At 61.3% G+C, this 57,671-nt stretch carries 52 protein-coding genes and 1 tRNA gene (2 of these 53 running past the window's edge); 24 read left to right on the top strand and 29 right to left on the bottom strand.

What is annotated here, in order from left to right:
• From ACI2KA_RS13190 to sthA, 3 genes are all read left to right on the top strand, one after another.
• A protein-coding gene (locus tag ACI2KA_RS13190; RefSeq protein WP_404502692.1) for an LTA synthase family protein crosses the window boundary here: on the top strand, window positions 1-891 show its 3' end. Its footprint begins 1,050 nt before the window's first position; 891 of the gene's 1,941 nt are visible here — the last part of the coding sequence; the start codon falls outside the window, past its left edge; its stop codon occupies window positions 889-891.
• Between the two features lie 116 nt (window positions 892-1,007).
• Window positions 1,008-1,541, top strand: coding sequence for a DUF1003 domain-containing protein (locus ACI2KA_RS13185; RefSeq protein ID WP_404502690.1), 534 nt, complete (start codon window positions 1,008-1,010; stop codon window positions 1,539-1,541).
• Window positions 1,542-2,299: 758 nt separating this feature from the next.
• Entirely contained in the window at window positions 2,300-3,703 is a 1,404-nt protein-coding gene (sthA, locus tag ACI2KA_RS13180) for a Si-specific NAD(P)(+) transhydrogenase (RefSeq protein WP_404502688.1), read from the top strand.
• A gap of 227 nt (window positions 3,704-3,930) precedes the next feature.
• Here sthA and ACI2KA_RS13175 read toward each other — a convergent pair whose 3' ends face one another.
• The 4 genes from ACI2KA_RS13175 to ACI2KA_RS13160 form a co-directional block, all read right to left on the bottom strand.
• Window positions 3,931-4,578 carry a hypothetical protein gene (locus ACI2KA_RS13175; protein ID WP_404502686.1) on the bottom strand — a complete coding sequence of 216 codons (648 nt, stop codon included), beginning with the start codon at window positions 4,576-4,578 and terminating at the stop codon, window positions 3,931-3,933.
• Between the two features lie 290 nt (window positions 4,579-4,868).
• Window positions 4,869-5,810, bottom strand: coding sequence for a hypothetical protein (locus tag ACI2KA_RS13170; RefSeq protein ID WP_404502684.1), 942 nt, complete (start codon window positions 5,808-5,810; stop codon window positions 4,869-4,871).
• Between the two features lie 270 nt (window positions 5,811-6,080).
• Window positions 6,081-7,559, bottom strand: coding sequence for a trigger factor (tig, locus tag ACI2KA_RS13165; RefSeq protein ID WP_004442056.1), 1,479 nt, complete (start codon window positions 7,557-7,559; stop codon window positions 6,081-6,083).
• A gap of 240 nt (window positions 7,560-7,799) precedes the next feature.
• Window positions 7,800-7,882, bottom strand: a tRNA-Leu gene (locus tag ACI2KA_RS13160).
• Between the two features lie 640 nt (window positions 7,883-8,522).
• Between ACI2KA_RS13160 and ACI2KA_RS13155 the strand changes: the two genes are divergently transcribed.
• The 8 genes from ACI2KA_RS13155 to ACI2KA_RS13120 all read left to right on the top strand — a co-directional run bounded on the left by ACI2KA_RS13155 (window position 8,523) and on the right by ACI2KA_RS13120 (window position 16,842).
• Window positions 8,523-8,669, top strand: coding sequence for a DUF1127 domain-containing protein (locus tag ACI2KA_RS13155; RefSeq protein WP_269827621.1), 147 nt, complete (start codon window positions 8,523-8,525; stop codon window positions 8,667-8,669).
• A gap of 480 nt (window positions 8,670-9,149) precedes the next feature.
• Window positions 9,150-9,293 (top strand): DUF1127 domain-containing protein, encoded by a 144-nt coding sequence (locus ACI2KA_RS13150; protein WP_003495735.1) that lies wholly within the window; start codon window positions 9,150-9,152, stop codon window positions 9,291-9,293.
• 631 nt (window positions 9,294-9,924) lie between these two features.
• Window positions 9,925-11,382, top strand: coding sequence for a methylenetetrahydrofolate--tRNA-(uracil(54)-C(5))-methyltransferase (FADH(2)-oxidizing) TrmFO (trmFO, locus tag ACI2KA_RS13145; RefSeq protein ID WP_404502682.1), 1,458 nt, complete (start codon window positions 9,925-9,927; stop codon window positions 11,380-11,382).
• Between the two features lie 151 nt (window positions 11,383-11,533).
• A complete protein-coding gene (locus ACI2KA_RS13140) occupies window positions 11,534-12,661 on the top strand; it encodes an S-(hydroxymethyl)glutathione dehydrogenase/class III alcohol dehydrogenase (RefSeq protein ID WP_404502680.1) in 1,128 nt (375 codons plus the stop codon).
• A gap of 116 nt (window positions 12,662-12,777) precedes the next feature.
• Window positions 12,778-13,683 carry a hypothetical protein gene (locus ACI2KA_RS13135; protein ID WP_404502678.1) on the top strand — a complete coding sequence of 302 codons (906 nt, stop codon included), beginning with the start codon at window positions 12,778-12,780 and terminating at the stop codon, window positions 13,681-13,683.
• A 105-nt stretch (window positions 13,684-13,788) separates the two neighbouring features.
• Window positions 13,789-14,052: an acyl carrier protein gene (locus tag ACI2KA_RS13130; protein WP_404502676.1), complete on the top strand. Its 264-nt coding sequence runs from the start codon at window positions 13,789-13,791 to the stop codon at window positions 14,050-14,052.
• Window positions 14,049-15,581, top strand: a complete 1,533-nt coding sequence (locus ACI2KA_RS13125; protein ID WP_404502674.1) for an AMP-binding protein — start codon at window positions 14,049-14,051, stop codon at window positions 15,579-15,581. The genes ACI2KA_RS13130 and ACI2KA_RS13125 overlap by 4 nt, the downstream gene beginning before the upstream one ends.
• On the top strand, window positions 15,565-16,842 hold the full coding sequence (locus ACI2KA_RS13120; RefSeq protein ID WP_404502672.1) for a type III PLP-dependent enzyme: 1,278 nt from the start codon (window positions 15,565-15,567) through the stop codon (window positions 16,840-16,842). The genes ACI2KA_RS13125 and ACI2KA_RS13120 overlap by 17 nt, the downstream gene beginning before the upstream one ends.
• 139 nt (window positions 16,843-16,981) lie before the next feature.
• Here the strand turns inward: ACI2KA_RS13120 and ACI2KA_RS13115 are convergent, their stop codons facing one another.
• Together ACI2KA_RS13115 and ACI2KA_RS13110 are read right to left on the bottom strand one after the other, a co-directional pair.
• Window positions 16,982-17,731 carry a hypothetical protein gene (locus tag ACI2KA_RS13115; protein WP_404502670.1) on the bottom strand — a complete coding sequence of 250 codons (750 nt, stop codon included), beginning with the start codon at window positions 17,729-17,731 and terminating at the stop codon, window positions 16,982-16,984.
• Window positions 17,731-18,480 carry a hypothetical protein gene (locus tag ACI2KA_RS13110; protein WP_404502668.1) on the bottom strand — a complete coding sequence of 250 codons (750 nt, stop codon included), beginning with the start codon at window positions 18,478-18,480 and terminating at the stop codon, window positions 17,731-17,733. Before ACI2KA_RS13110 ends, ACI2KA_RS13115 begins: the two co-directional genes overlap by 1 nt.
• Window positions 18,481-18,789: 309 nt before the next feature.
• Here ACI2KA_RS13110 and ACI2KA_RS13105 point away from each other — a divergent pair, with 309 nt between their 5' ends.
• The gene (locus ACI2KA_RS13105; protein ID WP_404502666.1) at window positions 18,790-19,884 is read left to right on the top strand and encodes a helix-turn-helix transcriptional regulator; all 1,095 of its coding nucleotides are present in this window, start codon (window positions 18,790-18,792) and stop codon (window positions 19,882-19,884) included.
• Between the two features lie 9 nt (window positions 19,885-19,893).
• Here the strand turns inward: ACI2KA_RS13105 and ACI2KA_RS13100 are convergent, their stop codons facing one another.
• The 6 genes from ACI2KA_RS13100 to coaD all read right to left on the bottom strand — a co-directional run bounded on the left by ACI2KA_RS13100 (window position 19,894) and on the right by coaD (window position 25,389).
• Entirely contained in the window at window positions 19,894-21,054 is a 1,161-nt protein-coding gene (locus tag ACI2KA_RS13100) for an aminodeoxychorismate synthase component I (protein ID WP_404502664.1), read from the bottom strand.
• Between the two features lie 171 nt (window positions 21,055-21,225).
• Window positions 21,226-22,356: a tRNA guanosine(34) transglycosylase Tgt gene (gene tgt / locus ACI2KA_RS13095; RefSeq protein ID WP_404502662.1), complete on the bottom strand. Its 1,131-nt coding sequence runs from the start codon at window positions 22,354-22,356 to the stop codon at window positions 21,226-21,228.
• On the bottom strand, window positions 22,356-23,438 hold the full coding sequence (gene queA / locus ACI2KA_RS13090; RefSeq protein ID WP_404502660.1) for a tRNA preQ1(34) S-adenosylmethionine ribosyltransferase-isomerase QueA: 1,083 nt from the start codon (window positions 23,436-23,438) through the stop codon (window positions 22,356-22,358). The genes tgt and queA overlap by 1 nt, the downstream gene beginning before the upstream one ends.
• A gap of 312 nt (window positions 23,439-23,750) precedes the next feature.
• A complete protein-coding gene (locus ACI2KA_RS13085) occupies window positions 23,751-24,260 on the bottom strand; it encodes a peptidylprolyl isomerase (protein ID WP_404502658.1) in 510 nt (169 codons plus the stop codon).
• 36 nt (window positions 24,261-24,296) lie between these two features.
• Window positions 24,297-24,866 (bottom strand): peptidylprolyl isomerase, encoded by a 570-nt coding sequence (locus tag ACI2KA_RS13080; RefSeq protein ID WP_404502656.1) that lies wholly within the window; start codon window positions 24,864-24,866, stop codon window positions 24,297-24,299.
• Window positions 24,867-24,894: 28 nt separating this feature from the next.
• Window positions 24,895-25,389: a pantetheine-phosphate adenylyltransferase gene (coaD, locus tag ACI2KA_RS13075; RefSeq protein WP_404502654.1), complete on the bottom strand. Its 495-nt coding sequence runs from the start codon at window positions 25,387-25,389 to the stop codon at window positions 24,895-24,897.
• Between the two features lie 656 nt (window positions 25,390-26,045).
• On the opposite strand from coaD, the gene ACI2KA_RS13070 reads away from it, so the two are divergent.
• The 7 genes from ACI2KA_RS13070 (at window position 26,046) to ACI2KA_RS13040 (ending at window position 33,660) form a co-directional block, all read left to right on the top strand.
• Window positions 26,046-26,180: a hypothetical protein gene (locus ACI2KA_RS13070; protein WP_256387174.1), complete on the top strand. Its 135-nt coding sequence runs from the start codon at window positions 26,046-26,048 to the stop codon at window positions 26,178-26,180.
• A 407-nt stretch (window positions 26,181-26,587) separates the two neighbouring features.
• The gene (locus ACI2KA_RS13065) at window positions 26,588-28,480 is read left to right on the top strand and encodes a peptidyl-prolyl cis-trans isomerase (RefSeq protein ID WP_404502652.1); all 1,893 of its coding nucleotides are present in this window, start codon (window positions 26,588-26,590) and stop codon (window positions 28,478-28,480) included.
• Between the two features lie 16 nt (window positions 28,481-28,496).
• On the top strand, window positions 28,497-29,540 hold the full coding sequence (gene trpD / locus ACI2KA_RS13060; protein WP_404502650.1) for an anthranilate phosphoribosyltransferase: 1,044 nt from the start codon (window positions 28,497-28,499) through the stop codon (window positions 29,538-29,540).
• Between the two features lie 10 nt (window positions 29,541-29,550).
• Entirely contained in the window at window positions 29,551-30,366 is an 816-nt protein-coding gene (trpC, locus tag ACI2KA_RS13055) for an indole-3-glycerol phosphate synthase TrpC (RefSeq protein WP_404502648.1), read from the top strand.
• Between the two features lie 7 nt (window positions 30,367-30,373).
• Window positions 30,374-30,865 carry a cyclic pyranopterin monophosphate synthase MoaC gene (moaC, locus tag ACI2KA_RS13050; protein WP_404502646.1) on the top strand — a complete coding sequence of 164 codons (492 nt, stop codon included), beginning with the start codon at window positions 30,374-30,376 and terminating at the stop codon, window positions 30,863-30,865.
• Entirely contained in the window at window positions 30,866-32,083 is a 1,218-nt protein-coding gene (glp, locus tag ACI2KA_RS13045; RefSeq protein WP_404502644.1) for a gephyrin-like molybdotransferase Glp, read from the top strand.
• Window positions 32,084-32,589: 506 nt separating this feature from the next.
• The gene (locus ACI2KA_RS13040; RefSeq protein WP_404502642.1) at window positions 32,590-33,660 is read left to right on the top strand and encodes a diguanylate cyclase; all 1,071 of its coding nucleotides are present in this window, start codon (window positions 32,590-32,592) and stop codon (window positions 33,658-33,660) included.
• A gap of 182 nt (window positions 33,661-33,842) precedes the next feature.
• Here ACI2KA_RS13040 and ACI2KA_RS13035 read toward each other — a convergent pair whose 3' ends face one another.
• The 3 genes from ACI2KA_RS13035 to ACI2KA_RS13025 form a co-directional block, all read right to left on the bottom strand.
• Window positions 33,843-34,451 carry a pyridoxamine 5'-phosphate oxidase family protein gene (locus ACI2KA_RS13035; protein WP_404502640.1) on the bottom strand — a complete coding sequence of 203 codons (609 nt, stop codon included), beginning with the start codon at window positions 34,449-34,451 and terminating at the stop codon, window positions 33,843-33,845.
• Window positions 34,452-34,499: 48 nt separating this feature from the next.
• On the bottom strand, window positions 34,500-36,311 hold the full coding sequence (locus tag ACI2KA_RS13030) for a monovalent cation:proton antiporter-2 (CPA2) family protein (RefSeq protein WP_404502638.1): 1,812 nt from the start codon (window positions 36,309-36,311) through the stop codon (window positions 34,500-34,502).
• A 308-nt stretch (window positions 36,312-36,619) separates the two neighbouring features.
• Window positions 36,620-36,988, bottom strand: coding sequence for a gamma-butyrobetaine hydroxylase-like domain-containing protein (locus tag ACI2KA_RS13025; protein ID WP_404502636.1), 369 nt, complete (start codon window positions 36,986-36,988; stop codon window positions 36,620-36,622).
• Between the two features lie 130 nt (window positions 36,989-37,118).
• Between ACI2KA_RS13025 and moaA the strand changes: the two genes are divergently transcribed.
• The 5 genes from moaA (at window position 37,119) to mobB (ending at window position 41,709) form a co-directional block, all read left to right on the top strand.
• Window positions 37,119-38,168 (top strand): GTP 3',8-cyclase MoaA, encoded by a 1,050-nt coding sequence (gene moaA, locus ACI2KA_RS13020; protein WP_404502634.1) that lies wholly within the window; start codon window positions 37,119-37,121, stop codon window positions 38,166-38,168.
• Window positions 38,169-38,330: 162 nt separating this feature from the next.
• Window positions 38,331-39,299 carry a DMT family transporter gene (locus tag ACI2KA_RS13015; protein WP_404502632.1) on the top strand — a complete coding sequence of 323 codons (969 nt, stop codon included), beginning with the start codon at window positions 38,331-38,333 and terminating at the stop codon, window positions 39,297-39,299.
• Between the two features lies 1 nt (window position 39,300).
• The gene (locus tag ACI2KA_RS13010; protein ID WP_404502630.1) at window positions 39,301-40,500 is read left to right on the top strand and encodes a multidrug effflux MFS transporter; all 1,200 of its coding nucleotides are present in this window, start codon (window positions 39,301-39,303) and stop codon (window positions 40,498-40,500) included.
• A complete protein-coding gene (gene mobA, locus ACI2KA_RS13005; RefSeq protein WP_404502628.1) occupies window positions 40,497-41,135 on the top strand; it encodes a molybdenum cofactor guanylyltransferase MobA in 639 nt (212 codons plus the stop codon). The genes ACI2KA_RS13010 and mobA overlap by 4 nt, the downstream gene beginning before the upstream one ends.
• Before the next feature lie 58 nt (window positions 41,136-41,193).
• Complete coding sequence (mobB, locus tag ACI2KA_RS13000) at window positions 41,194-41,709, top strand: molybdopterin-guanine dinucleotide biosynthesis protein B (RefSeq protein WP_404502626.1); 516 nt, start codon at window positions 41,194-41,196, stop codon at window positions 41,707-41,709.
• Window positions 41,710-41,761: 52 nt separating this feature from the next.
• On the opposite strand, the gene ACI2KA_RS12995 is transcribed toward mobB, so the two are convergent.
• From ACI2KA_RS12995 to ACI2KA_RS12930, 14 genes are all read right to left on the bottom strand, one after another.
• Window positions 41,762-41,971, bottom strand: a complete 210-nt coding sequence (locus ACI2KA_RS12995) for a hypothetical protein (protein WP_404502624.1) — start codon at window positions 41,969-41,971, stop codon at window positions 41,762-41,764.
• Window positions 41,972-42,005: 34 nt separating this feature from the next.
• The gene (locus ACI2KA_RS12990; RefSeq protein ID WP_404502622.1) at window positions 42,006-43,577 is read right to left on the bottom strand and encodes a peptidoglycan DD-metalloendopeptidase family protein; all 1,572 of its coding nucleotides are present in this window, start codon (window positions 43,575-43,577) and stop codon (window positions 42,006-42,008) included.
• A gap of 345 nt (window positions 43,578-43,922) precedes the next feature.
• Window positions 43,923-44,576 (bottom strand): protein-L-isoaspartate(D-aspartate) O-methyltransferase, encoded by a 654-nt coding sequence (locus ACI2KA_RS12985; protein WP_404502621.1) that lies wholly within the window; start codon window positions 44,574-44,576, stop codon window positions 43,923-43,925.
• Window positions 44,573-45,343: a 5'/3'-nucleotidase SurE gene (gene surE / locus ACI2KA_RS12980; protein WP_404502986.1), complete on the bottom strand. Its 771-nt coding sequence runs from the start codon at window positions 45,341-45,343 to the stop codon at window positions 44,573-44,575. Before surE ends, ACI2KA_RS12985 begins: the two co-directional genes overlap by 4 nt.
• 193 nt (window positions 45,344-45,536) lie before the next feature.
• Window positions 45,537-46,820 (bottom strand): serine--tRNA ligase, encoded by a 1,284-nt coding sequence (serS, locus tag ACI2KA_RS12975; protein ID WP_404502619.1) that lies wholly within the window; start codon window positions 46,818-46,820, stop codon window positions 45,537-45,539.
• Window positions 46,821-46,924: 104 nt separating this feature from the next.
• Complete coding sequence (gene tatC, locus ACI2KA_RS12970; protein ID WP_404502617.1) at window positions 46,925-47,728, bottom strand: twin-arginine translocase subunit TatC; 804 nt, start codon at window positions 47,726-47,728, stop codon at window positions 46,925-46,927.
• A complete protein-coding gene (gene tatB / locus ACI2KA_RS12965) occupies window positions 47,725-48,441 on the bottom strand; it encodes a Sec-independent protein translocase protein TatB (RefSeq protein WP_404502615.1) in 717 nt (238 codons plus the stop codon). The genes tatC and tatB overlap by 4 nt, the downstream gene beginning before the upstream one ends.
• Window positions 48,442-48,495: 54 nt before the next feature.
• Window positions 48,496-48,702 carry a twin-arginine translocase TatA/TatE family subunit gene (locus tag ACI2KA_RS12960; protein ID WP_003509722.1) on the bottom strand — a complete coding sequence of 69 codons (207 nt, stop codon included), beginning with the start codon at window positions 48,700-48,702 and terminating at the stop codon, window positions 48,496-48,498.
• 129 nt (window positions 48,703-48,831) lie between these two features.
• Window positions 48,832-49,566: an SMC-Scp complex subunit ScpB gene (scpB, locus tag ACI2KA_RS12955; protein WP_404502614.1), complete on the bottom strand. Its 735-nt coding sequence runs from the start codon at window positions 49,564-49,566 to the stop codon at window positions 48,832-48,834.
• Window positions 49,556-50,404, bottom strand: a complete 849-nt coding sequence (locus tag ACI2KA_RS12950; RefSeq protein ID WP_404502613.1) for a segregation and condensation protein A — start codon at window positions 50,402-50,404, stop codon at window positions 49,556-49,558. The genes scpB and ACI2KA_RS12950 overlap by 11 nt, the downstream gene beginning before the upstream one ends.
• Before the next feature lie 58 nt (window positions 50,405-50,462).
• Entirely contained in the window at window positions 50,463-51,479 is a 1,017-nt protein-coding gene (nagZ, locus tag ACI2KA_RS12945; RefSeq protein WP_404502611.1) for a beta-N-acetylhexosaminidase, read from the bottom strand.
• Between the two features lie 237 nt (window positions 51,480-51,716).
• Complete coding sequence (locus tag ACI2KA_RS12940; RefSeq protein ID WP_404502609.1) at window positions 51,717-54,728, bottom strand: SPOR domain-containing protein; 3,012 nt, start codon at window positions 54,726-54,728, stop codon at window positions 51,717-51,719.
• 66 nt (window positions 54,729-54,794) lie between these two features.
• Window positions 54,795-56,552, bottom strand: coding sequence for an arginine--tRNA ligase (gene argS / locus ACI2KA_RS12935; RefSeq protein ID WP_404502607.1), 1,758 nt, complete (start codon window positions 56,550-56,552; stop codon window positions 54,795-54,797).
• A gap of 76 nt (window positions 56,553-56,628) precedes the next feature.
• A protein-coding gene (locus ACI2KA_RS12930) for a deoxyguanosinetriphosphate triphosphohydrolase (RefSeq protein ID WP_404502605.1) crosses the window boundary here: on the bottom strand, window positions 56,629-57,671 show its 3' portion. Its footprint extends 175 nt past the window's final position; only the last 1,043 of its 1,218 coding nucleotides appear in the window; the start codon falls outside the window, past its right edge; the stop codon is at window positions 56,629-56,631.

Genomic DNA, 57,671 nt, shown 5'->3' with positions numbered 1-57,671 from the left:
CCCTCGCTTGCCAGCTTCTTCCGCGGCGAAGGTTATTCCGCCATCGCCATGCACCCGTTCCAGGAGTGGTTCTGGAACCGCAAGCAGGTCTATGCGAATTTCGGCTTCGAGGAATTCCGCTCCGAAGAGACGCTGCCGGCCATGGAAAAACGCGGCAACTTCGCCTCCGACGATGCGCTGATGGACGAGATCATGGCGACGGCCGACAAGGCGCAGAACCCGCTCTTCCTCTTCGCCGTCACCCTGCAGGGACATGGGCCTTACGAAGCCAACCGTTACGCCGAAAACACCATCGGCGTCGAAGGCGGCCTCTCCGCCTCGGCCTCGCAGGCGCTCGCCACCTATTCGCAAGGGGTGGCGGAAGCCGATGAAGCGCTTTCGAAACTGATGCGCTGGGCAAAGAAGCGCGACCGCGAAACCATCATCGTCCTTTTCGGCGATCACCTGCCGCCGCTCGGCCAGACCTTCGTGGAAAGCGGTTACATGCCGGGCATGGTGGCCAGCCGCCGCGCGCCGCTGGAGGTGATGAAGAAGGAACACGAAACGCCGCTGGTCGTCTGGTCGTCGAAAAAGGGCGTGCGCAAGAATATCGGCACCATCAGCCCGGCGCTTCTGCCCTACCACGTGCTGAAGACCGCGGGCTTTTCCGATCCCTTCTATACCGGCACGCTCGGCGAGGTGCAGCAGGCCTTTTCCGTCATCGACCGGCATATGCTGGTGGCGACCGACGGCACGGCCCTGCCCGACTGGTCGATCGCGCCCAACGCCGTTCCCGACGTGGTGCGCGATTACCGCCTGCTGCAGTTCGACATGATGTTCGGCCAGCAATATGGCCGCGAGCGCTTCTTCCCCGGCTTCAACTGGCTGCACGAGGGTGCGCCGGCGGTCTGATGCTTTTCGGCGGGGACGCCTGAACCGCATGGCGGCGGAAATCGTTTGAATTCCGCCGCCATGCGGGTTTATCTCGCACGGAGCGCAGGTTATTTCATCAGAACCGGAGACACACCGTGTCAGATATCTCCGACTATATCGTTTCGCATTTCAAGCGTTCCTCCCGCGAAATCGGCGAGGTGGAGCGGCGCATCCTGGAATTGTCGCACCAGAAGAAACTGGTTTCGAGCGACATCAACGCGGAATTTTCCGCCGGTGCCAGCCTCGGCGACAGGCTGGCGGACAATATCGCCAAGGTCGGCGGCTCCTGGGGTTTCATCCTCGGTTTCTGCTTTTTCCTGGTGTTCTGGGCAATCGTCAACACCATCGTGCTGACGACCGGCGCCTTCGATCCCTACCCCTTCATCTTCCTCAACCTGCTGCTGTCCATGCTGGCCGCGATCCAGGCGCCGATCATCATGATGTCGCAGAACCGCCAGGCAGCCCGCGACCGTTTCGAGGCCGCCAAGGACTATGAGGTGAACCTGAAGGCCGAGCTGGAAGTGCTGTCCCTGCATGAAAAGATCGACGTGAAGGTGCTGGCCGAGCTTGCTGCGCTGCGGCAGGATCTCGCCGCGCTCCACCACCACGTCACCCGCAAGGACGGCTGAGGCGCGGAAAAATAATCCCCGCTTTTCCCCGCCTTGGCGGGCGCTGTTATAGTGACCGCAGTCCCGCCGGGCGGACGCCAGACGTGGCGGAAACCGAGGGACGGTCCTGGTGGTGGAACGCTGGCAACGTTCGTGGAAAGGACCATTTCGCAAGGCGGCCGTGCACGGCCCTTGCGCGATACGGCATGGTGAAAGACCCGGCTGCGCAACGCATCCGACCCACACCAACCCCAACCGAAGCGCAGCCGGGCAATCGCCCGACGTCCTCACGCTATCCCCGTCCGGCAGCGCCGTGCGGGATGAAGCTGTTGGTTTTTTCGGGGCGTGTTCAGGAAGTGCGCAAAGGTGCGCGGAGCTTTACCCCCCTCTGCCCTGCCGGGCATCTCCCCCTCAAGGGGGGAGATCGATCTGCGGCAAGGTCTCGGCCATCTCGGAGTTCGAGAATGAAGTGGCGGGAAAGCGTCTTGCCGATCTCCCCCCTTGAGGGGGAGATGCCCGGCAGGGCAGAGGGGGGTAAGCCCCAGGCACTTCGCCCCATCATCAATCACGCAACCCGCTGAAAACCTCACCCCCAGTTACGAATCCGTCAGATTCTTACGCTACAGATTGACGCAGGCGTTTGTTGCATTGCACTCTTGCGGGCAAGGCTGACACGGGAATCACCTCCCATCGTCAAAATGGCATCACGACCATTTCGCGACGACGCCATGCCGGATGCGACATCCGGTATCGAAATGCATTCTGTTCCGGGGTTTTTCATGCACCAGTTCGATCTGATTGTCATCGGCAGCGGTCCGGCGGGAAGACGGGCCGCCATTCAGGCCGCCAAGCTCGAAAAAAGGGTTCTGGTCATCGAAAAGGGCAGCCGCGTCGGCGGCGTTTCGGTACATACCGGCACCATTCCCTCCAAGACCCTGCGCGAAACCGCTCTCAACCTCACCGGCTGGCGCGAGCGCGGCTTTTATGGCCGTTCCTATCGCGTCAAGCAGGAAATCGACGCCGAGGATCTGCGCCGCCGCCTGCTCATCACGCTGGATCATGAGGTCGAGGTGCTGGAGCACCAGTTCGCCCGCAACCGCGTGCAGCACATTCGCGGCACGGCAAGCTTCATCGACGCCAACACCATGAAGGTGGTGAAAAGCGACGGTGAAATCATGACGGTCACCGGCACCTCCATCCTGCTCACCATCGGCACCCGCCCCTACCGGCCGCCGCATATTCCCTTCGATGGCGAGGCGGTGCTCGATTCGGACGAGATTCTCGAGATCAAGGAATTGCCGCGCTCCATGGTCGTGGTCGGCGCCGGCGTCATCGGCATCGAATATGCCACCATCTTCAGCGCGCTCGACACGCAGGTGACGGTGGTGGAGCCGCGCGAGACCATGCTGGAATTCATCGACAAGGAAATCGTCGAGGATTTCACCTATCAGCTGCGCGACCGCAACATGAAGCTGATCTTCGGCCAGAAGGCGGAAAAGGTCGAGCGCGACGACAGCGGCAAATGCCTCGTCTCACTCGGCAACGGCCGCGTCCTGAAGGCCGAGACGGTGCTGTTTGCCGCCGGCCGTGTCGGCGCCACCGATACGCTCAACCTCTCGGCCTGCGGGCTGGAGGCCGACAGCCGCGGCCGTCTGAAGGTCGATCCCGAGACCTTCCAGACCTCGGTGCCGAACATCTATGCCGCCGGCGACATCATCGGTTTCCCGAGCCTTGCCTCCACCTCGATGGAACAGGGCCGCATCGCCGCCCGCCATGCCGTCGGCGCACCGGCCGGCGAGCCGCCGCAATTCTTCCCCTATGGCATCTATGCCGTTCCGGAAATCTCCACCTGCGGCCTGACGGAAGAAGAAGTCATCGAACGCGGCATTCCCTATGAATGCGGCATCGCCCATTTCCGCGAAACCTCGCGCGGCCACATCATGGGTCTCGACAGCGGCTTGCTGAAGATGATCTTCTCGCTCAAAACCCGCCGCCTGCTCGGCGTCCACATCGTCGGCGAAGGCGCGACCGAGCTGGTGCATATCGGCCAGGCGGTGCTGAACCTCAAAGGCACGGTGGAATATTTCGTCGAGAATACGTTCAACTATCCGACACTGGCCGAGGCCTACAAGATCGCCGGGCTCGATGCCTGGAACCGTATGGGCGAGATCAAGAAGGATTGAGGCGGAATATTCAGCGGGGCGGCAAAATGCCGTGCAAGCGCTTTTGGTGAGGTCGTAGCCTGCCCTCCTCGTCGTCCCGGATTTGATCCAAGGTCCAGCCAGCCCAACGTCCTGGACCAGGAAGGCCCATCCCGCAGCCGCGATGCCAACACCTCCGTCGTCATCCTCGGGTCACGCTCGAGGATGACGCCGAGTTTTCAGCAATCACAACGCAGATGGAACCGCCCTCACCACCGGATACTGTACCGCGCGCTCACACCCGGCCGCACATGATCCGCATAACCCTGATCGAGCGTTCCGCGCACCGTCAGGTTCTCGCCGATCTTCTGCTCCACCGCCACGCCGCTGCTGAACTCGTTGAAACTGTTGCGGCTCGCCCCCGTCAGCACGAAGGCGGTGCCGGTCTCGGAACGGGACAGGCGCAGCGATTGCGACACATCAAGCCCGTTCCATTGCTGCGCCGTGCCGTCATATCGCACGGTGAAATTGCGGTTGGCCTCGATATCCAGTTCCGGCGTGACGATGCGCTTCTGCTGCGAGGTCATGGAAACGCTGCTCGACCCTGTCAGGGCGTTGAACATGACGCCGACATCCCGCGCAAGCGAGACGCCCGGCAGCTGTTCGGCCAGCAACGTGACATTACCCCACAGCCGGACCGGCGTATCCACCACCTGCCCCGTCTTTGAGGCATTCATGCCCATTTCCAGCCCGGCCCGGATCGGGGTATCGACCGGCAGTTTCGCGCCGATGCGCGCCGTATAGGACCGATCGGAATTCTTGACCGGCTTCCAGATCAGCCCCGCCTCATCGGCATGCGCGGCCGCGGCTGCGGTGAAGAACAATAATACAAGGGCGGAACCCGTTCGGAGCGACATACTTGTCCCCTGGCAAATTAAGGGCGCACCGGGAGAACCCGGCAAGCACGGTAAAAGCTAAGGCCAATGGTTTGGCTGCGATGAAGCCACATTCAAGCGGCGCAATGCCCGAACGGCCGCTTGATACGACCAGGCAAATCATGCTGCGCAGCGTGCCAGATGAACGGGAGATGAACAAGAGCATATGCAGCAAAAAATCAATTGCAGCGCGGTATAAAATACAAGACGAACTCACGTAGTCGCCGCTTCAAGCCGCAAGTGCACCTCTTTTAAGCCCGCCCAATTAACGCCTAATCGCCTTCCGCGGCGGCCTCAGAACCTAACGAATTCGAAGATACAGATTTTCGTGAAGCGATGATGTATATAACAAAAAGAAAGCCGATATTTAGTAATAAAGGGGGAATATTAAATAAATTCGATACGTTATAGGACCAAATACTATCACCAAACACATAAGTCGTGATAGCCTCTGCCGCACACAAGCAGAGGATCGCTGACGTAACTTTAAGACATAAAGATATGTGGCGACCAACATTCTTAAGCGTATTCAATATGGAAAAGTGTATAGTCGTCAGGATCGCAAAAACCAATATAATAAAAGGAACGCCCCATCCCCAAATATTTATTTGAATCAGACCGATTTCGTTAATAGCTTTCGTAACAGGATCTTCGGATATAGTAATTTCCGAAAGATTTGCAACTCGTGTTTCCCATGTGATGGGTGCAGGCGAATCGTATTTTAGCTTTTCTACCTCCTCTCGAGGAGCGGTTAAATAAACATTCACATCGATGTAATCCCCTGGATTGATTAGAGTAGGATCCGCCACAAATTCGTAGTCGGATACCTTAGACCAGGGTAGGGAAATCTCCTGAGGGCGAGGGTTCAGACTCTTGCTACCAACAGCAATAATTTTCCAAGGAGCTCGCGTTGTCACCTTTATGTTGCTGTAAAAATCAGTTGGAAGTACCGCAACTCCGCTATTACTTAGTGACGCGCGGTAGATGTATACCCTCGGAATTACCTGCCCTTCGCTTTTGAGCTCGAAGTCAATCTTCGCCTGACCATCTGCAAGATCCTTAAGTGGATCGAGCGGTCCAGAAAAACTCGCAGTTAGGCTTTTTGATTTTTCATCATTTTTATTCACATAGGCAGATATTATTGGAGTAATGACCAATCCAATAACGGCGACCAGCAGGTTGATAGTGTTGATTGTTTTATCGGTCCACTTCACTGGGATATCTGCCTTTATCTCAATTCATGTTCAGTTGTTTACACACGCTATCGACTAAAATCACTTTATGAGCTTTGACGAAGAAAGAATATAGGATCAAACTATTCCGCAACCAACCAAACAGATTTAGTCCATCGCACATTCGACGCACCAGTGCTCGTCACCAATACCCTGTCGAGTCAAAATTCTCTGCGTTTAAATATTTCAATACCAAAAAAGGCCGCAGCTTTCGCTGCGGCCTTTTGTTCAATCAGCTTGCGCTGAAGAAGATTATTCGGCGTCGCCTTCAGCGGCCTTCTTCTTGGCCGGAGCCTTCTTCTTCGGGGCGGCTTCTTCGCCTTCAGCGGCGTCGTCAGCCTTGGCAGCAGCCTTTTTCTTGGCAGGCGCCTTCTTCTTGGTTTCCGTGGCTTCTTCGCCGTCGTCAGCCAGCAGCTCTTCCTTGGAAACGGTCTTGTCCGTTACCGAGATTTCGGTGAGCAGCTTGTCGATGACCTTTTCTTCGAAGATCGGAGCGCGCAGCGAAGCGGAAGCGCCGGGGGTGTTGCGGAAGAAATCGAGGATTTCCTTCTGCTGGCCCGGGAACTGCTGCAGCTGCTGGAACAGCGCGCGCTGCATTTCCTCTTCGGTCACTTCGACGCCGGCCTTTTCGCCGATTTCGGAGAGAACGAGGCCAAGACGGACGCGGCGTTCAGCCAGCTTGCGATATTCTTCGCGGGCTTCTTCTTCGGTCGTGTCTTCGTCAGCGAAGGTCTTGCCGGACTGAGCGAGATCGGTGTTGATCTGGCGCCAGATGTTGTCGAACTCGGCGTCAACCAGGCCAGCCGGCGTGTCGAACTTGTACATCTCGTCCAGCTGGTCGAGGATCTGCCGCTTGACCTTCTGGCGGGTGACGTTGCCGTACTGGCTTTCGATCTGACCCTTGACGATTTCCTTCAGCTTTTCAGCCGATTCGAGGCCAAGCTTTTCGGCCAGTTCGTCGTTGATTTCAACCGGAGCGGCGGCAGCAACTTCCTTGACGGTGATGTCGAAGTTGGCTTCCTTGCCGGCAAGGTTCGCCGCCGGGTAATCGGCCGGGAACGTCACGGTGATGGTCTTTTCGTCGCCGGCCTTGACGCCAACCAGCTGGTCTTCGAAGCCGGGGATGAAGCGGCCCGAACCGAGAACCAGTTCAGCGTCTTCAGCAGCGCCGCCGTCGAAGGCAACGCCGTCAACCTTGCCGAGATAGTTCATGGTGACGCGGTCGCCTTCAGCGGCCTTGCCCTTCTTGGTCTCGTAGGTGCGGGCGCTTTCGGCGATCTTGAGGATCTGCTCGTTGATTTCGTCTTCGGTCACTTCCACAACTTCGCGGGTAACCTTGATGCCGTCATTGGCCTTCAGTTCGATGGCCGGAATGATTTCGTAGGCAACGGTGAATTCGAAGTCGGATTCGGCCGACAGGATCTTTTCAGCTTCCTGCTCGTCTTCGGTCATGGAGATCGCAGGCTGCGTTGCAGACTTCTCGCCGCGGCTGGAGAGGATTTCGGACGGCTTTTCACGAACCAGCTCGTTGACGAGGTCGGCCATGATGGACTTGCCGTACATCTTCTTCAGGTGACCAACCGGCACCTTGCCGGGACGGAAACCGTTGATGCGAACCTTGTCCTTGGCGTCGACCAGGCGCTCGTCCAGACGGGCCTTCATGTCGGCAGCCGGAATAACGACCTTGAGTTCGCGCTTCAGCCCTTCAGCGAGCGTTTCGATAACCTGCATTTTCCTAACCTTCACATCATGGCGGCGGTGCTCAGACAGCCGTTGGTTTACTTTCGAGCACTGCGCCGGAAACATCGTTCCCCGGCCGTGGCTTCCCTTATTTCTTACGCAAGCGCCTGCCGGACACCGTTACGCCTGCACCGGAGAACAAAGACCAAAGGGGAGAAATGAACCCCGAAGCTCCCCGCATCCTGTAAGGATGCACTCTGGCGCAAGCGTGGCACAGCCATGCCTTGCTTGTGGTGCGGGTAGAGAGACTCGAACTCCCACGCCGAAGCGTTGGTACCTAAAACCAATGCGTCTACCAATTCCGCCATACCCGCACGTTGGGCGGCGGTATGTCACAATGTTCAGAAAGGGTCAAGCACGCCGTTTCCCTGCCTTTGGTTTCGCCGTGACTTTTCTTGCCCCCGCTCCGGCGGCGAAAGGCGGCCGCCCCTCTCGGCAGTCGACCACCGGCCGCCAAGGCAAGATGACAGCGCACGGAGGGCGACGGCGACACCGGAGCGAAAACGGCAGGGCCGCGCCCATCTCGCCCGCTTCACCGGCCCTGCCCGTCGGCATCGAGCAAAGGCGGCAAAAGCCCACGGCATTCATGCGGCAGCACTGACATTATATATAGCGATACACAGCATGCACCGACAGGGCCGGGTCGCCGCCGGCCGGCCAGATCCGCACTCCGGGCTCCCGCCCGCGCCCGGCGGCCGCAGGGCTTTGCAATGCGCAACCCTCCGGCGTCACCAAAAGCCCATAAATTGGTCATAAATTATGCACCTATCGCCACAATCAACGTCATTTCCCGGCTTGCCTTGCATTCCATGCATAGGTGACATCTTGCTTTGTCTGTTTTTGTTTTGATTAAACCGATTATATTCATGGTCATACAGAGATCGAGTTCAGCCCCGGACCAAAGCCTCCCAAGACTGGCCGCAGAGACTGAACAGCACGAAGAGGAAGATGAAAATGAACATTGCACGCTCGCTGACCAACTGGCGCAAGTATCGTCAGACCGTAACCGAACTCGGCCGCATGACCGACCGCGAACTGAGTGACCTCGGCATTGGCCGTCAGGACATCCGCCGCGTCGCCAAGACCGCCGTCGGCATCTAATAAAGACGCCCCGCCGCTTCATGCGGCGGATGCGAGACGACCTACCCAAAAAGGCCTGAGGCTCCCGCCTCCGGCCTTTTTTCGTTTTAGGCGGCTCTCCAGATCGAAGCGGTACTGCCACAGCCGCTTGCGGGGTCGGCAGATGAAAAATGCATCGATGGCCACCCCTTTACGCAGCGCCTAGATAGGGTCCGAGCCCATCCTGACGCGTCTTTTCATACCGAAAAGCGCCTTCACCGCCGCCAACACCTGCCATATCAGTCAAGAACGCCTGAAACGCAGGCATTTCCGCTCATATTTTGCCCATACGATATTCAAAGCCGCAAATTTAGCCGACATAGTGCACAAATGCATGGCAGTAGCCTAAATTCTGCACTGCACAACATGGCTCAATGTCTATATATAAACCTCAACAGCCGAGAGCACAGGAAAACGCTGAGCCGGCAGACGAATTCACAAAGAAAGATTGAGGAAACGACCATGAACCCCATCCGCATCGCAAAGAACTGGATCTCCTACCGCCGCACGATCAACGAACTCGGCAGCCTCTCCAACCAGGCTCTGAGCGACATCGGCCTGACCCGTTACGACATCCGTAACGTAGCAGCCCGTTCGTTCCGCTAAGGCGTAAACGATCGTCCCGCTGCCCGACCTCCAGGGCGCGACGATCGAGCGACAGGTTTTAAGAAAACGGCGCCTCTGGCGCCGTTTTTGATTCTGGTGAAGTCCACTGGAAATTCTCGCCAGTTGGCGATTGGCAAACATCGGCCCGGCACACCGCGCGATACGGCATCGCCCCTTTGTTGCCGGCTGCTGTTTCGCTACGCTCTTCTCCCGTCATGCCGTTCCCCGGAACCAGCCCGAGGATGATCCGGCATCCAGTCACGGCGCGTCTGCGCCGTGGGAAGGCTTCCTTTCAGCCCAAAGACCTGGGCTGGCTGGCTACCGGCGCAAGGTCGGAATGACGAAGGAAGATGGCCCCTTACGAAAAAACGCTGCCGACCGTCACAGCGAATTACACATCCAAGACGGAAACGAGGTCGCTAATCGCATTCGTGCGACTGGCGGGCGTAAAGGCCCCATCCTCCCTCATATCCCTCGCCCGCCTCACCCCAAAAACATTTGGCTGCCCCAGCCATGCATGCTAGTGCATCCCGCAACAATGCCGCGTCCTCTGGGACCCGTGCGAAACAATCACTCAAGAGACAGCCGCCGAACGGGAGACTCTGCCCCGCATGCGGCCCATGGACGCCAGATGGACGCCAGCATGCAAGACAAGACCACTTCTCCCATTCACGTCGTGGGCGGCGGACTGGCCGGCTCGGAAGCCGCATGGCAGATTGCTGAGAGCGGCGTGCCCGTCATCCTGCATGAAATGCGCGGCGTGCGCGGCACGGATGCGCACAAGGGCGACACGCTGGCGGAACTGGTCTGTTCCAACTCCTTCCGCTCCGACGATGCGACCGCCAACGCGGTCGGCGTCATCCATGCCGAAATGCGGCTCGCCGGTTCGCTGATCATGGCCTGCGCCGACAGACATCAGGTGCCGGCCGGCGGCGCTCTTGCCGTCGATCGCGACGGGTTTTCGCAGGCCGTGACGGACAAGCTCGAAAGTCACCCGCTGGTGACGATCATGCGCGAAGAAGTAAACGGTCTGCCGCCGAAGGAATGGGGCAACTCGATCATCGCCACCGGCCCGCTCACCTCGCCGGATCTCGCAGCCGCCATTCAGGCCGAGACGGGTGAGGATGCGCTCGCCTTTTTCGACGCCATCGCCCCCATCGTCCACCGCGACAGCATCAACATGGATATCTGCTGGTATCAGTCGCGTTACGACAAGGTCGGCCCCGGCGGCACGGGCAAGGATTACATCAACTGCCCGCTGAACGAGGAACAGTATAATGCCTTCATCGACGCGCTGATTGCCGGCGATACGGTGGGTTTCAAGGAATGGGAAGGCACGCCCTATTTCGACGGCTGCCTGCCGATCGAGATCATGGCCGAGCGCGGCCGCGAGACGCTGCGCCACGGCCCGATGAAACCGATGGGCCTGACCAACGCCCATAACCCCACCGTCAAGGCCTATGCCGTCGTCCAGCTGCGCCAGGACAACGCGCTCGGCACGCTCTACAACATGGTCGGTTTCCAGACCAAGCTGAAATACGGCGTGCAGGCGGATGTATTCCGCATGATTCCGGGTCTGGAGAACGCGGAATTCGCCCGCCTCGGCGGCCTGCACCGCAACACCTATATCGATTCCCCCATCCTGCTCGACCGCTCGCTGAAGCTGAAGTCGCGGCCGGACCTGCGTTTTGCCGGCCAGATCACCGGCTGCGAGGGTTATGTGGAAAGCGCCTCCGTCGGGCTTCTCGCCGGCCGTTTCGCCGCCGCCGAGCAAAAGGGCGAGACCCCGAGCCTGCCGCCTGCCACCACGGCGCTCGGTTCGCTGCTCAACCACATTACCGGCGGTCACCTTTCGTCCGATGATGAGCCGGGCAAGCGTTCCTTCCAGCCGATGAACATCAATTTCGGCCTGTTCCCGGAACTGGCCCCGGGCTCCATCGTCAAGCCGGAGGGCGTCAAGCGGTTCCGCGGCAAGGACAAGACCATCATGAAGCGCCAGCTCATCGCGGCGCGGGCGCTGAAAGATTGCGCCGCCTGGCTCGGCGTTGAACGCGTCGCAACGGAACAAGAGAGCGACGCAACGCCATAGGCCCTGCCCCGCCTCCATAAGCCAAGATAAAAAGGGGCGTGTGTCCGCACACGCCCTTTTCCATTCCGGGTCACCGGATTTTGCCTTGCCCGGCCAGCCGCGCTCGGGCAAAACCTTTTTACTCGCAAATGAAAGACTGAGGAGATCGAATATGGACGTCCGCGCCGCCGTTGCCATCCAGGCAGGAAAACCGCTTGAGGTCATGACCGTTCAGCTTGAAGGTCCCCGCGCCGGCGAAGTGCTGATCGAGGTCAAGGCCACCGGCATCTGCCACACCGACGATTTCACCCTGTCGGGCGCCGATCCGGAAGGCCTGTTCCCGGCCATCCTCGGCCATGAAGGCGCGGGTATCGTCGTTGATGTCGGGCCGGGCGTCACCTCGGTCAGGAAGGGCGACCACGTCATTCCGCTTTATACGCCGGAATGCCGCGAATGCTACTCCTGCACCTCGCGCAAGACCAACCTCTGCACCTCGATCCGCGCGACGCAGGGCCAGGGCGTGATGCCCGACGGCACCTCGCGCTTCTCGATCGGCAAGGACAAGATCCACCACTATATGGGCTGCTCGACCTTCTCGAACTACACGGTCCTGCCGGAAATCGCACTCGCCAAGATCAACCCGGACGCCCCCTTCGACAAGGTCTGCTATATCGGCTGCGGCGTGACCACCGGCATCGGCGCGGTCATCAATACCGCCAAGGTCGAGATCGGCTCCACGGCAATCGTCTTCGGTCTCGGCGGCATCGGCCTTAACGTGCTGCAGGGCCTGCGCCTTGCCGGTGCGGACATGATCATCGGCGTCGACATCAACCCCGACCGCAAGGCCTGGGGCGAAAAATTCGGCATGACCCACTTCGTCAACCCGAAGGAGGTCGGCGAGGATATCGTGCCCTATCTCGTCAACATGACGAAGCGTAACGGCGACCTGATCGGCGGCGCGGATTATACCTTCGATTGCACCGGCAATACCAAAGTCATGCGCCAGGCGCTGGAAGCCTCGCATCGCGGCTGGGGCAAGTCGGTCATCATCGGCGTTGCCGGCGCCGGCCAGGAAATCTCGACGCGCCCCTTCCAGCTGGTCACCGGCCGCAACTGGATGGGCACGGCCTTCGGCGGCGCGCGCGGCCGCACGGATGTGCCGAAGATCGTCGACTGGTACATGGAAGGCAAGATCCAGATCGATCCGATGATCACCCACACCATGCCGCTCGAAGACATCAACAAGGGCTTCGAGCTGATGCACAAGGGCGAAAGCATCCGCGGCGTCGTGGTTTATTGACCGGTGGGGATAAGGCAGGCGCGCCCCGTGCCTGCCCTCATGCAAATGTGATCGCGCCCGCCGCCTTGCAGCCGGCGCGATTAACGGGACGGTAAATCTATCGTCGTAAGCCGATATTGCGCGGCCAAGTTGAAAAATCTCTTGCCCCCGGCCAAACGACGCCAGACAGCGGAGAGCGACCTCTGAAAATCGTACCGATCGATAACGGAAACCGCGCCGCCGCCGTTCACCTCCTGGCGAAAGGTTTCCCGGAAAAAAGCGAGACCTTCTGGTCGCGCGGGCTCGCCCTCATCAGCGACCATCATCAGCGGCGGCAACTCGGTCCTATCGGGCAATTGCTGCTGAAAGGCGATGACACGGCGGGCGTTCTGCTGACGATCCGCAACCGCCTGCCCGATACCGGCAGCACCGTCGTCAACCTGTCCAGCTGGTATGTCGAACCCTCCTGCCGGTGGTTTGCACCACGCATGCTGCAGCTCGCCTCCGCCTCCGAGGAAGACATCTTCACCGATCTCACCCCATCTGCCGAAGCCTGCAGGCTGAATGAAAGGCTGGGGTTCCGCACGGTGACGGATTGCACGCTGTTTTATCCCCTGCCGCTCACCGCACTCCGGCCGGCGGCCGCACGGCTTGCCCCGCTTGCCGCCGTACCGCCGGACGCCCTGCCGGCGGCAATGCGCGACATGCTGGACGATCACGCGCGGCTGGGCTGCATCGTGGCCATGATGCAGGCGGATGGCCGTCATTATCCGCTGGTGTTCCTGAAGACCACGACCAGACGATTGCCCTCGGCGCGCCTGATCTATTGCGAGGACCGGGAGGTCGTCCAAAGGAACGTTTCCGCAATCGCCCGTTACCTTCTTGGCAAGGGTAGGCTTGCCCTCACCTTGGCGGCATCTGCCGATGAACGGAACGCCGGCGGCCTTGCCGCACATAAATCTGCGCCGATACAAGTAAAAGGCGCATGGAACCCACGATTTATTAACGAAACATACTCAGAGTTGGTGTTATTGCCACCCTAGGTATTCTAGTGATGCCTGCATGACCTGGCGGAATCTTGGCCGTTACAGACAAAATGCCGTTTCGCGCAGGTTCGGGGCAAACAAACGGGAAATCGGAGAACCAGCATGCTTGCAGCGAAAAAGAGCGAAATCGACGTTGCCGATACCATCTATTCCTATCTCTCGCGCCGTTTTCCCGCCTATGCGCCCTTCACCGCCGATACGCTGCTTCTCGAAGGCGGCGTGATCGATTCGCTCGGATTTCTGGAGCTGATGATCTTCCTTGGCGAAGGTTTCGGCATCATTCTCGATGACGAACATTTCACGCCCGAAAATCTCGGAACGCCCGCCGACCTCATCGCCTTCGTCCTCAGGGAACGGAGGAGATGACACCCCATTACCTGCTGCACCACCTGCTGGCCGCCCACGCGGCAAGCGACGATCAGGCCCTCGTCTACAAGCAACAATCGTTGCGTTACCGCGAATTCGCCGCAGCCGCGACACGCTGCGCGGCGGCCCTGCAGCAGGCCGGCGCGGAACGCGGCGACCGCATCGTCATCTATCTGCCGCGCGGCCTTGAGGAATGCTGGTCGATCTTTGGTGTCAGCAAGGCGTCCGGCGTTTTCGTGCCGGTCAATGCGCTGCTGAAGGCGCAGCAGATTCGCCATATCGTCAGCGATTGCGGCGCGAAAGTCGTCATCAGCAGCAGGGCGATGGCGGATGAACTGAAGGCGGCGCTGGACGACTTTCCGCATGTCACGGTGCTGCTGGTGGAAGAAATCGAGACCGGTACGAAAGCGCCCGCCCGCCCGTCGGCGGCAATCGGCGAAGACCTCGCCGCCATCCTCTATACGTCCGGCTCCACCGGTTCGCCCAAGGGCGTGATGCTGTCGCACCGCAATCTTCTGGCCGGCGCGCGCATCGTGCGCAGCTATCTCGATATTACCAGCAAGGACCGAATTCTCTCCCTGCTGCCCTTCAGCTTCGATTACGGCCTGAACCAGCTGCTGACAGCGGTGGAACAGGGTGCAACCACTGTTATCTCCACCTTCCGGCTGGGCGACGAAATCGTCCGCGATCTGCGCGACCATGCCGTCACGGGTCTGGCCGGCGTGCCGACAATCTGGGCGATCCTGACGAAAGCCGCCCCCTCACTCACCAAGACGCCTTTGCCGCATCTGCGTTACATCACCAATTCCGGCGGGCGCGTGCCGCAGGAAACCGTAAAAGCGCTGCGCGAGAAGCTGCCGGACACAAAGATCTACCTGATGTACGGCCTCACCGAAGCCTTCCGCTCCACCTTCCTGCCGCCAGACGAAATCGACCGCCGCCCCACCTCCATCGGCAAGGCCATTCCGGAATGCGAAATCTTCATCGTCACCGATAAGGGACAAAGGGCAAAACCCGGCGAGCCCGGCATTCTTGTCCATCGCGGCCCGACCGTGTCGCTCGGTTACTGGAACCGGCCGGAAGACACGGCGAAGGTTTTGCGCCCGCATCCCTTCATCCCGGTCACGCTCGGCGGCGAGACGGTGTGTTATTCCGGCGATCTGGCGGTGGAGGACGACGACGGTTTCTTCAGCTTCGTCGCCCGCAACGATGCCATGATCAAATCCTCCGGCTATCGCATCAGCCCGACAGAAGTGGAAGAAAGCCTGATGTCGACCGGGCTGTTCCAGCAGGTCGCCGTCATCGGCCTGCCGGACCCCTTTGCCGGTGAAAAGGTGCATGCCGTGGCGACCGCCGCCAATCAGGCCATCGATGTTTCGGCGGCGCTGAAGAAGGCCGCCGAAATGCTCGCCCCCTTCATGATCCCGCGTGCCATCGAGCTGGTCGACCGGCTTCCGGTCACCGCCAATGGTAAAGTGGATTACCGCGCGCTGGTGCGCGAACGGACCGACAATGTCGCCCACGGATAAGCCCCAGAGCCATGGCCCGGCCCTTGCGGCCGCGCAATTTGAAATTCGCGACAACGATCTGATGATCGGCGGCCTGGCCGTTCGCGGCATCGTCGCGGACACCGGAACGCCGTGTTTCATCTATGACGCGGACATCATGCGCCGCGCCTATCGCAGTCTCGAAACGGCGCTCAGCGGCTTTGCCGATATCTATTATTCGGTGAAGGCCAATCCCCTGCCCGCCATCATCTCGCTTTTCCGGCAGGAAGGCGCGGGCGCGGAAATCGCTTCCGTCGGCGAATATCGCGCCGCCATCAAAGCGGGGGTCGCACCGCAAGACATCATTTTCGCCGGCCCCGGCAAGGGAATGGCGGAACTGCGCGAGGTGATCGAGGGCGGAATCGGCGAAATCCATATCGAGAGCGCCGAGGAAATCGCCCGCATCGAGGAAATCGGCAGGCCGGTCAAGGCTTCGATCCGCATCAATCCGGTGCCGGATGCCCAGGCCGGCGCGATGCGCATGGGCGGCAAGGCCACCGCCTTCGGTTTCGACGAGGAAGAGCTGGAAAATGTCCTGCCGCTCTTTAACGACGCCCGGCATATCGATCTCGTCGGCATCCATATTTATGGCGGTACACAAATCCTCGATGCCGATACGCTTGCCTCTCAGTGGAGACATGCAATTTCCATCGCGGCGCGTATGGCGCAGATGCTGGACAGGCGGCTCGAAACCATCGATCTCGGCGGCGGTCTCGGCATCCCCTATTTCGCCGGAGAAACGCCGCTCGATCTTGAAACGGTGCGTGCCGCCATTCCCGGCCTCAAGACGCTTCTGGAAGCGCATCCGCTGATTGCCGATGCCCATGTCATCGTCGAACCCGGCCGCTTCCTTACGGGGGCTGCGGGCATCTATGTGGCGGAAGTCAACTCCGTGAAGACCTCACGCGGCACCACCTTCGTGGTGACGGATGGCGGGATGCACCATCACCTCGCCGCCTCAGGCAATCTCGGCCAGATCGTCAAACGCAATTACCCGATCGTCGCGCCGGCCATGATGCGGGCGGACCATGCGGACACGGCAACCATCGTCGGCCCGCTCTGCACACCGCTCGATACGCTGGCCCGCAATGCGGCGCTGCCGAAGCTGAAGGCCGGCGATCTCCTCGCCATCCTGCAATCGGGCGCCTATGGCGCCAGCGCCAGCCCCACCGGTTTTCTCAGCCATGCGGCTGCGAAGGAAGTGCTGGTGGAGGATGGGACGTTTGCGGTGATCGGGCGCTGAAGGGCTGGGAAAGCAAGAAACGTGGCTTTACTGGCGAATGGAAGCATGGCGCTAACGAACAACAGCGCGTCTACCGTTCCTATTTTTCCTTGTATTTAGTGCAGTGTCGGAACCACACAGATAAGCTGGCACACTCGGTTCAACGCGCCTCATAGGTCGTGCAGTTCTTGACTTCGAAGTTGTCCCTGGAAATGGGCTTTGTTCCAAATGTGCTTTCATCGGCCGAATTCGTCATCTGCAAGATGGTCTGGTGCGGCGTGTTGTCAATATAGTATTCCACCTTCGAGCAAACAGGAGCCGAACTGCTTACGCGGAACCGCGCTGCATAACTCGGCTTGCTGCCCGAGGTGCTTTTCAGCCTTATCGTCCCGGTGCATGATCCCGCGCGCTTCTGGAAGTCGCAACCGGTGACGGCTTGCTTCTTGTCAGCGGGGGCAGGTTCCCGTTTGCCGACACCCTTTGCGGCCCAGGGGTTCAGAGAGGGATCGTTTTCAGCGGCCCGGATCGCCCTACGGGCCTTGGCGGAGGGAGGGGCCTCGCGCTGCCGTTTCAGATCGTCCATGACCTCGCTTTCGAGTTCCTCCTCCGATTTTTCGTCCAGCGGGGCATTGGCCAGTCCTTGAAGTAGTACCCCGATGCCCAGGCCGATCAGGGCTCCCGTTGCGGCAGAGCCTCCGCCGGATGTGGAACGACCGCTGCCGCCGCTTTGACCGCCGCTACTCTTTCCGCTGCTGCTTTGGCCGTAGCTTCCGCCGCGGGTCTCAATGCCGTGCGAATAGCCGTGGCGCGCCAGAGCCGGGGATGACGTGGCGATCATTGCGGCGAGAACGATAAGGGCCGATGCGATGACCGCGCCATTTGGCGGTCTCGTGAACGTTTTGCTGTCCATCAGGGGTTGTCCTTCGCGTAGTAGTAGTACTCTTGAGCCAGTTCCTTAAAAAACGCCCCAAAGGCTCTGTCGAGTCCCAACTCGTCGCAACGCCGGGCGGCGTTCTTGAACAGGACCATCATCTTGGCGTTCTGGTTGCTCCACATCTTGCTGACAGGGTTGAGAACGTCGTCGAGATATCTAGCGACGTCGAAGGCGGGAGACGCGCCGTGAATGCGCCTTATCGTGGCGATAAACTCCTGTCGGGAAAGAGCAGGTACATCGACACTTCCCACTGCTTTGTACTTGTAGTTCACTGAGCGGAAGCTCGCGCAGAGAAATGCCTTCAGCGCCAGTTTGTCGGCATTTTGCGCCTTCATGGCTCGGGCGATCTGATAGGCGGTCTGTTCATATCCGAGCGAGTAGAACTCCTTGCCGAAATGCACAGTTTCCGACAAACAGGCCGATGGTGATCGTCCGCCATGGGCCGTCATCGCCTGCCTGAGAATATTGAGATACTTCGAAGCGGCCGCATATTCCTTGCGGGCCGCATGGCCGATGACCACAGCAACGACCCATTCGCGGCATTGAAGATAATTGTCGCCCGAACGCCAGGAGCAGCCGGCAAGGTTGCGCCTTGCAGCATCGAACATGCCGGAGGACATGACCTTCTTCGCGGCCACCGAGACGTCCTGGATTTGGGTATATTGGGCATATCCCGCCGCCGGCAGAAGCCACGCCACGACGGCCAAAATTATTTTCCACTTCATGCCAACCTCATCAGTACAATGTTCTCGTATCCGTATCGCGTGCAGCAAACCGCTGTCCTCCCTCAATTGGAGTAGAAATAGCGATTAATCTCTCGATTTACGTCGTTACTGATAAAGTTATGTAGGTCAGTGGAAGGACTGCTCGGTTTCGTTATTAATTCCGATAAAAAAAACGCGTTTCGTAGTTGAGGCACGCGGCAGCGTTGCGAAACAGTAAAAAAGCCCGCCATTGCACATTTCGTTCGTGCTTCGAATTTTTAGAGAGGCTATTAGTCTTTGCAATACTGTATCCGAACGTAAGGAAGCTCCATGCCTACCGGTTGGAACATCAGCCAGATTGCCGACGCCTTTTCCAACGCTGCAGCGGGACACGAAAGTTGGCGATATGCCCTCGACGCCATTAGCGAAGGCGTGGGGGCAGCCGGAGCAGGCATCGTGCCACTGAAGGGGGCCTTGCCGGAACTCCCATCGAGTTCGAGTTGCGCGGAGATCGCCGAGCGCTATGTCAGGGACGGCTGGATCAAGACAGACCCCCGCTTTCGGGGCATTCCCGCGCTGTATCGTAAGGGTTTCACCACGGATTTGGATTTCCTGACCGTGGAGGAAATAAACAGAAGCCCTTATTATCAGGAATGGCTGCATCCCTTCGGGTTGAAGTGGTTCGCCGGGCTGCGAATTGCCGGGCTGGAAGAGGAGTGGGTGCTCTCCCTCCACCGGTCCGAGGCGCAGGGTCCGTTCAGCGAGGCGGAGGTAAGCCTGCTGCTGCGCCTGTCTCACGACATCTCGGCCAGCGCCGTCCTTGCCAACACGCTGGGATTTTCGCGCGCCGACGCGGCCCTTGAGGCCTTTACTTTGAGCGGTAAGGCAGTGGTGATGTTGAACCGTCTTGGCGAGGTCGTTCGCACCAATGCCGCCGCCGAACAGATGTTCGACGACGATCTTCGTATTTGTGGCAAACGTCTTGTTTCGACATGTCAGCAGTCGGCGATGAGGCTTGAGCACGCCGTCGACGTTGCGTGCGCCCGCCCGCAGGAATGTTTCAACAGCCCAGTACTGTTGAGAAGGTGGAACTCGACGCCGGTCGTCGCCTTTGTTTCTCCTGCAAGAGGCGTCGCCAGAGACATTTTTTCACCCTGCCAGACCTATGTCATCCTGGTCGATCCATACCAGCGGGGCAAACCGGCGGCGGCGGTCTTGCAAGAACTTTTCGGCCTGACCCGCACCGAAGCAGTGCTGGCTGGACGCGTGTCACGCGGAGAAGCCCTGCGTGAAATCGCGTGCGCCATGGCGATTTCCTACGAGACGGCCAGAACCCATCTTCGCAACGTGTTCGCCAAAACCGGCCTGAACGATCAGGCCGATCTGGTCGCCTTTCTTTTGCGCCTAGATATTGGGATAAGTTAATAAATCGCGTCATCCCCCGCGCAGCAACCTGTCCCCCACCGCGAATTTCGATTTCAGCAGGCACTCGTCATATTCCGCCTCGGCCACCGAATCGAACACGATGCCGCCGCCGACATTAAAGACGGCGCGGCCGTCGTCGAACAGCGTCAGGGTGCGGATCGCCACCGAAAAGCGCATATCACCATTGGGAGATATAAAGCCGATCGCGCCGCAATAGGCGTCGCGCGGGCCGGCTTCCAGCTCGCGCAGGATTTTCATCGCCCACATTTTCGGCGCGCCGGTGACTGAGCCGCAGGGAAACAGCGCCGCGAAGATGTCTTCCACCTTCGCGTCAGGCAGAAGCTTCGCCCGCACATGACTGACCATCTGGTGCACCGTGGGATAGGTCTCGATATCGAACAGCCGCGGCACATGAAGGCTGCCGACCTCCGTGATGCGGGAAATATCGTTGCGCAACAGATCGACGATCATGCGGTTTTCGGCGAGCGTCTTTTCATCCGCCAGCATCGCCGCGATGATCGCCCGGTCCTTTTCCGCGTCCGCCCCGCGCGGCGTCGTTCCCTTCATCGGATGCGTCTCGATGAAACCCTGACCATCGACAGAAAAAAACAGTTCCGGCGAGCGCGACAGAATGACGGGGCCGCCAAGATCGACCAGCGCGCCATATTTCACCGGCTGACGTTCGATCAGCGACCAGAAGGCAGTCAGCGGATCGCCGCTCCAGCGGGCAGTGACGGGCATGGTCAGATTGCCCTGGTAACAGTCGCCGCGGCGCAGATGGTCGTGCAGGCGCGCAAAGCGCTGCTGGTATTCGTGGAGTGTCCATGCCGGCACGGGATCGGAAAGAAACGCATCCGCATCCGGCAGCGCGTCCGGACGCGCAAACCGCCCGGCATCCGGCTGCGGGCCGGAAAAGACGCCGAAGTTCAGAAACGGCACGTTGCGTGGCTCGGCGGCAAAAGGCGCGAGTTTCGGCTCGAACAGGAAACCCGCCTCGTAGGACATATAACCGGCAAGGTATTTACCGGCACGGCGCAACGCATCCATGCGCGTGAGCGCGGCAAAAAACGCCTCTGGCTCATCCGCGACGATGATCTCTTCCGGCTCGGTGAAGACTGTCACCGTGCCGGTCGTGTCATCCCGGAAAAGAACGTAAGGCGCATGTGCCAAGGAAAAAATCCGTAGAGGGTAAGTTGGGGATCTCAGAGTGGTGGAGAGACCTGTCCGTCGTCATCCTCGGGCCTGTCCCGAGGATCTGCCGCTCGTTGATTTCAGCTACCTCGGCAGATCCTCGGCGCAAGGCCGAGGATGATGTCGAGTGTGTAGAGACGTCGCGACCCACTAAACCGGGTCTATGTCGCCCCGCGCCCACATTTCGATGGTTTCCGCATAAAAATCGGCGAAACGACCTTCCTCGATCGACTTGCGGATACCCTGCATCAGCTCCTGATAATAGGCAAGATTGTGCCAGGAGAGCAGCATGCCGCCCAGCGCCTCGTTGGAGCGCGTGAGGTGATGCAGATAGGCGCGGGAATAATCGCGCGAGGCCGGGCAGTTGGACTGTTCGTCCAGCGGCCGCATATCCTCGGCATGGCGGGCATTGCGGATATTGACCTTGCCGCGGCGGGTAAAGGCAAGCCCGTGGCGGCCGGAGCGGGTCGGCATCACGCAGTCGAACATGTCGATGCCGCGCGCCACCGATTTCAGGATATCGTCAGGCGTGCCGACGCCCATCAGGTAACGCGGCTTTTCGGTGGGCAGCACCGGCAGGGTGATGTCGAGCATGCCGAGCATCACATCCTGCGGCTCGCCGACAGCAAGGCCGCCCACCGCATAACCCTTGAGATCAAGCTGCTTCAGCCCCTCGGCGGAGCGAATGCGCAGATCCGGCTGGTCGCCGCCCTGCACGATGCCGAACATGGCCTTGCCGGGCTGCTCGCCGAAGGCGACGCGGCAGCGTTCGGCCCAGCGCAGCGACATTTCCATGGCGCGCTCGATTTCCTTGCGCTCGGCCGGCAGCGCAATACATTCGTCGAGCTGCATCTGGATATCGGAATCGAGCAGGCCCTGGATTTCGATCGAGCGTTCCGGCGACATGTGGTGCAGCGATCCATCCACATGGCTCTTGAAGGTCACGCCCTTCTCGTCGAGCTTGCGCAGGCCGGAGAGCGACATGACCTGAAAACCGCCGCTGTCGGTGAGGATCGGGTGCGGCCAGCGGATCAGCTCATGCAGGCCGCCAAGGCGGGCGACACGCTCCGGACCCGGCCGCAGCATCAGGTGATAGGTATTGCCGAGAATGATATCGGCACCCAGTTCCCGCACCTGATCGAGATACATGGCCTTGACGGTACCGACCGTGCCGACGGGCATGAAGGCAGGCGTGCGGATGACGCCGCGCGGCATGGCGACCTCGCCGAGGCGCGCGCCGCCGCTCGTGGCTTTCAGGGTGAAGGTGAATTTGTCGTGCATCAGTTTTTCCGGAACAACAGGCTGGAATCGCCATAGGAATAGAAACGGTATCCGGTTTCGATGGCGTGCCTGTAAGCGTCACGCATCGTTTCGAGACCGCAGAAAGCCGAAACCAGCATGAACAGCGTCGATTTCGGCAGGTGGAAATTGGTCATCAGAATATCGACCGCGCGGAAACGGTATCCCGGCGTGATGAAGATGCCGGTAGCGTCGGACCATGGATGGATAACACCATTCTCGTCAGCCGCACTCTCGATCAGGCGCAGCGAGGTGGTGCCGACTGAGACGATGCGCCCGCCCCGCGCCTTCACCGCATTCAGCCGGTCAGCGGTTTCCTGCGAGACGTGGCCGATCTCGAAATGCATCTTGTGATCGTCGGTATCGTCCGCCTTCACGGGAAGGAAGGTGCCTGCCCCAACGTGAAGGGTGACGAAATGCCGTTCGATACCGGCCTCGTCGAGCGCTGCGAACAGATCGGGGGTGAAATGCAGGCCGGCGGTGGGTGCGGCAACCGCACCCTTCTCGCGGGCGTAGATGGTCTGGTAATCGATCTGGTCCTGCTGGTCCTCCGGCCGCTTGGCGGCAATGTAAGGCGGCAGCGGAATATGGCCAACGGAGGCAATCGCCTCGTCCAGCACCGGGCCGGACACGTCGAACAGCAGCGTGATCTCGCCATCCTCGCCCTTTTCCTCGACGGTTGCTTCCAGATGGGCAAGGCCGCAGGCATTGTCGCGCTCGTAACCGAAGCGGATACGGTCGCCTTCCTTGATGCGCTTGCCGGGGCGGGCGAAAGCCTTCCAGCGGGACTGGTCGGCACGCATGTGCAGCGTTGCCGAAACCGCCGTCTCCGGCGCACCTTCGCGCAGGCGCACACCTTCCAGCTGGGCGGGAATGACGCGGGTATCGTTGAAGACAAGCGCATCGCCGGGCCGCAGGAAGGACGGCAGGTTAAAGACGCGATGGTCTTCCATGCGGTCTTGATTCGGATCGACGACCAAAAGGCGCGCGCTATCGCGCGGGTTCGCCGGGCGAAGGGCGATATTTTCCTCGGGCAGGTCGAAATCGAACAGGTCTACACGCATTGCAAGGGTCTTCCAGAAATCCAATGACACGGCACGATGTTTTGCATCCCGAGGCATCCACCTCCCTCATTCCTGTGCTTGTCACAGGAATCCAGCCGACGCGCGTCTGCGCGACGAGGAGAGTCCTTTCAGCCCAAGGACTTGGGCTGGCTGGATTCCTGTGACAAGCACAGGAATGAGGAAAGAAGAGAACGACGCGACGGACGATAGGCACCAAACATGCCGCACCGTCCCCGCATCACCCACCGTCAATAAACATAAAAACCCGCCTCGCATAGGCTGCGAGACGGGTCGAACTGCAATTTCCGACAATCAAGCCGCCGAAGCGAGCTTCATCGAAACGATCGAATCGGGATCCTTCACCGGCTCGCCGCGCTTGACCTTGTCGATGGCTTCCATGCCTTCGATGACCTGGCCCCAGACGGTGTACTGCTTGTTGAGCCACGGAGAATCCGTGAAGCAGATGAAGAACTGCGAGTTGGCGGAGTTCGGGTTCTGCGAACGCGCCATGGAGCAGGTGCCGCGCACATGCGGAATGGCGGAGAATTCTGCCTTCAGGTCCGGCTTGTCGGAACCGCCCATGCCGGCGCGGGCCGGGTTGAAGCTTTCCGCACCCTTCTTGCCGAACTGCACGTCGCCGGTCTGGGCCATGAAGTCTTCGATGACGCGGTGGAAAACGACGCCGTCATAAGCGCCTTCCGATACCAGTTCCTTGATGCGGGCAACGTGGCCAGGCGCAACTTCCGGAAGCAGCTGGATCACGACCTTGCCGGTCGTCGTTTCCATGATGATGGTGTTTTCCGGATCCTTGATCTCGGCCATGACTATTCTCCTCTGTTCGGGCTCTATTGCCCTACCTTACTTCTTGCCGACGGTGACCTTGATCATCCGGTCGGGGTTGGAAACTTCGCCGTTGCTGCCCTGCCCGCGCTTGATCTTGTCGACGGCTTCCATGCCGGACACGACCTTGCCGACCACGGTGTACTGGCCGTTCAGGAACGGGCCGTCGGCAAACATGATGAAAAACTGCGAATTGGCGGAATTCGGGTCCTGCGAGCGGGCCATGCCAACCACGCCGCGCGTGAACGGAACCTTGGAGAATTCGGCCGGAATATCGGCCATGTCGGAACCGCCCGTACCCGCGCGCTGGGCGTTGAAGCCCTTCTCCATGTTGCCGTACTGCACGTCGCCGGTCTGCGCCATGAAGCCGTCGATGACGCGGTGGAAGGCGACATTGTCATATGCGCCCTTCTTGGCCAGCGCCTCGATCTGCGCCACGTGCTTCGGCGCGACATCGGGCGCAAGCTCGATGACAACGGGACCGTCCTTCAGCTGGATGGTCAGAAGTTCGGCGGCCGAAGCAATGGTGCTGGCGGCAAGCGCACCGGCAAACAGGACGCCGGCAAAGGCAAATCGAACGAGTTTCATCGGATTGGCTCCAAATGTGAGGCTGAAGTCAGCGCTTCAGCTTGGCGTTAAGGGCTTCAAGCACGGCTTTCGGCACAAAGGCGTCGACATTGCCGCCCATGGCGGCGATCTGCCGGACCAATGTGGCTGTAATGGGTCGCGAGGATGTGCCGGCGGGCAGGAACACGGTCTGGATATCGGGGGCCATCTGGCGGTTCATGCCGGCCATCTGCATTTCATAGTCAAGATCGGTGCCGTCGCGCAGGCCGCGCAGCAGAAGGCGCGCGCCGTGCTCTCGGGCGGCGTCGACGACCAGATTGTCGAAGGAGACAACCTCCATCCGCGCCGCCTCGCCCGGCAGCTGCTCGGCAAGCGCTTGTCTGATCAGCGCCGCCCGCTCCTCGAAGCTGAACATCGGCGCTTTTCCGGGATGGATGCCGACGGCGACGATGACTTTCGACGCCACGTTCAGCGCCTGGAGAAGCACATCCAGATGTCCGTTGGTCATCGGATCGAATGATCCTGGATAAAAGGCAATCGTCATATCGCTCTCAGGTGGTGGGCGCGCTTCGATGCTGGGTATCATGTGCCCGCCTTTTGTCATGGAGAGCCACGCGGCGCAAGACATTATAACCGCGCAACACAACCGCGGCAGCGCCGTGAACCCCGGATGAACGGGCCGTTCAGTGCGGTTTCAGAGCTATTTCGTTTAAATGCACGGCATCGGGAAACCGAAACGCCCCTCACCCGTTAAGCATCCGGAGAATTGAAAATGCTGGCCTTCATGATCGTCCTTTCGATCATCGCATCATTCGCAGCCGAGTATCTTTTTCTCGAATGACGACGCCGCCAGTTTCCTGAACGCCAGATGAACGAGCCATTCAAGGAAGTTTCACCGGCGCGATGCTAATCGATTTTTACGGTTGACGCGGAACATGTCGAGACATGGCGCGTTAAGAAAGAACCAAAGGAACGGACAGATGTTTGTAAGAGAAAAACAGTCTACTTCGGCGAAAATCAGCGTCATCAGCACCGCCTGGACAGTCCTGGTTATCGCAATGGTAGCAACGACGTTTAGCCTTTATGAGCAGAAGCCTGAAACCCAGGGACCGGACTATCCGCAGCTCACCGCCCGTTACCAGTACATGAATTATTACTGATAACGGGGAGAATTTCCTCGAAACTCCCGGAGACGATATCATGTTCACATTTCTGACGATGCTTCTGGCCCTGATCAGCGTTATGTTCGTGACATCCATGATCTCCGTCGTCGCCGAGATGCGGCGGGAAGACGAGGAATTCAAGGCCATGATCCGGCGCGACCGCGCGTTCTGAGCGCGGCATACCGGCTTCAGGCCGTTGCAGGAATGATTCTTTTCAGCCGCCTGGACTGTCCGGGCGGTTTTGTTTTGCGAAGCCGCCGGCCTTTCCTTCCCTCATTCCTGTGCTTGTCACAGGAATCCAGCCGACGCGCGTCTGCGCGGCGATGAGGAGTCCTTTCAGCCCAAGGACTTGGGCTGGCTGGATTCCTGTGACAAGCACAGGAATGAGGGCAGTTAGGCGCTCAACTCCAAGCGGTCGCTCCCATTTCGACGCCCCCAATCACACAACCGTTTTCAAAACCCCGTTTTTCCAAGGCAAATTCCCTTCAATTTCCGTTTGGATTGATTTAAGGAACGCCGATACGTTGCGGGCCGGACAGCCGGCGACCGCGATGACGTTCCTGTGAGGTTTGCATAACGATGCTCGATTCCCTGAGAAATGCTTCTCGAACCATGGCAGCCAAGCTGCTGCTTCTCCTGCTTGTTGTTTCGTTCGGCGTCTGGGGCGTCTCCGCATCGCTTGTCACCGCCAATTCCCACGCCGTCATGACGGTGGGTGACCAGACGGTCAGCCCGCAGGAATTCCGCCTCGCTTATCAGCGCCAGATTTCCGATCTCAGCCGCCAGTTCGGCACGAGGCTGACGACCGAACAGGCCAAGGCCTTCGGCATCGACCGGCAGGTCTTCAGCCAGCTTGCCGCCGGTGCAGCCCTTGATGAGCTGGCTTCCAAGATGAATCTCGGCCTTTCGGAAGACCGCCTTGCCAATCTGATCGCCGAGGACCCGGCCTTCAAGTCGGTCAACGGCCAGTTTGACCGCAACCTGTTCAGCGAGCGCCTGCGCAATTCCGGCTTCCGCGAGGACGACTATATCAAGGAACGCAGCAAGGTTGCCGTCAGAAGCCAGATCGTCGAAGCCGTGTCGGATGGTTTTGCCGCGCCGCAGGTGCTGGTAGATGCGCTGAAGCAGTATCGCAACGAGCAGCGCGCCGTCGATTACGTCATTCTCTCCAATGCCGTCATCCCGCCGGTCAAGGCTCCGGGCGACGACGTGCTCACGCCGTGGTTCGAAACCAACAAGACGAAATATCGCGCGCCGGAATTCCGCAAGTTCACCTATGTGAAGCTCGAGCCCTCCGACATTGCCGAGCCGGCCTCGGTGACCGATGCGCAGATTGCCGACTATTATAACAGCCACAAGGACAGCTTCCGCACCGCCGGTCGCCGCACCGTCGAGCAGCTGACGTTCCCGGACAAGGAAATGGCCGCCGCTGCCGCCGAACAGATCAGGCTCGGCAACACCACCTATGACCAGGTGGTGAAGGATCAGGGCAAGACCGCCTCAGACGTGACGCTCGGCGAATTCACCAAGGATACCATCCCCGACCAGTCGATCGCCGACGCGGCCTTCGCCATCCAGAAGGATGGCGGCGTCTCACCGGTGGTCGAAGGCTCCTTCGGTCCGGTCATCCTGCGCGTCACCGGCATCAAGCCGGAAACCACCCGCACCCTGGACGAGGCCAAGGAAGACATCCGCAAGGATCTCGCCACCGCCGCCGCCGCGGAAGAAATCACCAATGTCCACGACCGCTACGAGGATCTGCGCGCCGGCGGCTCCTCGCTTGCCGATGCGGCACAGCAACTGAACCTGAAACCCGTCACCATCGCCGCCATCGATGCCGCCGGCCTCGACGAAAAGGGCGATGCGATACAGGGCCTGCCCTCGCCGCAGCTGGCGCAGGAAGTCTTCAAGACCGAACCCGGCACCGAAGCCCTGCCGATCAATCTCGGCCGCGAAGGCTATATCTGGTTCGATGTCGACCAGATCATCGCCGCCCGCGACCGCACGCTTGCCGAGGTCCGCGACGACGTCGTGGCCGACTGGACGGCGGAGCAGCAGCGCACCGCGCTTGCCGCCAAGGCCGACGAGCTGAAAGCCCGCGTCGAAAAGGGCGAGACGCTTGAGGCCGTGGCCGGCGAGCTCAGCCTTGCCGTCGAGCAGAAATCCGGCCTGCGCCGCACCAGCGAAGACGCGATTTTCGGCCGCCAGACCATCGCCGCCGTCTTCTCCGGCGCCGAAGGCGTGGTTGGCACGGCGGCGGACGCCGACGGCTCCAGCCGCATCCTCTTCAAGGTCACTTCCGTCGACACCAACGCCCCCGCCGACGCGCTTGCCAATGACGACCAGCAGTTCAACGCCATCGCCCGCGCGGCCGGCGACGACATGCTGGACCAGATGGTCAACCGCCTGCAGAACGACTATGGTGTCACCATCAACCAGGCCCTCGCCGATCAGGCGATGGTCGGCTTCTGACCGGGGGGCGGAAACCATGGCCGAACTGAAGCCGCTGATCGCCAAGGTCGCAAACGGAGAAAGCCTGAACCGCGAGGACGCGCGCACGGCCTTCGACATTCTGATGTCGGGCGAAGCCACCCCGTCGCAGATCGGCGGTTTCCTGATGGCGCTGCGCGTGCGCGGGGAAACGGTCGACGAAATCGTCGGCGCCGTCTCCTCCATGCGTGCCCGCATGCTGCCGGTCTCGGCCCCCGCCAATGCCATCGATATCGTCGGAACCGGCGGCGACGGCATCGGCACCTATAACATCTCGACGCTGGCCTCGATCATCGTCGCCGGCACCGGCCTGCCGGTCGCAAAACACGGCAACCGGGCGCTGAGCTCCAAATCCGGCACGGCGGATGCGCTCTCCGCGCTCGGCGTGAAGCTCGATATCGGTCCCGATCTCATCGCCCGCTGCATCAGCGAAGCGGGTCTCGGTTTCATGTTCGCGCAGATGCATCATTCCGCCATGCGCCATGTCGGCCCGAGCCGGGTCGAACTCGGCACAAGGACCATCTTCAACCTGCTCGGCCCGCTTTCCAACCCGGCCGGCGCCAAACGGCAGCTGCTCGGCGTCTTTTCGCCGCGCTGGCTCACGCCGCTGGCCGAAGTGCTGCGCGATCTCGGTTCGGAAAGCATCTGGGTCGTGCATGGCGACGGCATGGATGAAGTCACCACCACCGGCGTCACCCATGTGGCGGCGCTGGAAGGCGGCAAGATTCGGACCTTCGACCTGACCCCGAAGGATTTCGGCGTCGAACCCGCGCGTCTGGACGATCTCAAGGGCGGTGACGGCATCGCCAATGCGGCGGCGCTGCGCGAGGTTCTGTCAGGCAGACGCAATGCCTATCGTGACGTGTCGCTCTGCAACGCAGCGGCGGCGCTCGTCATTGCCGGCAAGGCGGAAACGCTGGGTCAGGCCATGGCCATCGTCAGCGAAGCGCTCGACAGCGGCGCGGCGGCGGCGGCGCTCGACCGCCTGGTCGCGGTGTCCAACGAAGCCGAGCCCGGGCAGGCCGACCATCAAAAGGAATGAGAGCGGGATCATGAGCGACATTCTGAAAAAGATCGAAATCTACAAGCGTGAGGAAATCGCCGCCGCCAAGGCGAAGGTCTCGCTGGCCGATCTGAAGGCCATGGCCGCCGGCCAGAGCGCACCGCGCGGTTTCTACCGGGCGCTGCGGGCAAAGCAGGCCGAGGGCAAGTTCGGCCTGATCGCCGAAATCAAGAAGGCGAGCCCCTCCAAGGGCCTGATCCGTCCCGATTTCGATCCGCCGGCGCTGGCCGCCGCCTATGAGGCGGGTGGCGCCGCCTGTCTGTCCGTGCTGACGGATAGCCCGAGCTTTCAGGGCGCACCGGAATTCCTGACCGCCGCCCGCAATGCCTGCGCCCTGCCGGCGCTGCGCAAGGACTTCATGTTCGAGACCTATCAGGTGCACGAGGCCCGCGCCTGGGGCGCGGACTGTATTCTCCTCATCATGGCATCGCTTTCCGACGACGAGGCGAAACGCCTCGAAGACGAGGCTTTCGCGCTGGGCATGGATGTGCTGGTGGAAGTGCATGATGCGGACGAAACCGAACGGGCGCTGAAGCTCGCCTCGCCGCTTCTCGGCATCAACAACCGCAACCTGCGCACCTTCGAGGTCAGCCTCGAAACCAGCGAGAAACTGGCGGGCCTCGTGCCGGCGGACAAGCTGCTGGTGGGAGAAAGCGGCATCTTCACCTTCGCGGATTGCCAGCGGCTCGAAAAAAGCGGCATCAGCACCTTCCTCGTCGGCGAAAGCCTGATGCGCAAGGACGATGTGACGGCGGCCACCAAAGCCCTGCTGACAGGCCAGTCCGGCATTCTGGCCGCGGAATGATGCGCCGATGAGCGATGGCCGGAAGCTCACCCATATCGATGCCAGCGGCGAGGCGCACATGGTCGATGTCGGCGACAAGGCCGAGACCGTCCGTATCGCCGTTGCCGAAGGCTTCGTGAAGATGAAGCCGGAAACGCTGGCGCTCATCCGCGACGGCAATGCCAAGAAGGGTGACGTCATCGGCACCGCCCGGCTGGCCGGCATCATGGCCGCCAAGCAGACGGCCAATCTCATCCCGCTCTGCCACCCGCTGATGCTGACCAAGGTTGCAGTGGACATTACCGAAGACGCCGCCCTGCCCGGCCTGCGGGTCGAGGCCATGGTGAAGCTGTCGGGCAAGACCGGCGTGGAGATGGAGGCGCTGACCGCCGTTTCCGTCACCTGCCTGACGATCTATGACATGGCGAAAGCCGCCGACAAGGCGATGGAAATCGTCAATATCCGCCTTCTTGAAAAGAGCGGCGGCAAATCCGGCGATTTTCGCCGGCAGGAGAGCTGAATGAAACCGCTGCTGCCCGTAGATGATGCCACAAGGCGCCTTCTGGAAGCGGCGGTTCCGGTCATGGAAAGCGAGATATTGCCGCTCGCCGACTGTGACGGCCGTGTTCTTTCGGCCGATCTGGCGGCGCGCCTCACCCAGCCGCCCTTCAATGCCTCGGCCATGGACGGTTATGCGCTGCGCAGCGCCGATGTGCCCGAAATCGGCTCGGTCCTCACCGTCATCGGCCAGGCGGCGGCCGGCCATGCCTTTACCGGCACCGTTGGTGAAGGCGAAGCGGTGCGCATCTTCACCGGCGCCCCCGTGCCGGAAGGCGCGGATACGATCCTCATCCAGGAAGATGCCGAGGTGCTGGAAGCGGGCAAAATCCGCACTACCTTCCAAGTCACCGAAGGGAGACATATTCGCCCGCGCGGGCAGGATTTCGCCGAGGGCGAAACGGCCCTGGAAGCCGGGCGGGAACTCCGCTTCACCGACCTGACGCTTGCGGCGGCCATGAACCACGCGGCACTTGCCGTCTACCGCAGGCCGCGCATCGCCATCCTTGCCACCGGCGACGAATTGCTGCCACCGGGAAGCACGCCGCAGCCGGCGCAGATCATCGCTTCCAACACCTTTGGCGTCGCAGCCCTGGCAAGGCAGGCCGGCGCCGATGTCCTCGATCTCGGCATCATTGCCGATGACGACGCCCTGATCCGCGCCGCCATCGGCAAGGCAATCGCGGCCAAGGTGGATGTGCTGGTGACGCTCGGCGGCGCCTCCGTCGGCGACCACGATCTCGTGCAGGCCGCGTTGAAGGCGGAAGGCATGCAGCTCGATTTCTGGCGTATCGCCATGCGGCCGGGAAAACCGCTGATGGTTGGCGCCATCGGCTCCATGCAGGTTCTCGGCCTGCCGGGAAACCCGGTCGCAAGCCTTGTCTGCAGCCTGCTGTTTCTGGAGCCGCTGATCCGCAGGATCGCCCGCCGCGCGCCGCTGCAGCGCATCGCCACCGCCCGCACCGCGACGCCGCTGAAGGCGAACGATCACCGTCAGGATTATCTGCGTGCCCGTTTCAGCACGGACGAGAACGGCGCGCTGGTGGCGCAAGCTTATCAGAAGCAGGATTCATCCATGATGAAGATATTGGCCCATTCCGACGGCCTGATCGTGCGCCCGCCGCACGCGCCGGAAATGGCGGCCGGGGCGGAATGTCCGGTGATAAGGCTTGGCTGCTGATACAACGGCCGCCCGTCCGGATGGGTGGCGCAGGGCCAGACCGGCCCGCTCCAGAACTTGCCAAAGGATTGATGCGCCGTCACAAAACGGCACCACAGCCGCGCATCCGGCATCGGGACTTCAAATAGAGCTGTAATATTTCTGTATCCCGACACATATGACAAAAAAATCCACCTATAAGCGGAGTTTTTACGAATTCAAAAGACGCCAGCCGCCGGCGCGATGGGAATATGTTCCCGCATTGTTGTGCCAAAATAAATCACATGAATCCCGTTATTGGGATTGACAGAATAAATGCGATGCTGTCACCAAGACGAACAGTAGAGGGGCAAATTTTCGGAAATTTCATAAAATGAAAATTACTTATAATTATCAATTAAATAAGATAAAAATCGGCGAAAATGGCATTTCCGGGAACAAAAATTAGTTTCCCATAAATTAAGCTTTCCAAAACGGGCTTCATAATAATAATCATAATCGATAAGCAGACTCACTGGAGTTTTCTGATGAACACGGCATCCACGCCCAAAACCACGGGTCCCGACATTGCCGGGCAGATTGCCTATGCCATGCGGAGCATGGGTGTTTCGCCGATCCCGCGCAATTACAGCCTTTTTTACGAAGCCTATATCGGTTCGAACCCGGCGCTGACGAAAGATCTGGCCGCGCTCGGAAGCCGTGCCACGCAGGAAGACCTCGACGAATTGTCGGCCCGCTATGGCGACAACAACCCTGCAAGGGCGATCGACGACGCGCATGAGAAGCTTCGGCGGGAACTGGAAGCCCTGCTGGGCACATTGCGGCGGGAGCAGTCCTCCATCGAGAACTACAACAGGATCCTCGGCGAAACGCGCCAGCGCATCGACGACAAGAACGCCTCGAGCACCAATATTCTGAAGAATGCGATCTCGTTGCTGGCCGAAGCCACCGGCACGAAGATCATCGACGGTGAAAAGGCGTTCAACGACGTCAACCGTCATGCCGAGGAAATGCATCAGGTCCGCCTGGAACTGGATGAATACAAACGGATCGCCAATACCGACTCGCTGACGCGGCTTTCCAACCGCCGCGCCTTCGACGACCGGCTGGCTTCCGTCTACGACACCTCCATCGGCCTGCAATATACGTCGCTGGTCCTGCTCGATATCGACCATTTCAAGCGCATCAACGACACGTTCGGCCATCCGGTCGGCGACAAGATCCTCGCCACCGTCGCCTCGGTCATCCGCGCCAATGTCCGCAAGGACGGCTTCGTCGCCAGAAGCGGCGGCGAGGAGTTTGCCATCATTCTCGACGGCAATACGCCGGAGGAAGTGATGGTGATGTGCGAACGTATCCGCCTGTCGCTGGAAAGCACGCCCTTCCGCAATTCGAGATCCGGCGCCGATTACGGCACGGTGACGATTTCCCTCGGCTTTGCCTCCGCCTCCCAGGCCGGCAATCCGGCTGAACTTTACGGCCATGCCGATACGGCGCTCTACCACGCCAAGGAAACCGGCAGAAACCGCACCGTCTTTTACGAGGACGGCATGCAGAAGAACTATACCGGCAAGAACTGGCTGATTTATCGGACGTGAAGCAAATTGCGCCAATTTGGGCGCATTAAAAACACGGCGCGCTCCCCACCCTCATTCCTGTGCTTGTCACAGGAATCCAGCCAGCCCAAGTCCTTGGGCTGAAAGGACTCCTCTCCTCCGCACAGACGCGCGTCGACTGGATTCCTGTGACAAGCACAGGAATGAGGGCGGAAGGGGAAGCCTCACCACATGGTCTTCGCCGCCCGCGCCGCCCATTCCCGGTCATAGGTTTCCTGATCGAACTCCGCCTTCGCCGCCTTGAGCAGCAGGCCGGGTGTCGGAAGCGAGGCCGGGTCGACGAAATGGACGGGGTTCCACAGTTCCGAGCGCATCAGCGCCCGGGCGCACTGGAAATAGACCTCGTCAATCGTGACCACGGTGACGGTGCGCGGATGTTTGCCGTCCATTTCAAAGCTCTGCAGCAGGGCCGGATCGACGGAGACCACCGCCCGGCCGTTGATGCGCATCGTGGTATTCGAACCGGGGATCAGGAACATCAGCGCCACCCGCGGATCGCGCACGATGTTCAGAAGCGAATCGACGCGGTTGTTGCCGCGCCAGTCCGGCAGCAGCACGGTCTTGTCGTCGGCCACCCGCACCACGCCGCCCCTGTCGCCGCGCGGCGAACAGTCCATGCCTTCCGGCCCGACCGTCGCCAGCGCCAGGAAGGGTGAGGCCTCGATCATCTGCCGATATTCCGCCGTCAGCGTTGCCGTCACCTTCGCGACCGAGGCCTCGCTCGTGCCGTCATAGATGGCCTTCAGTTCCTCAACCGTGCGAATGATCGTCATGTCCGCCATTCCCTTCAAATCAATCTGCGCCGTTCGCAAGACGGCGCCTTATTCTTCCGCCGCTTCCGCCTTTTCGCGTTCCGCCCGCTCCTTCGCGGTACGCGCGGCGACGAGGTCGGCCGGCTGGGCATTGCCGCGGATCAGCGAACGGCCGGCATAAATGCCGCCGACGACTTCCATGGCGAAACGTTCCTCGTCGCGGTCGCGGAATTCCTCGACCAGACGGGCGGCGTCCTCCCGCTCCTCGCCCATGGCGCCCAGCACTTCCTCGCTGAAATTCAGCGCCGATTCCAGCGTCTCGCGGATCTGGTAGTCCACGCCGGCCTTGAGAAGATCGATGGCGTGGCCACGGTCATAGGCACGGGCGAGAACGGGAACCAGCGGGAATTCGTGCTTGACGATCTCCGCGATCCTGACAGCCGCTTCCTTGTCGTCGACGCAGATGAGCACGGCACGCGCCGTGCCCGCACCGGCGGCATGCAGGATTTCCGCCCGCGAGCCGTCACCATAATAGACCTTGAAGCCGAATTCCGCCGCATCGCGCACGAAGTCGGCATCCCTGTCGATCAGCGACAGCGTATAGCCCCGCGCCAGAAGCGGCTGGCTGACGATCTGGCCGAAACGCCCGAAGCCGATGAGCAGGATGCTGCCCTCGACATTTTCGGGCACGTCGAGATCGTCGGTATTGGGAACCGCCGCCGGCACCAGCCGGTCGTGCAGGATGACCATCAGCGGCGTCAGCACCATGGAGATGATGATCGTCGCCGTCAGGATGGCGTTGGCCTCGCGGTCGAGAATGCCGGCGCTGACGGCGGCAGAATAAAGAACGAAGGCGAATTCGCCGCCCTGCGCCATCAGCACCGCCCGCTCCAGGCTTTCGCGGCGGGTGGTGCCGAGCGCCCGGGCCACGCCATAGATCAGGAAGGCCTTGAGCAGCATGTAGCCGGCAACGCTGACCAGCACGAGCTGCCAGTTGGAGCCGATGACGGCAAGATCGATCGCCATGCCGACACCGAGGAAAAACAGGCCGAGCAGAATGCCGCGAAACGGCTCGATATCGGCCTCCAGCTGGTGGCGGAAGGAGGATTCGGACAAAAGCACGCCGGCAAGGAAGGCGCCCATGGCCATGGAAAGCCCGCTGACCTGCATCAGGAGCGCCGACCCCAGCACCACCAGCAGGGCCGCAGCCGTCATCACCTCGCGCGCGCCGGAAGCCGCCAGCAGCCGGAAGAACGGGTTGAGCAGATAACGCCCGGCAAGAATGAGCGCGCCGACGGCGGCAAGCGCGATGCCGACGGAGACCCAGCGCTCGGATGCGGTGACATGTTCGCCGCCCGAACCGAGAAAGGCGACGAGCGCCAGCAGCGGCACGATGGCAAGATCCTCGAACAGCAGGATGGCGATGATGCGCTGGCCTTTCAGGCTCGACATGCTGTTGCGTTCCTGCAGCATCTGCATGACGATCGCGGTCGAAGTCAGCACGAAGCCCGTGCCGGCAACAAAGGACATGATGACGGGAAAGCCGAGGCCGACACCCACCAGCGTCAGGCCCGCCATGCAGACCAGCACCTGCAGCGCCCCCAGACCGAAAATATCCTGCCGCATCGACCACAGCCGCGACGGCTGCATTTCAAGGCCGATGATGAACAGGAACATCACCACGCCCAGTTCGGCAATATGAAGAATGGCCTGCGAATCGGAAAAGAAACCGAGACCGTAAGGCCCGATCGCAAGGCCGGCGGCGAGATAACCCAGCACCGAGCCGAGGCCGATGCGCTTGAAGATCGGCGCGGCGACAACGCCCGCCGCCAAAAGCACGACCACCTGGGCCAGATCATTTCCGTTCGCTTCGACCGCCACACGCCACCCCGTTGTCATTGATCAAGACGAGGGTACTCCCTCCCTCACTTCCTAGCGCATCGGTGTGAAAAGCGAAAACGATTTTACTGAAGGGCGATGCATGGATTCAACGGGTTATTTGTCCTCAGGCATGGGGGCCTCAGATGCCACGGTCCTCCTTCCACCCTCATTCCTGTGCCTGTCACAGGAATCCAGTCGACGCGCGTCTGCGCGGCGGAAGGAAGCTTTTCAGCCCAAGGACTTGGGCTGGCTGGATTCCTGTGACAGGCACAGGAATGAGGGGGAGCGTCCGCAGGCCTTGCGTCCGCCTACCGGGATAGCGGCTCCCTGCTCAAGCCCTTTTCAGCAAGCTGCCGTTGATAATCGGCAAACAGCGCATCCCCGGTCTCGCCCAGTTCCTTCAGATATTTCCAGGTGTAGATGCCGCTGTCATGGCCGTCGTCGAAAACGATGCGCACCGCATAATTGCCGGTCGCGACCATCGAGCGGATGGCGACATCGCGTTTGCCCGGAACCGTAACCTTTTGTCCAGGCCCGTGCCCCTGCACTTCCGCCGAGGGCGAAAGCACGCGCAACATCTCGGCTGCCAGCCGGTAAACGCTCCCGTCATCAAAGGAAACGGTCAGTTCCCGCCGGTCTTTCGACACAAGCAGCTCGGTCGGCCAGGCATCACTCATTTTTCACTTCCGCAAGCTCGTCACATGCGTCAGAATTACGGACTTGCCTGACGATAGGCAAGCCACTACATCATTTGAAAGGCGCAGACGGGGCGCGTGGCCCGGCGCATCGCGCAACGAGGACGGAGACGTGAACAGTTTCCCCGGATCGCTTGAAAAAGCGCAATTCCTGACGGAAAACAACGCACCGATGGTGGATCCCTTCGGCCGCGCCATCACCTATCTGCGCGTTTCCGTCACCGACCGCTGCGATTTCCGCTGTACCTATTGCATGTCCGAGCACATGACCTTCCTGCCGAAGAAGGACCTTCTGACGCTGGAAGAGCTCGACCGGCTCTGTTCCGTCTTCATAACGCGCGGCGTGCGCAAGCTGAGGCTCACCGGCGGCGAGCCGCTGGTGCGCAAGAACATCATGTCGCTGGTGCGGAGCCTCGGCCGGCATGTGCGCACCGGCGCGCTTGCCGAGCTGACGCTGACCACCAACGGCTCCCAGCTGGCAAAATTCGCGGACGAACTTGCCGATTGCGGCGTGCGCCGCATCAATGTCTCGCTCGACACGCTCGACCGGGACAAATTCCGCCAGATCACCCGCTGGGGCGATATCGACCGGGTGATGGAAGGGCTGGATGCCGCGCGGGCCGCCGGCATCAAGATCAAGCTCAACGCCGTGGCGCTGAAGGATTTCAACGACGCCGAGATTCCCGATCTCATGCGTTTTGCCCACGGTCGCGGCATGGACCTGACGGTGATCGAAACCATGCCGATGGGCGAGATCGAGGAAGACCGCACCGACCGCTACCTGCCGCTTTCGAAACTGCGCGCCGATCTGGAACAGAGCTTCACGCTCATCGACAGCGATTACCAGACCGGCGGCCCCGCCCGTTACGTGACGGTGAAGGAAACCGGCGGCCGGCTCGGCTTCATCACGCCGATGACCCATAATTTCTGCGAAAGCTGCAACCGTGTCCGGCTGACCTGCACCGGCACGCTGTACATGTGTCTGGGGCAGGACGACGCGGCCGACCTGCGCACGGCGCTGCGCGCCTCCGACAGCGACGCCTATCTTTCCAGCGCCATCGACGAGGCCCTCCTGCGCAAGCCGAAGGGGCATGATTTCATCATCGACCGCACCCACAAGCGTCCCGCCGTCGCCCGCCATATGAGCGTGACCGGCGGCTGAACCTCTTTCTCGTCCACCCACCCATATAAACGGTTGAATTGCCGGCTGTACCGTGCCACGTCTCTTTCCATGGAGGAATGCGCCGCCGCGCCCGCGAGGCCGCCCGAAACCGTCTGAAACGGCGGCCCGGGTAAAACTGCGCATGGTCTGGGATCGTATGGAATGGCATTGACGGACAATACGCGCGGCGCGCTGTTCATGGCGCTCGCCATGGCAAGCTTCACGGCCAACGACGCCCTGACGAAATCCGTCACAGCCTATATCAACACCGGCCAGATCATGTTCGTGCGCGGCATCATGACGGTGGTGCTGATCTACATCGCCGCCCGCCATTTCGGGGCGCTGAGACCGCTCAAGACCCTGTTGCGGCCCATCATCATCCTGCGCTGTCTCTGCGAAGTGACGGCTGCGGTGCTGTATCTGACCGCGCTCGGCCTCATCGAATTTTCCAATGCCTCGGCCATCTTGCAGTCCCTGCCGCTGGTGGTGACACTCGGCGCCGCGCTGTTCCTGCGCGAGCCGGTCGGCTGGCGGCGCTGGGTGGCGATCATCGTCGGTTTCATCGGCGTGCTCGTCATCATCAGGCCGGGTCCTGAAGGTTTCACGCCGGGTGCGCTTCTGGTCGTCGCATCGCTCGCCGTTACCGCCGCGCGCGATCTCCTGACCCGGAAAATGTATGCCGATGTGCCCTCGCTCGCCATCACCGTCATCACCGCCTTCGTCAACATGGCGGTCGGCGGGCTGCTGATCGTGCCCTTCGGCGGCTGGCAGCCGATGAACCTCACCATCGTCTCGCATCTGGCCGCTTCCGCCATTCTCGTGCTGGTCGGCTATCAGGCCATCATATTGTCGATGAGAACCGGCGAAATCTCCTTCGTCGCACCGTTCCGTTACACCGGCCTGCTCTGGGGTTTCATGATCGGCGTGTTCTTCTTCAACGAAAAGATCGACAGCTACACCATCGTCGGCGCCATGATCGTCATCGGTTCGGGCCTTTATACCTTCTACCGCGAAAGCCTGCGCAAGCGCTCGCAGATGGCCAAGCGCGCGGCCGCGACACCGACAGCCGCAACCACGGTCAGGCCGGCTTCCCTGACGAAAGCCGCCGTTACGGAAGAGGCGGGAGAATGACATGAACAGCGGCCGTTTTCTGGACAGAACCACCCCGCCCCACATCATCACGCTGGTCGTCATCGCCGGCGTCGCGGCGCTGTGCATGAATGTGTTCCTGCCCTCGCTGGCCGCCATGGCGATCTACTTCGAGACCGATTACGCGGTGATGCAATTTGCCGTATCCGGCTACCTTGCCGCCACCGCCTGCCTGCAGCTTGTCATCGGCCCGCTTTCCGATCTCTTCGGCCGCCGCCCGGTCATGCTGGCCAGCATCGCAATGATGATCGCCGCCACGCTGGTCTGCATGCTGGCGCCCGACATCACCGTCTTCATGATCGGGCGTGTGGCGCAGGCAGCCGTCGTTTCCGGTTTCGTGTTGGCCCGCGCCATCGTGCGCGACATGGTGCCGATGAAACAGGCAGCCTCGATGATCGGCTATGTGACCATGGGCATGTCCGTGGTGCCGATGGTTGGCCCCACGGTCGGCGGCCTGCTCAACGATCTCTCCGGCTGGCAGTCGAGCTTCGCGCTCCTCGCCGTGCTCGGTGTTGGCATTCTGGTGCTGGCCTGGTTCGATCTCGGCGAAACCAACCATAATAGATCGGCGAGTTTTTCACAGCAGTTCCACGCCTGGCCGGAACTGCTGCGCTCGCCGCTGTTCTGGGGTTATGCGCTGACCTCGACCTTCTCGTCGGGCATGTTCTTTTCCTTCCTCGGCGGCGCACCTTTTGTCGGCAGCGTGCTTTACGGGCTTGCGCCGGCCATGCTCGGCCTGCAATTCTTCTTCATGGCCAGTGGTTACATGCTCGGCAACTTCGTCTCCGGCCGTTATGCCAGCCAGATCGGCATCACCCGCATGATGCTGTCGGGCAACGTCATCGCCATTGCCGGCATCGTCACCACCATCGTGCTGATTTCCGCCGGGGCGGACAGCGCCTATGCGTTCTTCGTGCCGCTCGCGCTCATCGGCGTCGGCAACGGCGTGACGCTGCCCAGCGCCAATGCCGGCATGGTCAGCGTCCAGCCGCATCTGGCCGGCTCCGCCTCCGGTCTTGGCGGCGCGATGACCATTGGCGGCGGCGCCGCGCTTTCGGTCCTCGCCTCCTCGGTCCTGTCGAAGGAGGACGGAACCTGGCCGCTCCTCATGGTGATGCTGGCGACCGGCCTTGTCGCCCTTCTCACCACCTATGTCGTAAGGCTGCAGGAACAGCGGCAATGAGCGCCCTTCCCCTTGAGATACCCGGTCTCGTGCTTGCCGGCGGCCTGTCGCGGCGCATGGGCAGCAACAAGGCGATGGTGATGCTTGGCGATGCGCCGCTCATCTCCCACGTCGTGCGCCGCATCACGCCGCAGGTCTGCGATGTCACCATCAATGCAGCCATCCATGGCGATAACGGCTGGGCGGAAAGTTTTGGCCTGCCATTGCTGCCCGATACGCTGAACGGCCATGCCGGGCCGCTCGCGGGTATTCTGGCCGGCATGCGCCATTTCCAGCATCGTGAGGGTGCGGCGAGCCATTTCCTGACCGCGCCCGCCGACAGCCCGTTCTTCCCTGAGGATCTCGTGGCGCGGCTCTGCGAACACGTATCGGACAATACGATCGTCATCGCCGCCTCCAGCGGCCAGGTTCACCCCGTCTTCGCGCTGTGGCCGGTGACGCTTGCCGACGATCTTCAAGACTGGCTGAAGAACGATGCGAACCGCCGCATCCGCGCCTATCTCGCCCGGCATGTCACCATCGGCGTGGCTTTTCCGCCGCTCGAAACGGCCAAGGGCAGCCTCGATCCGTTCTTCAACATCAACACGCCGGATGAACTGGCGCTGGCGCGCAGTTACCTGGAGCATGTGGAATAAAGGCGCGTAGCGGTTTTCGTTGGGATAACGTCTGGAACAAAGAGATAGAGCTGCAACCATGACAGCACAAAGGGTCTTCGGCATTGCCGGCTGGAAAAATTCGGGCAAGACCGGGCTTGCGGTGCGCATCGTCACCGAACTGACGGCGCGCGGCTACCGCGTCTCCACCATCAAGCACGCCCATCATGATTTCGATATCGACAAGGTCGGCGCCGACAGTTGGCGTCACCGTCAGGCCGGCGCGCATGAGGTCACCATCGTCTCCGGCACCCGCTTCGCCATCATGCATGAATTGCGCGGCGAACCGGAACCCTCCTTCGAGGACATTCTCGCCCGCCTCGCCCCCTGCGATCTGGTGCTGATCGAAGGCTATAAATACGAGCCGGTGCCGAAGATCGAGGCGCGCCGGCTGGAGGCAGCGAAAACCGAACCGCTTGCGCCGCTCGACCCGCACATCGTCGCCATTGCCGCCGACCATGCGGTAACGGACACGACCCTCCCCGTCTTCGATCTCAATGATACCGCGACGATTGCCGATTTCATCGAGAAAACGGTGGGGCTGGTGAGGGCGTGAACAGGCATTGGAGCGGAATGACTTTCTCGCCCAGGCTGCCTCCCCACTTCCGTCATACCGGCCTTGAGCCGGTATCCAGCCAGCCCAAGTCATTGGGCTGAAAGAAGTCCTTCTCGCCGCGCAGACGCGCGTCGGCTGGATGCCGGATCAGGTCCGGCATGACGGCGGAGAAGGGCCATGAAGCCAAAACCGACGACGCCAGCCGCAACGGCGACGTAATTTCCCGTGAAAACGCACCCCAAAATGAAAAAGCCGGGCTCATCACCCGGCTTCATCATTCCTTGAGAACGCAATACCTATTCAAGGAAACCTGATGGGTTCACCGGCGTCGCATCCTTGCGAACTTCGAAGTGAACCTGCGGACGCTTGGCGCTGCCCGTCATGCCCGATGTGGCGATGGTCTGGCCGCGCTGCACCTTCTGGCCGCGCTGCACATCGAGATTGGCGGCGTTGCCGTAAACCGTGACCTTGCCGTCGTCGTGGCGGACGAGAACCGTGTTGCCGAGCTGCTTGAGGCCGTTGCCGGCATAGATGACCACACCGTTTTCGGCGGCCTTGATCGGCGTGCCTTCCGGAACCGAGATGTTGATGCCGTCATTACGGCTGCCATCGACATTGTCACCGAAATTATTGATGACGGCGCCGCGAACCGGCCAGCGATATTTGCCGATGCCGGTGGATTCCGGGGCAACGGAAGCCATGTCGGCCTTTTTCTCGATATCGCTGACGCTGGCGGTGGCCGGCGTGGCGGGCGCGGTCGGAGCCGCGGCGGCGGGAGCCTTGTAAGGCTCGGGCTTGGCGGATGCGGTTTCGACCTGCCGGACGGCGGCCGCTTCCCTGGCGGGAACCGAGGCCGTCTTGATACCGTCGGTGGCGGCGCCCGGCATGGCAAGCGTCTGGCCGACCCGGATGCTTTCATTGGAAAGACCGTTGGCGGCCTTGAGAGCGGCGACCGACACGCCGTTTTCGCGGGCGATCTTCGCCAGGCTGTCGCCCGGCTGAACCTTGTAGCCGCCGCTTGGCGGCAGCGGCTTGCCGCCGGGAGGCGTCAGCTTGCCGGTCTCGGAGGAAACCTTGTCGCGGGCGGCGGCCTGCGAAGGCAGCACGGCCACGTTACCCTCGGGGCTGCGCAGCGGCGTCGGCTGGTCGCCATTGCGGTTGAGGGCAATATCGCCTGCCGCATCCCTGGCCGCGTTGCGGGCCTGACCGAATTTCGGAATGATGATCGCCTGACCGGCCTGCGCCGAGGAAGCCGTCTTCAGACCGTTGACCCGCAGCAACTCCTTCTCCGGAACGCCGTAGCGGTTGGAAAGCGTCGTGATGCTTTCGCCGGGGCGCAGCGTCACGGAAGACGCGCCGTCCGTGTGCCAGCCGTTCTTGTCGGAACGGACGGTGGCAGTGGTGAGATTGTCGGCAACGGGTGCAGCGGCCTGGCGGGCGGGTGCGGCGGGAGACGGCGCGGCCTGGCGCTGCGCCGATGGGAAAGGCTGGGCCATGGCTTCGTTGCGGGTCGACGGATCGCGGCTTGCCACCGCCGTCGGCGCCGACAGTTCGGAGCGCTGCACCGGCGAGGCCGAAGCCGAGCGGGCCGTGGAAGGCTGGACGCCGCCGCCATAACCGCCGGATTGCGGATAGGAATTGCCGGCCATGTTCTGGTTGGCATAACCGCCCTGCGGCGCGGCGGAGGCGTAACCGCCATTCATGTCGCCCTGCGGAACCGGCGCCTGCCCATAAGCACCGCCGCCCTGACGGGCTGGAATTGACGCCGTGGTCATCTGATCCGGTCCACTGGAAAAGAGGCCACTGAACCGCGTTGCATCCGAGCTACAGCCCGTCGCGACGCTTGCCAGCAATGCCGCTGCGAACATTTTTGCGACTGATTTTCCGATTTTAGACGAATGTCTCATACGCATGACTCGATCTACACTGACGCCAACCCGCCGCATCGAGACCGATCCGGCACAAATTTCAATTCTTGCAAGGCCCATTTCCCGAGATGGGGAAAACCATGCGTCGATGTTTATGATTAAAGCGCGTTAGTGTTACCACGCCGTTAAAACGTTAAGCCGTTTGGCGCTTTTTTGACACTTCGATAACCATGACGAAAACCGGCTGCGTCATGCTGAAACAATAATGATGTTTAAAATCAGATAGTTGATACAATTCAGAACATTAGAAGACGAAAATAAACAGTCTTCAAAATTTTCATTTTGTCACAAATGCCGCGCAATATGCGACGCCAGCGGCAGATAAGGCGCCTCGAACAGCTCTTCCTTCTCGAAGCGGCTGCCGGTCTTGGAGAAGCGGGTCATCACGCAGCGGTCGCCCTCAACGATGATCGGCGCGATCATCATGCCGCCGGAAACGATCTGTTCGGCAAAGAAGCGCGGCATGGTGGTGAAGGCGGCGGTGGAGACGATGCGGTCAAAGGTGCCCTCGCCCACCAGCCCGTTGCTGCCATCGGCCTGGCGGATGACGACATTACGGATGGAAAGATCATCGAGGCAGTTCTGCGCCTGCTGCACCAGCGTCTTGTACCGCTCCAGCGAAAAGACACGCTCCACCCGGCGCGCGATGATCGCCGTCATGAAACCGCTGCCGGTACCGATTTCCAGCACGCGCTGGCCGGGTTTCAGCTGCAGGCGGGCAAGGGTCTTCACCGCCATGTCGGCGCCTTCCATGAAGGCGCCGCAATCGATCGGGATCGTGCGGCTGGAATAGGCGTCGGCCGCAAATTGCGGCGGCACGAATTTCGAGCGCGGCGTCTGCTCCACCGCCGTCAGCAGGTCGAGATCGGAAATCCCCTCGCCCCTTAAACGGAGAACGAGAGCGGCAAAACCTTCTTTTTCGACCATTGCGGATTTCAATCGGCGACTCCGAATCCAAGTGCTTGCGCAACCCGATCCTTCACCGTGTAGTCCGTCAGGTCAAGCTTGAGCGGCGTCACGGAAATCTTGCCGTGTTTCAAAGCGTGGATATCGGTGCCTTCGCGGAAGGTGCCGAGACGTTCGCCGAAGCGCAGCCAATAATAGGGAAAACCGCGGCCGTCCTGGCGTTCTTCCACCGTCAGGCCGAAATCGAGCTTGCCCTGCCCGGTGACGGACACACCCTGGACATCCTTTGGCGCACAATTGGGGAAATTCAGATTGAGGAAAGTACCGTCCGGCAGGTCGACATCGATAAGCTTGCGCAGAAGATCCGGCGCATAGGTCTCGGCGACTTCCCACGGCACGACGCGGCCTTCCGTATGGCTGAAGGCCTGGCTGAGCGCAAAGGAGCGCACGCCCTGCAGCGTGCCTTCGATGGCGCCGGCAATGGTGCCGGAATAGGTCACGTCATCGGCCATGTTGGCGCCGGCATTGACGCCGGAGAGAACGAGATCGGGCTTTTCCGGCAGGACTTCGCGTATGCCCATGATGACGCAATCGGTCGGCGTGCCGCGCAGCGCGAAATGCTTGTCGGAAATTTTTCGCAGACGCAGCGGCTCGGACAGCGTCAGCGAGTGGGCAAGCCCGCTCTGGTCGGTTTCCGGTGCAACGATCCAGACATCGTCCGACAGCGTGCGGGCGATGCGCTCCAGCACCGCCAGACCTTCGGCGTGGATACCGTCGTCATTGGTCAGCAAAATCCGCATGTCTCTCTCCGCTGCTTCGCCCTTGGGAAAGGGCTCGATATTGTCTTTCACGGCCGCATCCCCATGACCGTCATGCCGAACCTGATCCGGTATCCAGCCGACGCGCGTCTGCGCGGTGGAGACAGTCCTTTCAGCCCAAGGACTTGGGCTGGCTGGATTCCGGCTCAGGGCCGGATGACGGAAACACCGGAACTTAGGCCGCCTTCTCGATCCGCGTCAGACCGCCCATATATGGCAGCAGCACGTCCGGAATTGTGACGGAACCGTCGTCGTTCAGATAATTTTCGAGAACCGCGATCAGGCAGCGGCCGACAGCCGTGCCGGAACCGTTCAGCGTGTGCACGAACTTCGTCGCCTTGTCGTCCTTGCCGCGATAGCGCGCATTCATGCGCCGCGCCTGGAAATCGCCGCAGACCGAGCAGGAGGAAATTTCACGATAGGTGTTCTGGCCGGGCAGCCACACTTCCAGATCGTAGGTCTTGCGCGCGCCAAACCCCATGTCGCCGGTGCACAGCGTCATGGTGCGGAAATGCAGGCCCAGACGCTTCAGCACTTCCTCGGCGCAGGCCGTCATGCGCTCATGCTCGGCAACCGCACTTTCCGCATCGGTGATGGAGACGAGTTCGCACTTCCAGAACTGGTGCTGGCGCAGCATGCCGCGTGTGTCGCGACCGGCTGAGCCCGCTTCCGACCGGAAGGACGGTGTGAGCGCGGTGAAACGCAGCGGCAGTTTTTCCTGCTCGAGAATTTCGCCGGAAACGAGGTTGGTCAGCGTCACCTCCGCCGTCGGGATCAGCCAGCGGCCATCGGTGGTCTTGAACAGGTCCTCGGCAAATTTCGGCAATTGCCCGGTGCCGAACATCGCCTCGTCACGCACCATCAGCGGCGAGGAAACTTCGGTATAACCGTGTTCCCTCGTATGCAGGTCGATCATGAACTGGCCGAGCGCCCGTTCCAGCCGCGCCAGCTGGCTGGTCAGAACGGTAAAGCGCGAGCCCGAAAGCTTGGCGGCACGTTCGAAATCCATGTAGCCGAGCGCTTCGCCGATCTCGAAATGCTCCCTCGCCTCATGGTTCCAGCCGGGCTTCTGGCCGACCACGCGGGCAACCACATTGTCATGCTCGTCCTTGCCGTCGGGCACATCGTCGAAGGGCATGTTCGGCAGGCGCGACAGGGCGTCGTTGAGCTCGGCGGTGACCTTTCGGTCCTCGTCCTCGGCGCGCGGCATGTTGTCCTTGATGTCGGCGACTTCGGCCTTGAGTTTCTCCGCAAGCTCCGTGTTCTTCTGCGCCATGGCGGCGCCGATTTCCTTGGAGGCGGCATTACGACGGGACTGCATGTCCTGCAGGGACTGGATGACGGAACGGCGCTTTTCATCAAGAGCGATCAGGCCGCTGGCGGCAGGCTCAACGCCGCGCCGTGCAAGCGCCGCGTCGAAGGCTTCGGGGTTTTCGCGTATCCATTTAATGTCGTGCATCGTCGTTCCAGACCGTTGTTGCTTCACCCGTGTTTGTCAGCAAAACGCCGGGCGAAAGGCCCGGCGCGAGGAGATTGAATGAGCGGGAAGACCGGCACGAAGCGTTAGGTCTCTTCCAGCTCCGTGCTTTTGGATTCCTCCGCACGTTTCCTCTCCACGAGTCGAGCCATGTAGATGGAAATCTCGTAGAGAATGATCGCAGGCAGCGCAAGACCGATCTGGGACATGGGGTCGGGCGGCGTCAGCACGGCCGCGACCACGAAGGCCATGACGATGGCGAATTTGCGCTTTTCCCGGAGCCAGTCGCTGGTCAGGAGCCCGACGCGCGCCAGCAGCGTGGTGACGACGGGCAGCTGGAACACCAGGCCGAAGGACAGCACCAGCGTCATGATCAGGCTCAGATATTCCGAAACCTTCGGCATCAGCGAAATCGCCACCTCGCCATCTTCCGGCAATTGCTGCATGGCGAGGAAGAACCACATGACCATGGGCGTGAAGAAGAAATAGACGAGCGCCGCGCCGATGAGGAACAGGATCGGCGAGGCGACGAGGAACGGCAGGAAGGCGGCGCGCTCGTTCTTGTAGAGGCCCGGCGCCACGAATTTATAGAGCTGCGAGGCGATCACCGGAAAGGAAATCACCATGGCGCCAAACATCGCGACCTTGATCTGCGTGAAGAAGAATTCCTGCGGCGCGGTATAGATCAGCGAGGATTTGGTGACATCCAGCCCCGCCCAGATGACCGCCCATTTATAGGGAATGACAAGCAGGTTGAAGAGATGCTTGGCAACGGCAAAACAGGCGATGAAGGCAACGAAGAACGCGCCGAGCGACCAGATCAGCCGCGTGCGCAGTTCCATCAGGTGTTCGATAAGCGGCTGCGGCTTATCCTCGATATCCCCGCTCATGCTTCATCCTTTTTGGGCTTTGCAGCCTTTGTTTTTGTCGCTCGCGCCGGTTTGGCCTCGGCCACCGCCGCAGCCTTGCCGGTAGCGACCTTCCTGACCGCCGCCTTTTTGGCGATAGCCTTCACGGTGGGTTTCGAAGCGGCGGGCTCGATGGCCGCCGCAGAAGCGGCGGCTTCGGCGGCCTTGCTGCGGGCAGCGCGTTTCGGCTTTGCGGCAACCGCTTCGGCTTCCGCGGCGGCAACCGATTTCGCCCTCGTGCGCTTCGGCTTTTCCGCGGCTGCGGTAGCGGGCTGGGCGGCAGTCACCGGCGGCGCATCCGCAAGCTTCATTTCCGGCTCGGGAACGCTGACCAGCGGCGCGACCGGCTCGCTTGTCGCCGGCGCCGGCGTGGACGAAAGGCCGTCCGGCGCGGCCGTCGCCTTCTGGAGATCGGACTTGATCTCGTTGCCGAGCTGGCGAAGCGGGTTCATCGCATCGCGCAGCGAATTGGTGGGGTTGAGATTGCGGACATCGGAGATGGTCTGGCGCACATCGTCCATGTCGGCCTCTTTCAAGGCCTCATCGAACTGGGTGCGGAAATCCCCCGCCATCTTGCGAAGACCGGCCATCGTCTTGCCGAAGGCGCGGATCATGGGCGGCAAGTCCTTAGGTCCGACGACCACGATCAGCACGACCGCAATCACCAGAAGCTCGCTCCAGCCGATATCAAACATCAATATGCTCCCGAGAGCCTAACGCCAATCTCACCACAAGCGGCAACAGGCCGCTTACTTGATCTCGTCAGCCTTGTGGTCGACGGTCTTCGTGTTGGCATCGGCCGGCGGCGGCGTCTGGTCCTCGTCAGCCATGCCCTTCTTGAAGCTCTTGATGCCCTTCGCGACATCGCCCATCAATTCCGGGATCTTGCCGCGTCCGAAGAGGACGAGAACAATCACCAGCACGATGAGCCAATGCCACACACTAAAAGAACCCATAACTGAAACTCCTGAATTTCGCTTTCAGACGATGTAAGACGTTTGAAAGGCTTTTTCAAACAACAAATCACCGCTTCAACAGGGAGTGAGCATAAAGTTTTTGCGTCTTGCCGCCCGCGTGACGGCCGCTCAATCGTCGCCGTCGCCGCCACCCGGCGCAAGCAGGCCCAGCTCTTCCAGATCAAGCTGCGTGATCGGGTCCTCGTCCTCGCGCAACTCGTCGCTCATCATCGGCAGGGGCACGCCGAAATTGGAGGGAATACGGCCCGATAGCAGCCCCGCCCCCTTCAGCTCCTCGAGGCCCGGCAAGTCACGCAGCTCCTCAAGGCCGAAATGGTCGAGAAACTCCACCGTGGTGCCGATCGTCACCGGTCGTCCCGGCGTGCGCCTGCGGCCCCGGAACCGCACCCAGCCGGCCTCCATCAGCACGTCAAGCGTACCGCGCGAGGTCTGCACACCGCGGATTTCCTCGATTTCGGCGCGTGTCACCGGCTGATGATAGGCGATAATCGCCAGAACTTCCAGCGCCGCGCGCGACAGCTTCTTCGGTTCCTTCTCCTCGGCGCGGATGACGAAGGAAAGGTCGCCCGCAGTGCGGAACGCCCATTGGCCGCCCACCTGCACGAGATTGACGCCGCGCTCGGCATAAACGGCCTTCAGGTGCTGCAGGATGGCGACGACATCCATGCCGCGCGGCAGACGTTCCGCGATGAAGCCCACGGATACCGGCTCGGCGGACGCGAAGACCAGGGCCTCGGCGATGCGCTCGGCCTCCTTCAGCTGCCGCTCGGAAAAGACCGTGGGTTCGGGCGCCATCCCATCCGTCACGATCATCGCCTCGCCGGTCTCGTCGTCATTCGTCATTGTCGGCCCTCCCGGCACTGGCTTCGCGCTCGTCCCTTGTGCCTCGGCGCATATAGATGGGCTGGAAAGCTCCCTCCTGCCGGATCTGCAGCGATCCCTCGCGCACCAGTTCCAGCGAAGCGGCAAAGGCGCTGGCCATCGCCGTCACCCGCATGGCGGGATCGGGCACATATTGCAGCAGATAGTGATCGAGCACCGTCCATTCACCGACATCGCCGAGCAGGCTGGTCAGAAGCTCGCGCGCCTCGACCAGCGACCAGACCTGCCGTTTTTCGATCGTGACCTGGGTAATGGCCTGCCTTTGCCGCAGATTGGCATAGGCACTCAAAAGATCGTAGAGATTGGCCTCGTAAGCCGAGCGGTTGACATGCGGAATATGCTCCGGCGCGCCACGGGCAAAAACATCGCGGCCGAGCTGGGCGCGGTTGACGAGGCGTTCGGCCGCCTCGCGCATCGCTTCCAGGCGCTTCAGCCGGAAGGCCAGCGTCGCGGCCATTTCCTCGCCCGAGGGGCCGTCATCCTTCGATTGCTGCGGAATGAGCAGCTTGGACTTGAGGAAGGCGAGCCAGGCCGCCATCACCAGATAATCGGCGGCCAGCTCGATGCGCACACGCCGCGCGCTTTCCACGAATTGCAGATATTGCTCGGCAAGCGCCAGGACGGAAATGCGCGACAGATCGACCTTCTGGGTGCGGGCAAGGTGCAAAAGCAGATCGAGCGGGCCTTCGAAACCCGCAACATCGATCACCAGCCCGGCCTCGCCCGTCAGCCGCTCCGGCGTCACATCCTGCCAGAGCTTGTCCATCGGTGTCGAATTGCGAGACTTGTCTGCGGCCATTGTTCCATCCGCCGGGCATCCGGCCTGTCGTCCCGAGTGAGCGGCCGCCGCCCGATCGTCAGGAAACGGCCCACATGGCGTTGAATTCGGCTCTCAGTTCCGCTTCGTCGGAAGGGTCGGCGGCGGGAAAACCCGCTTCCACGGCCCGCACCCGCTCCAGCGAACGGCCAGAAAGAACGGGAACCTCTTTCACGACCTCCAGCATTTCACCCATCACGCCGTTACAATGCAAGACTATATCACAGCCGCCCGCAACAATATTCGCAGCTCTTTCACCGAGCGTGCCCTTCAGCGCATTCATGGAACTGTCGTCGGACATCAGCAGGCCGTCAAAGCCGATGCGACCGCGAATGATCTCCTCGATCACCTTCGGCGAGGTCGTCGCCGGCCGCTCGCGGTCGACGGCGTTGAATACCAGATGCGCGCTCATCGCCATCAATTCGCGGTTCAGCGCCCGGAACGGCACGAAATCATGGGCGTCCAGCTCATCGAGCGGCACATCGACCACAGGTAGTTCATGGTGCGAATCGACCATGCCGCGGCCGTGACCGGGCATATGTTTCATGACAGGCAACATGCCGCCCGCCTTCAACCCGTCGGCCGCCGCCTGCCCCATCTCGGCCACCATGATTGGCGTGTAACCGTAGGCGCGGTTGCCGATGACATTGCTGGCGCCTTCCACCGGCACGTCGAGCACCGGCAGGCAATCGACATTGATACCGAATTTCAGGAGGTCGAAAGCATGCAGGCGCGACATCAGCCAGGCGGCGCGCAGGCCGGCATCCCGGTCGCGTTCATAGATTTCCCCGAGAATGCGGGCATTCGGATAGGCCTGCAGGATCGGCGGCTTGATGCGCTGGACCCGTCCGCCCTCCTGATCGATCAGCACCGGCGCGTCAGGCCGCCCGACGGCATCACGCATGGATGCGACGAGATCGGTGATCTGCTGCGGCTCGCCGATATTGCGGCCGAACAGGATGAACCCCCAGGGCTGCTGGTCGCGGTAAAGGGCGATCTCGTCGGCAGTCAGCGAAAGCCCGCTGCATCCGAGGATCATAGCTTTGCAATCGGTCATGGTGTCACGCTCTCAGGGGGGAAATAAGGAGTAAGGAAACTGCGCCATCGGGATTGCGAAACGCGTCCGATAACCATTCCGCCGTCATCCTCGGGCTTGACCCGGGGATCCATCGCTCCGGGTTGTGGATCCTCGGGTCAAACCCGAGTATGACCCGGAGTGCGATGGAAGGGCCAAGATACTGTAAGGGCCGCCTTATGCGGCAGCCCCAATCTTTCTACGCCAATCCGACCGTTATCACCGCGCCACCAGGCAGCTGCCGCCGGCCGAGCGGAACTTCTCGCACAGCGCCACGGCTTCGTTCTTGTCACCCGCCGGGATGCGGACGCGGTAGAAGGTGCCCTTGCCGGCAATTTCAGCCGCCTTGATGTCGACGCCGCGTCCACCGATGACCGAGCCGAACTTGGCGGACATGCTCTGGTAGGACTTCTGGGCTTCGGCCTGGCTCGGCAGCGAGGCGATCTGGATGTAATAACCGCCGGCAGACGGCGTGCTGGTCGCAGCCGGTGTGGCGGCGGCCGTCTGGGCCTGCGGCTGGGCGGGAGCCGTCGCCGTCGGGCGGACATTGCCCTGGTTCGTCACCGTTGCCACCACATTGGCAGGCTGAGAGGACGGACGCGCCGACGGAAGCGGCGCCGCCGACTGTGCGGCCGGCTTGGCGGCGGCAGGCGTATTGGCCTGCGGCTGTGCCGGCTGTTCCGGCGCCACGGGAACCCGCGAGGCGGCGATGACGGCAGGAGCGCCCTCACCCGGCTTGGCGGTCTGCGGTGCGGCAAGCTCCTCGACCTTGTCGGCCTTCGGCGGCTGCGCTGCCGGGGCTTCCACTTCCTGGGCGACAAGCGTGCCGTCCGGCTTGACGATCATGGTGCGGACCTTGCGCGGCGAAACGCCGGTTGCGCCGGCACCTTCGTTCTGAGCGGCCTTTTCTTCCGGCGACAGCAGGCGCGGATCTTCGGTCTCGCCAACCGGCGTGCCGGCGGCTTCCATATCCGCGTCGTTTTCGCCTTCCAGCGGCAATTGTTCGGGGATCAGCGTGCGCTGCACCACATCCACCGGCTGTTCATTGCTGGAAATCAACGCCGGCTGCTTCGGATCGGCGGCGCTGCCGCCGGCCACGCGGTCATAAACCGCCTTATCCTGGTTGGGCACGACGCGGCCGCCCGGATTTTCCGGCACGACCTTCATCGGATCGTTATCGGCGGAAATGATGACCGGCGCGCCGTTGGAGCCGGCGCCGGACGAGCCGCCGGACATCAGCGCGTAAACGCCGCCGCCGACAAGCACCAGACCGATGGCGGCTGCTACCGGCATGATCCAGCGGCGACCGCCGCGTTCGTCTTCATCGCGATAGGCGGCCTGATGATCGACATAGGTATTTTCGGCATCGCGAGGCGCATTGCCGCGGGACGCGGCAGCCTCCTGCATGGAGCGGCGGAAATCCTCTTCCAGCGCCCGCTCGAACTCGTCGGCCTCTTCGGGAGCCTGTGCGGGACGCGCCTGGACGGCACTGCGGTTTTCGGCATGCTTGTGACGGTCGAGGCCGCCGGCAACCGCCGGCGCAAACAGCGTCGCAAGCTCGGTGTCGATATCGAGATCTTCCTCGTGACGACGCGGCGCCGGCTTGGGCTCGAAAACGCCGACGGGCAGTTCCGGTACATCCATCTCGACGATGTTTTCCGGGTGCTCCTCCGTCTCGCCGATCTGCGAGGGATCGAAAGGCAGGGTTTCCAGCGTCTGCGGCGCAACCGGCTGCGGCGCGGCGGCAACCGGACGCGGCTGGACCGGAGCGACGAAGGCCGCCGGTGCGGCGGCGGATACCGGCACGGCACGCTGCGGTGCAGGTTGCTCCCTCACCGGCTGCGGCGCGGCAGCGACAGCTTCTACGGCAGCAACAGGCTGCTGGCGAACCGGCTGTGGCGCAGCGACGGGCGCAACTTCGGCTTCGGCGATGTCCGAGAGGTCGAGATCAAGATCGAGATCATCGAGCGCCAGTTCGAAATCATCGTCGTTAAAGCTGGCGAAATCCCCGAAATCCGGCTCCGGGGCGGGCGACGAAGGCGAAACGGAAGCGGCGGGCGCCGCCTTGACGGGCGTTGCGGCAACCGGTGCAGCAACCGCCGGCTCGGCTTTCGCAGCCTGCACCACCGGTGCGGACTCCACCACCGGCTCTTCGCCGCGTCCGGGAATGGAATATTTCGCAACGTTGTAGATCAGCTCGTCCATCGGCGAGAGATTTCCCGCGGACGGCTGCTCGGCAACCGCAGGCGCAACGGACGGCTCGGCAGGCTTGGCGGTCTCGGCAACGAAAGGCGCAAAAGCCGGCGCAGCCTCTTCCGCCTGAACGACGACGGGTGCGGGCGCTTGCTCCACGGGAGGTTCGATCCGGGTCGCCGCCGGCTGCGGCTCGACCCGACGCGGATCAGCGGCCGAAACATCACGACGCGCGCCGAAATTGGCAAGCGGCAGACGCAGGCTGGAGAATTCCAGCGACGACCGGCCGCCATGCGAGGGCGGACGCACGGAAATCGGCGCAGGCGCTTCCTCCGCAACAGCGATTTCAACCTCGTCGGCGAGATCGAAAGCCTGCGGTTCCGGTGCATGCGCATGAGCGGACGAAGCAATATTGCTCGAAACATCGGCCGGAAGCTCCGGCATGGCGTGCCATTCGGGCTCGGACGGTTCGAAAGACTGCGGCTCGTCCCATGCCACCTGCTGGGCGGCCGGCTGGTAGACAACCGGCTCGGCGGCGCGCGGCTGGCGCGAATGCACATCGAAAACTTCCGCCACAGCACCGGCATCGTCACGGAAATCCGCACGAATATCCTGCTGCGCCGATGTCTCGACGTAATTGTGAATATAGGCCTGGTCGACCTCCGGAAGCGGCTCTTCGCTCACCTCGGCTTGAGGCGCTGGCTCGGCCACCGGCGCAAGCTCCGGCTCGCGGCGGGCAAAAACCGATTCGACGCGCTGCATGAAATCGCTGGGGTGAACAGCCGCACGGACATCGTTTGCCGGATCAAGCACGACCGGATCGGCGTGCGGCGCATCGTAAACCTCGAATTCCCGCAGCAGCTCGTCTTCGAGGTTGAATTCGGGTTCGCGGCGGGCAACCGCTGGCGCAGCCTCGGAACCCGCATGCGAAGGACGATCTTCGAAGCCGACGATACGCGCCAGTTCTGCCAGAGGATCGTTGTCAGCGAAGCCTTCGGACCGGGCGTCCCGGTTATACGCGACATTTTTTTCGACCATTACGTGTTCCACCATCTACGCATTGCAGCTCTTGCCAGCGTATTGTGAGCAAATAATGGTGACATGTTATCGCATTTCGTCAGGTGCGTCCGCTCCCAAAAGCGTAAGGCCAGACTTCAAAACATTCGCGACAGCATTCACCAGCCCAAGTCTGGCAATGCTCAATTCTCGGTTTTTATCGTTAATAAAACGTAATTCCGGCTGGTCTTTGCCCTTGTTCCAGTGTCCATGGAAGGAACTGGCGAGATCGTAGAGGTAAAAAGCAAGCCGGTGCGGCTCGTGCGAAAGGGCCGCGGATTCGATCAGGCGCGGATATTCGGCAAGTTTCGCAACCAGCTGCAACTCATTGATATCGCTAATCAAAGAGACGGATGCCGCCATCTCTTGCGCGGAGGGAGCAAGCCCCGGAAACGCTTCCTGCGCCTGCCGGAAGATCGACATCGAGCGGGCATGCGCATATTGCACGTAAAAGACCGGATTATCCTTCGATTGTTCGGTCACTTTCGCGAAATCGAAGTCCAGCGGCTCGGAATTCTTCCGATAAAGCATCATGAATCGCACCGGATCGCGACCGACTTCGTCGACAACGTCGCGCAGCGTCACGAAGTCACCGGAGCGTTTCGACATCTTCACCGGCTCGCCATCGCGGAACAGCTTGACGAGCTGGCACAGAAGCACCGTCAGTTTCGACTTGCCTTCGGAAACAGCGCGCGCAACGGCTTCCAGCCGCTTGACGTAACCGCCATGGTCGGCGCCGAGCACATAGATCATCTCGGAAAAACCGCGGTCGAACTTGTTCTTGAAATAAGCGACATCGGCGGCGAAATAGGTGTAGGAACCGTCCGATTTCATCAGCGCGCGGTCCATGTCGTCGCCCACTTCCGTGGAGCGGAACAGCGTCTGCTCGCGGTCCTCCCAATCCTCCGGCAACTCGCCCTTCGGCGGCGGCAATGTACCCTTGTAGACATGGCCCTTGAAGGTGAGGTCGTTGATGGCCGAGAGGATCGGGCCGCCATTGCCCGCATGCAGCGTGCGTTCCGAGAAGAACACGTCGTGCCGGACGTTGAGCAGCGCCAGATCCTCGCGGATCATCGCCATCATCGCGTCGATCGCCTTGTCCTTCACGATAGGCAGCCACTTTTCCTCGGGCATGGCGCGCAGCTTGATGCCATATTCATCCGCCAGCGCCTGGCCGACCGGAACGAGATAGTCGCCGGGGTAAAGACCGGACGGAATGGTGCCGATATCTTCGCCCAGCGCCTCGCGGTAACGCAGGAAGACGGAACGGGCCAGCACGTCGATCTGCGAGCCGGCATCGTTGATGTAATATTCCTTGGTGACGCCGTAACCGGCGAAAGCGAGCAGGTTCGCCAGCGTGTCGCCGACAACCGCACCACGGCAATGGCCGACATGCATCGGGCCGGTCGGGTTGGCGGAAACATATTCGACGTTGATCTTCTGGCCGGCGCCAATGGTGGAGCGGCCGAAATCGATGCCCTGCCCGATCATGTCGGCCAGCAGACGCTGCCAGTAACCGACGGAGACCTTGAGATTGATGAAGCCCGGACCGGCGACATTGACGCTGTCGACATCGCCATCCGCCTGAAGGGCCGGCACGATGAGTTCGGCCAGCGCCCGCGGATTGGTGCCGAGCGGCTTCGCCAGCACCATCGCTGCATTGGTTGCGACATCGCCATGGCTCAGATCACGCGGGGATTCGACGGTAATTCGACCGAAATCGACCTTTTCGCGGTTCTCTTTCACGAGATCGAGGGTCTCGAGCGCGTTTTTGATCCTGGTATCGAAATCGGCAAAAATGTTCATCGTTCCAACCTGCGCGAAGGGCTTCTGTTTATGTCCGGCCATCATAACCGGGTCGGCTTCGCGATCGCCCGCTGCCCTATCGCAAATCGGGGGTGTGGTCAAACAGCCGCTGGTGGGCGCGCAGTGCATAACTGTCGGTCATGCCCGCCAGATAGTCGCCCACATGCCGGGCCTTGGCGGCCACGCTCATGCCGGAAATGCTGTCCACCCAATAGTGGCTCTGCATTTCCGCCGGCGTTTCCATATAGCGGTGGAAAAGATCGGTGACGATCTGCGTTGCACCGGCGCGGATGCGCATGATTTCCGGATGCCGGTAGATATGACCGAACAGCAACTTCTTGATCTGGCGGTCGGTCTCGGCCATCTCGGGCGAGAAGGTCGCGACGGTGAAATCGGCGGCGCGGATATCGGCCGCACTCTTCGGCTTCAGACGGGCGAGATTCTGCTGCGCAACGCCGATCACATCTTCCACCATATGGGTGATCTGGCGGCGCATGATCTCATTGGCGAAACGCTCCTTGTCGAGCACGGGATATTTCGCCCGCACCTCGGCCATCAGGCCGCCGAGGAATGGCACCTCCTCCAGCATCTCGAAAGTGAGATAACCGGCGCGCAACCCGTCGTCGATGTCGTGGGTATTATAGGCGATGTCATCGGCAATCGCCGCTACCTGTGCTTCAAGGCTGGCATAGCTGCCGATCTCCAGATCCTGCAGCTCGCAATAGTCGAGAATGGGCAGAGGAACCGGTCCCTTGATCCCCTCGCCCCTGGCATCCACCAGCGGGCCATTGTGCTTGACGAGGCCCTCCAGCGTCTCCCAGGTCAGGTTGATGCCGTCATATTCGGCATAACGGCGCTCCAGCTTGGTGACGATGCGCAGCGACTGGGCATTATGATCGAAGCCGCCATAGGGCAGCAGCACCGCATCCAGCGCATCTTCGCCGGTATGGCCGAAGGGCGTGTGGCCGAAATCATGCACCAGCGCCACGCCTTCGGCCAGATCCTCGTCCAGCTTCAGCGCGCGCGCCAGCGCCCGGGCGATCTGCGCCACCTCGATGGTGTGGGTAAGACGCGTGCGATAATGGTCGCCGTCAGGACTGATGAACACCTGCGTCTTGT

Origin of the sequence: Agrobacterium sp. NPDC089420, assembly GCF_044900305.1 — a bacterium.
GTDB lineage: Bacteria > Pseudomonadota > Alphaproteobacteria > Rhizobiales > Rhizobiaceae > Agrobacterium.
This window is presented reverse-complemented; position numbering and strand designations above follow the sequence as displayed.

Coding starts and splice junctions, on each gene's coding strand:
- ACI2KA_RS13080 (WP_404502656.1), bottom strand. CDS start 24,866: ATGAAACTCGTTCGATTTGCCTTTGCCGGCGTCCTGTTTGCCGGTGCG.
- ACI2KA_RS13040 (WP_404502642.1), top strand. CDS start 32,590: ATGAACACGGCATCCACGCCCAAAACCACGGGTCCCGACATTGCCGGG.
- trpD (WP_404502650.1), top strand. CDS start 28,497: ATGGCCGAACTGAAGCCGCTGATCGCCAAGGTCGCAAACGGAGAAAGC.
- moaC (WP_404502646.1), top strand. CDS start 30,374: ATGAGCGATGGCCGGAAGCTCACCCATATCGATGCCAGCGGCGAGGCG.
- glp (WP_404502644.1), top strand. CDS start 30,866: ATGAAACCGCTGCTGCCCGTAGATGATGCCACAAGGCGCCTTCTGGAA.
- ACI2KA_RS13140 (WP_404502680.1), top strand. CDS start 11,534: ATGGACGTCCGCGCCGCCGTTGCCATCCAGGCAGGAAAACCGCTTGAG.
- queA (WP_404502660.1), bottom strand. CDS start 23,438: ATGCGTGTAGACCTGTTCGATTTCGACCTGCCCGAGGAAAATATCGCC.
- ACI2KA_RS13115 (WP_404502670.1), bottom strand. CDS start 17,731: ATGGACAGCAAAACGTTCACGAGACCGCCAAATGGCGCGGTCATCGCA.
- tig (WP_004442056.1), bottom strand. CDS start 7,559: ATGCAGGTTATCGAAACGCTCGCTGAAGGGCTGAAGCGCGAACTCAAG.
- ACI2KA_RS12940 (WP_404502609.1), bottom strand. CDS start 54,728: ATGGTCGAAAAAAATGTCGCGTATAACCGGGACGCCCGGTCCGAAGGC.
- ACI2KA_RS13155 (WP_269827621.1), top strand. CDS start 8,523: ATGAACATTGCACGCTCGCTGACCAACTGGCGCAAGTATCGTCAGACC.
- mobA (WP_404502628.1), top strand. CDS start 40,497: ATGAGCGCCCTTCCCCTTGAGATACCCGGTCTCGTGCTTGCCGGCGGC.
- ACI2KA_RS13015 (WP_404502632.1), top strand. CDS start 38,331: ATGGCATTGACGGACAATACGCGCGGCGCGCTGTTCATGGCGCTCGCC.
- ACI2KA_RS13010 (WP_404502630.1), top strand. CDS start 39,301: ATGAACAGCGGCCGTTTTCTGGACAGAACCACCCCGCCCCACATCATC.
- ACI2KA_RS13110 (WP_404502668.1), bottom strand. CDS start 18,480: ATGAAGTGGAAAATAATTTTGGCCGTCGTGGCGTGGCTTCTGCCGGCG.
- ACI2KA_RS12995 (WP_404502624.1), bottom strand. CDS start 41,971: ATGAGCCCGGCTTTTTCATTTTGGGGTGCGTTTTCACGGGAAATTACG.
- tgt (WP_404502662.1), bottom strand. CDS start 22,356: ATGCACGACAAATTCACCTTCACCCTGAAAGCCACGAGCGGCGGCGCG.
- ACI2KA_RS12950 (WP_404502613.1), bottom strand. CDS start 50,404: ATGGCCGCAGACAAGTCTCGCAATTCGACACCGATGGACAAGCTCTGG.
- mobB (WP_404502626.1), top strand. CDS start 41,194: ATGACAGCACAAAGGGTCTTCGGCATTGCCGGCTGGAAAAATTCGGGC.
- ACI2KA_RS13105 (WP_404502666.1), top strand. CDS start 18,790: ATGCCTACCGGTTGGAACATCAGCCAGATTGCCGACGCCTTTTCCAAC.
- ACI2KA_RS13070 (WP_256387174.1), top strand. CDS start 26,046: ATGTTCACATTTCTGACGATGCTTCTGGCCCTGATCAGCGTTATGTTC.
- tatC (WP_404502617.1), bottom strand. CDS start 47,728: ATGAGCGGGGATATCGAGGATAAGCCGCAGCCGCTTATCGAACACCTG.
- ACI2KA_RS13085 (WP_404502658.1), bottom strand. CDS start 24,260: ATGGCCGAGATCAAGGATCCGGAAAACACCATCATCATGGAAACGACG.
- ACI2KA_RS12960 (WP_003509722.1), bottom strand. CDS start 48,702: ATGGGTTCTTTTAGTGTGTGGCATTGGCTCATCGTGCTGGTGATTGTT.
- ACI2KA_RS13025 (WP_404502636.1), bottom strand. CDS start 36,988: ATGAGTGATGCCTGGCCGACCGAGCTGCTTGTGTCGAAAGACCGGCGG.
- scpB (WP_404502614.1), bottom strand. CDS start 49,566: ATGACGAATGACGACGAGACCGGCGAGGCGATGATCGTGACGGATGGG.
- ACI2KA_RS13035 (WP_404502640.1), bottom strand. CDS start 34,451: ATGACGATCATTCGCACGGTTGAGGAACTGAAGGCCATCTATGACGGC.
- ACI2KA_RS13175 (WP_404502686.1), bottom strand. CDS start 4,578: ATGTCGCTCCGAACGGGTTCCGCCCTTGTATTATTGTTCTTCACCGCA.
- sthA (WP_404502688.1), top strand. CDS start 2,300: ATGCACCAGTTCGATCTGATTGTCATCGGCAGCGGTCCGGCGGGAAGA.
- ACI2KA_RS13130 (WP_404502676.1), top strand. CDS start 13,789: ATGCTTGCAGCGAAAAAGAGCGAAATCGACGTTGCCGATACCATCTAT.
- surE (WP_404502986.1), bottom strand. CDS start 45,343: ATGCGGATTTTGCTGACCAATGACGACGGTATCCACGCCGAAGGTCTG.
- trmFO (WP_404502682.1), top strand. CDS start 9,925: ATGGACGCCAGCATGCAAGACAAGACCACTTCTCCCATTCACGTCGTG.
- nagZ (WP_404502611.1), bottom strand. CDS start 51,479: ATGACCGATTGCAAAGCTATGATCCTCGGATGCAGCGGGCTTTCGCTG.
- ACI2KA_RS13125 (WP_404502674.1), top strand. CDS start 14,049: ATGACACCCCATTACCTGCTGCACCACCTGCTGGCCGCCCACGCGGCA.
- coaD (WP_404502654.1), bottom strand. CDS start 25,389: ATGACGATTGCCTTTTATCCAGGATCATTCGATCCGATGACCAACGGA.
- ACI2KA_RS13150 (WP_003495735.1), top strand. CDS start 9,150: ATGAACCCCATCCGCATCGCAAAGAACTGGATCTCCTACCGCCGCACG.
- ACI2KA_RS13065 (WP_404502652.1), top strand. CDS start 26,588: ATGCTCGATTCCCTGAGAAATGCTTCTCGAACCATGGCAGCCAAGCTG.
- argS (WP_404502607.1), bottom strand. CDS start 56,552: ATGAACATTTTTGCCGATTTCGATACCAGGATCAAAAACGCGCTCGAG.
- ACI2KA_RS13120 (WP_404502672.1), top strand. CDS start 15,565: ATGTCGCCCACGGATAAGCCCCAGAGCCATGGCCCGGCCCTTGCGGCC.
- ACI2KA_RS12990 (WP_404502622.1), bottom strand. CDS start 43,577: ATGTTCGCAGCGGCATTGCTGGCAAGCGTCGCGACGGGCTGTAGCTCG.
- trpC (WP_404502648.1), top strand. CDS start 29,551: ATGAGCGACATTCTGAAAAAGATCGAAATCTACAAGCGTGAGGAAATC.
- tatB (WP_404502615.1), bottom strand. CDS start 48,441: ATGTTTGATATCGGCTGGAGCGAGCTTCTGGTGATTGCGGTCGTGCTG.
- serS (WP_404502619.1), bottom strand. CDS start 46,820: ATGCACGACATTAAATGGATACGCGAAAACCCCGAAGCCTTCGACGCG.